Here is a 56,787-nt window from a genome sequence, read left to right as displayed (position 1 = left end):
GCGGGTCCGGGTGCGGTGGGCGGCGGAACGCCGCGGCGCCATCACCGACATCGTCTGTTTCGAGCGACTGGACGAGGGCGGGCGACCGGACGGGCACGCGGACAGCCAGGGCAAGAAAAGCAGACAATCAGATAACAGGCCCGAGCGCCCTCGAGCCACCACCCCGCACACCGGCCGCTTCGACGGCGACCCCGTCACCGGAATCGTCACGGCGGCGCGCCTCGACTACACCTACACCTCCGGCCGCGCGCAGTCGCGCTTCCTGACCGCGCTCACCGGCAGGCGGATCATCGGCGAACGCTGCCCCGACTGCCGCAAGACCTACGTTCCGCCGCGCGGCGCCTGCCCCACCTGCGGTGTCGCCACCGACGAGCAGGTCGAGGTCGGCCCCAGAGGCACCGTCACCACCTACTGCGTCGTCAACGTCAAGGCCCGCAACCTCGACATCGAGGTGCCCTACGTCTACGCCCACATCGCCCTCGACGGGGCCGACCTCGGACTGCACGCCCGCATCGGCGGCATCCCCTACGACCAGGTGCGCATGGGCCTGCGCGTCGAAGCGGTCTGGGTCGACGACGACCGGCTCGCCCCCACTCTCGCCTCCGTCGACCACTTCCGGCCCACCGGCGAGCCGGACGCGGACTACGACACCTACAAGGAGCTGCTGTGATGGCCAAGGAGCTGCCATGATGCCGCGCGAGGTCGCGATCGTCGCCTTCGCGCAGGCGCCGACCGTGCGCCGCAGCGACCAGCTCTCCGAAGTGGAGCTGCTGATGCCCGTCCTGCACGACGTGCTCGGCCAAGTCGGGCTCAGGGCCGGGGAGATCGGCTTCACCTGCTCGGGCTCCAGCGACTACCTGGCCGGGCGCGCCTTCTCCTTCACGATGGCGCTGGACGGGGTGGGGGCATGGCCGCCGATCTCGGAGTCCCATGTGGAGATGGACGGCGCCTGGGCGCTGTACGAGGCATGGGTCGCGCTCCTGACGGGGCAGGCCGACACCGCGCTCGTCTACGCCTACGGCAAGTCCTCGCCGGGCAGCGTCCGCGACGTCCTGACCCGCCAGCTCGACCCGTACTACGTCGCCCCGTTGTGGCCCGACTCCGTCTCGCTCGCCGCCCTCCAGGCGCAGGCCCTCATCGACGCCGGGCACACCGACGAACGGGAGCTCGCGGGCATCGCAGCCCGCAGCCGCACCGCCGCAGAGGCCAACCCCAGTGCCCAACTCGTCGGCTCCGCGCCCCCCGACGTGCTCCTGGCCGAGGAGTACGTGGTCCAGCCGCTGCGCCGCCACGACTGCCCCCCCGTGGGCGACGGCGCCGCCGCCGTGGTGCTGGCCGCCGGGGACACCGCCCTGGACCTGTGCCCGCGTCCGGCGTGGATCCATGGGATCGACCACCGCGTGGAGGCCCACAGCCTCGGCGTGCGCGACCTCACCGACTCGCCCTCGACCCGGCTGGCGGCCGAGCACGCGGGGCTGTTCGAGGCGCCCGTGGACACCGCCGAGCTCCATGCCCCGTTCACCTCGCAGGAAGTGGTGCTGCGCAGGGCGCTGGGCCTGGACGAGGAGGTGGCCGTCAACCCCTCCGGCGGGGCACTCGCCGCCAATCCCGTGATGGCCGCGGGCCTGATCCGGCTCGGTGAGGCCGCCGCCGCCGTCCACCGCGGTGAGTCGCAGCGGGCCGTCGCCCATGCCACCTCCGGTCCCTGCCTCCAGCAGAACCTGGTCGCCGTCCTGGAGGCCCGGTGAGCGCCGCACCGCGAGCCGTTGGAGCGAACCCGTTGGAGCGAACCCGTTGGAGCGAGCAGCCCGTTGGAGCGAGCAGCCCGTTGAGCGAACGAGGAGGAGGGCAGCGCCATGAGGGGTGAACCGGTCGCCGTTGTCGGCATAGGCCAGACCAAGCACGTCTCCGCCCGCCACGACGTGTCCATCGCGGGGCTCGTGCGCGAGGCCGCCCGGCGTGCCCTGGACGACGCCGAGCTGGACTGGGCGGACATCGACGCCGTGGTCATCGGCAAGGCCCCCGACTTCTTCGAAGGGGTGATGATGCCGGAGCTGTATCTCGCCGACGCGCTCGGCGCGGTCGGCAAGCCCCTCCTGCGGGTGCACACCGCGGGCTCGGTCGGCGGCTCCACGGCGCTGGTGGCGGCCAATCTGGTCGCGGCGCGGGTCCATGGCATCGTTCTCACCCTGGCGTTCGAGAAGCAGTCGGAGTCCAACGCGATGTGGGGCCTGTCGCTGCCGATCCCGTTCCAGCAGCCCCTGCTCGCGGGCGCGGGCGGCTTCTTCGCCCCGCACATCCGCGCCTATATGCGGCGTACGGGGGCGCCCGACACGATCGGCTCGCTCGTCGCCTACAAGGACCGGCGCAACGCGCTGAAGAACCCTTGTGCCCATCTGCACGAGAAGGACATCACCTTGGAGAAGGTGCAGTCCTCGCCCATGCTGTGGGATCCGATCCGCTACTCGGAGACCTGCCCCTCCTCCGACGGAGCCTGCGCGATGGTGCTCACCGGTGAGGCCGGGGCGGCCCGTTCACCGCATCCGCCGGCGTGGGTGCACGGCGGGGCGATGCGCAGCGAGCCGACGATGTTCGCGGGCAAGGACTATGTCAGTCCCCGGGCCGGGCGGGACTGCGCGGCGGATGTGTACCGGCAGGCGGGTGTCACCGATCCGCGGCGGGAGATCGACGCGGTGGAGATGTATGTGCCGTTCTCCTGGTACGAGCCGATGTGGCTGGAGAACCTGGGCTTCGCCGCGGAGGGGGAGGGGTGGAAGCTGACGGAGTCGGGGGTGACCGAACTGGACGGGGATCTTCCGGTCAATCCCTCGGGAGGGGTGCTGTCGGCGAATCCCATCGGCGCGTCGGGGATGATCCGGTTCGCGGAGGCGGCGCTCCAGGTGCGGGGGCGGGCCGGCGAGCATCAGGTGGACGGTGCGCGCAGGGCTCTCGGCCATGCGTACGGGGGAGGCGCGCAGTTCTTCTCCATGTGGCTGGTGGGGAGTGAGCGGCCCGTGGGATGAATGGCTCGAGCGGGAGTGCGGGAGGCGGAGAACGGCTTGGAACAGTGCCTGTCGGGCCACGTCCCTGATCGCTAGGCTGGAGCCTCACCTCAATGCAGGAGGAGATGTACGTGGCGGACAGCACCACCGAGCGGCTCGTGGCCGACGGCAAGGCGGCCAAGAAGCCCCAACTCGACCTGACCGACGCGGAATGGCTGTCGAGCACTCAGGGTGTCGGCGATGTGCAGATCGCGTTCGTCGAGGGCTACATCGCCATGCGTGACGGGCGCAACCCGGACGGTCCCGCGCTGATCTTCACGCCCGGCGAATGGCGTGCTTTCGTACTCGGTGCGCGCGACGGCGAGTTCGACCTCACCTGAACCGGATCGGACCCGGTGGCCGGGTGGCCCGCGGCGGCCGCGGCCACCGGGTATGTCGGTCGAGGAGGACCCCCTCCGGACACGTACGATGGCCGCATGTCGTTCCTCCGCCGCCGCTCCTCGAGCACGCCCACAGGGCCGGACTTCGATGTACTCGCCATGGACCCGGGTGACTGGCCGGGCAGCCTGGGCGCGGCTCTGCTAGCGGGTCCCGACGGGAGCTGCCAGGGGATCTTCCTGCGCTACGACCTGTTCGGCGGCCGCGGTCCGGCCATGCTCATCGGCAACCTCCCGGAGGGCTCTGCGGCCCGGGAGGTCGAGGAGGGCGATGTGCCGTTCGAGGTCACTCAGCTCCTCGCCGCCCTGGAGAACGACGAGCCGGTGCACGAGGTGGAGCGTGAGGACACTCCCGTGATGCACGGGGACAACCTGTTGATCGTGCAGCGGATCAAGGTGTCCGAGGGCCGTGTCGCGTGTGCGCAGTTCGACCGCAGCGACGGCGTGCGGGTCACCATCGCCACCTGGGACCGCCCCATCACCGACGACCTCTACCAGCTGCTCAAGCCGCTGCCTGCGGAGATGTTCCAGCAGAGCTGACCCGTACGCGGGGGCGGTGCGCAGAGTCGGCTCGTGTGTGTGCCGCACGGTGGCCTTCCGCTCCCGCGGGCCGGCGGCTGCTTGGAAGGCGCGGATCTGGGCGGCGCGGATCTGAGCCCGGTGGATCTGAGCGCAGTGGATCTGAGCGGGGCGGACATCGCCTGGCTCAACGCCGAGTACGGCGCACGATTTTCGTCCGCCTCGCCGCAGGCGTGATCGTCGACGGGCCTCGGGCCGGTGGTGCCCGCTGACGTCAGCGGGCACCACCGGCCGCTCAGCGGGTGCCGACCGCCGCGCGGACGGCGCGGCGGGCCACGCCGCAGTCGTCGTGGAGGCGGCGCAGGAGCAGCCGCTGCTCCTCGCCGGCCTCGCCTCCTCCCGGGGCTGCCGAGGCGCCGTTCATGGTGCGCTGCACGGCGGTCTCGTAGGAGCGGATCTCCCTGGTGAGCACCAGCATGAGGTTGACGAGGAAGGCGTCGCGCGAGGCCGGTCCGGAAGTCTGCGCGAGCTGGCTGATCTGGCGGCGGGCCACGGGCTCGTCGCCGAGGACGGACCAGAGCACCGCGAGGTCGTAGCCGGGCAGGTACCACCCGGCGTGCTCCCAGTCGATCAGCACCGGTCCCGAGGGGGAGAGCAGGACGTTCTGCAGGAGTGCGTCCCCGTGGCAGAACTGCCACGGAGCGCAGGCGATGCCGTGCAGGAGCTTCTGCAGGTCGCCGCGGTCGCGGTCGGTGAGGAGTCCGAGCCGGTGGTAGTGGGAGACCGCCGCCGTGTAGTCGATGGGGGCGTCGAAGATTCCCGGGGGCGGCCGCCACAGGTTGATGCGGCAGAAGGCACCGAGCGCCGCCCGCAGGTCCGCCCGCGTTGGTCCCTCCACGGGGTGCCGCTGGAGCGCCGCCACCCGCCCGGGCATCCGTTCGAGGACCAGGCAGCCGCTCTCCGGGTCGGCGGCGACGAGCCGGGGCACCCGGGCGGGCGGGCGGTGGCGGACGAACGCCCGGTAGGCCGCCACCTCGTGGCGGAACCGTTTCACCCACTCGGGGGAATGGTCCAGCAGGCACTTGGCGACGACGGGCATCCGCCCCGCCGTTCCGGCGACGAGGAGGGAGCGTCCGCTCTGCCGGAGCACCTGGATCGGCAGGAAATCCGGACATATCCGCTGGACGGGGACGAGGGCTGCCCGCAGCCGTGCTCCCTGCGGGCCGGTCAGATCGAGCCGTGCGGCGATTCCCGGGCCGCCGGGAGCACCTGGCCGGCCCGGTGGTCGCAGGCCCGCGGCGGTCTGGGTCGGGGACAGTCGGGGATCGGGTCGGGTGGCCGTCATCGAGGGACGGCCGGGCGTCGGAGCGCTGTCGTTCCGGCTCGCGCGTGGCGGCCGGGGCGGGGCGGACACGGAGGACGATGCTGAATACATGAGCGGGAGACAGATCCCTTCCTGTGCCTGCGAGTTCACCGGTGGGGCCGGTGAATCGCCACCTCGTCCCAGCGGCCGGGTGGCGTGGGGTGGCGTGGAATCGGTGCGCGGACGGCGGCCCTTCCGGTGCTTCTCGTGCCCCGCATCCTGGGGAATGCGGTGCCCGGGAAATCCCGGTCGGGAAGCCGTCCGTGCACTCCACGCCCCTTTGCCGGGACTACTTTGCCGGGATGACCGAGTGCCGTGGTACCGGGCCGGGGTGGCGCGTTCCTACACCACACCCGTTCGCGGGTGGCAGACCATCTGGCGGACCCTGGCGAACCCTGGCGAATGGTCGCGGGCACCCGAACCGGTCACTAGCCTCAACTGTGCCGAGAAACCTGGGGGCTTGATGTGAGCAAGGAACCCAACACCAGACTCGCGGACTTGTTCGGACTGACCGGATGGTCCAAGGGCGAACTCGCCCGACTCGTGAACCGGCAGGCGGCGGTCATGGGCCATCCGCAGCTGGCGACCGACACTTCGCGGGTACGGCGTTGGATCGAGACGGGCGAGGCCCCGCGCGATCCGGTGCCGAAGGTGCTGGCAGCCCTGTTCACCGAGCGTCTCGGCCGTGTCGTGACCATCGAGGATCTCGGGTTCGACCGGCATCGGCGTACGGGTAGGAAGCAGGCCGCGGACGGCCTGCCGTGGCCACCGGAGCGAACTGCCGCGGTCCTCACCGAATTCACGGGAATGGACCTCATGCTCAACCGACGTGGCTTGGTGGGCGCGGGCGCCGCGCTCGCCGCCGGCTCAGCTTTGACTGGCGCCATGCGGGACTGGCTGCACACCGACCCGGTGCTTGCCGCCGACGCTCCCCACACCGATTTCGACGGCTTCGGTACCGTCAGCCAGGCTTCACTCGACCGCTACGAGGCGGCGCCCGTCGGCTCCGACGAGGTCGAGGCCCTGGAGCACTCCGTCGAGGTGTTCCGCGCCTGGGACGCCTCGCGCGGCGGCGGACTGCAGCGCAAGGCCGTGGTCGGCCAGCTCAACGAGGTGGGCGGCATGCTCGCCTACCGCCATCCCGAGCATCTGCACCGAAGACTGTGGGGTGTCGCGGCGAATCTGGCCGGGCTGGCGGGCTGGATGTCCCACGACGTGGGACTGGAGTCGACGGCCCAGAAGTACTTCGTGATCGCCGTGCACGCGGCCCGCGAGGGCGGTGACCGGCCGAGGGCGGGGGAGGCACTGTCCCGGGCGGCCCGCCAGATGGTGCACCTCGGCCGGCCCGACGACGCCCTGGACCTGATGAAGCTCGCCAAGTCGGGGGCGGGGCACGAGGCGCTGCCGCGCACCCGGGCCATGCTCCAGACCATCGAGGCGTGGGCGCAGGCGTCCATGGGGCGGGGCCAGGCGATGCGGCGCACCCTCGGTGAGGCGGAGGACCTGTTCGTCTCCGACCGCGGGGACGTGGAGCCGCCGAGCTGGATGCAGATGTTCGACGAGGCCGATCTGCACGGGATGCAGGCGCTGGCGTACCGCACACTCGCCGACCACGACCCCTCGATGTCCGGGCATGCGCAGTACCACGCGAAGAAGGCGCTGGAGCTGCGGGCGAAGGGGCGGCAGCGCTCCACGATCTTCGACTACATCTCGCTGGCGTCGGCGTGCTTCATCGCCAACGACCCCGAGCAGGCCGAGCGGTACGCGCGGCTGGCCCTGGTCTCGATGGGGGAGACCTCCTCCAAGCGCACCTGGGACCGGTTGCGCGAGATGTACCGGCTCACCGCGCGGTACAGCGACCACTCCGGCATCAAGGACCTGCGCGACCAGATCAAGAAGTCCCTCCCGAGCCAGGCGAAGAACCTCTCCGTCTGAGTCCGCGTGCCGTCCGGGCCCGCCCCGGTCGACCCGCAGGTCCGAAGCCCGATGGTCCGAAGCCCGAAAGCCCGAAACCCCGAGCCGGAGTCCAAGTCCCAGATTCCGATCTCCGTCGACTCCGGTCTCCATGCCGGATCTTCGTCAACTCCGTTCTCCGCGCGCCGGGGCTTCGTCAACTCCGGTCTCCGCGCCGGAGCCCTGTCCACGTGCGCAACCGCCCGCGGACTTCCCTCCCGAACGCCGCTGTTCAGCAGACGCGGGCGACCAGGACGCAGGCGTCGTCGTCGCGGTCCACCGCGCCGAATCGCTCAACGACCGCGCGCACGCACTCCTGCGCGCTGTGGGCCGCCGTGATCCGCGGCGAGAGTTCCAGCAACTGCTCGACCACGGACGAGGAGTCGGCCCTGCGGTGCGGCACGAGTCCGTCGGTGTGCAGGAGCACCACGTCTCCTGGGGCGAGCCGGTCGGTGCGCTGGGCGTAGCGGGCGTCGGCGACGGCTCCGAGCAGTACCCCCTCGGGGGGTTCCAGCTGCCGGCCCGCCCCGCCGCGGTAGAGCAGCGGAGCGGGGTGTCCGGCCTGTGACCAGGTCAGTGAGCGCTCGTGCGGGTCGAAGCGGCAGCACAGGGCGCTGCTGAGGGCTGCCTGCGCGGACCGGTCGAGGAGCTGGTTGAGCCAGCGCATCATGGGGCCGGGTTCGACACCGGCGACGGCCATGCCGCGCAGGGCGCCGAGGAGCATCGCCATGCCGGAGGTGGCGGTGACGCCGTGGCCGGTCAGGTCGCCCACGGTCAGCAGGGTGGAGCCGTCGGGCAGTTCCAGCGCGTCGTACCAGTCGCCGCCGACGAGGGCGCTGGTGCCGGAGGGGAGGTAGCGGGCGGCGAGGTCGATCGTCTGCGGGCCGTTCTCGGGGAAGCGCAGGGGCCCGCGCCAGGGTGGCAGTACGGCTTCCTGGAGTTCCACCGCCATGCGGTGCTCGGTCTGCGCGCTCTGCCGGGAGCGGTGGAGGCTGTCGCGGGTCTCGCGCACCGCCCGCTGGCTGCGGCGCAGGTCGCTGACGTCACGGACGACGGCCCACATCGACAGGGTGCTGCCGTCGTGGTCGAGGACGGGCTCCCCCACCAAGTGCACGGTGCGCACACTGCCGTCGGGGCGCACGATGCGGAACTCGCCGTCGATGGGCTTGCTGTCGACCAGGCAGGCGGTGACCATCGCGGCGACGGCCGTCTGGTCCTCCGCGAACAGCCAGGCGTGGAGCTCGTCGAGGGGAAGGGGGCCGTCGGCGGGGTTCCTGCCGAAGATCCGGAACATCTCCGGTGACCAGACGACCTCGTCGGTGACCAGGTTCCACTCGGCGCTTCCGGCCCTGCCCGCGGGGGCGGTCGCGGGTCGGCCGCTCCGGCCGGAGGCGGCGCGCTCGTGCGGGCGGCCGCCGCGGCGCGGCGGTGACGCCAGCTCCGCGCGGAGCTGGCCGAGGTGCTCACCGAGGTCGCGCAGGTGGTGGGCGGCGAGATCGCACAGGGCCCGCCGCCAGCGGCCGAGGGGGTCGTCGCCGTCGTCGGCAACGGCCACGCGGCGGACCTCGTCGACCCGTCCCCGCAGCTCCAGCGCCTCGGAGATGAGCGCGTCCACGGCGCCGACGTCGGCCGGCTGGTCCGCATGCTGTGGGGGCTGCATGGGCTCTCCGAAATCAGCGGGAACGCCACAGGTCGGCATGGTTGGGACAGTGACGACTGTTGCACAGTGCGCGAGCACGCGTAAGGGTTTCGGGGCAACCCGTATCGGTGGTTCCCCTGGCATATGCCAAGCACTGTGGGGGATTTGTCGGGCACAAAACGCTGCCCGGCGCCATTCCCGGTACGCTGCGCAAGCCCCGCCTGACCCCCCACGGCGGACGGGCTCCGTGCATGGAACCCGTCGTGACAGGTAAGGATGCCGGGCACAGGCAGCGGAAATCCCGTTGCCAGTGCATATCCCCACACCGGATGCTGACTTCATGTTCGACCCAGACATAGCGCCCAGCGGGTCCCTTCTCGGTCTCCTCCAGCGAGGCCGCGGCGACGGGACCCTGCACGCACTCGCGGCGCGGCAGCCGGAAGCGCTCGCCGCGCTGGAGAGCTGCGTCCTGCGCGACCCCCGCCGCGACTGGCGGCTCGAGTCGCGCTCCCTTTACTACGCCCGCCTCTACAGCGAGCTCGAAGGCGCCCTGGACGGGATCGAGCATCACCTCTTCCACCCCGACGACCTCCTCGACACCGACGAGCAGCGCACGGGCCTGGCCCTGTCCGTCCTGGGCCACCTCGCCGGGTACGGCAGGCGGGACGCCCGCGACCTGCTGCGCGGCTACGCGGCCCGCGGCAGCAATTGGGGCTGGGCCCTCGACGAACTGGCCCTGCGTGACGACGACGAGGGCCTGCGCGCGCTCGGCCCCGCCGTCCTGGCCCGCTTCCCGCGCACCCCCGAGGGCGACGCCGCGCTCGGCCGTGCCGTGCAGGAGGCGTACGAGCCCCGCCCCTGGCGGCTGTGGGCCGCCGACCACGAGCGGGTACGCACAGCCCAGGAACAGGCCTGTTTCAATCGCTGGCAGCGCCAGTTGCGCCCCAGCGGCCCCACCCCCGGCTGGAGCGTGCGGGACGTGCTCGACTGGGCGCAGGCCGGACTCGACGGCCACCCCACCGAGCACCGGGACGCCCCCGCCGCCCGCTGCCTGGCCGCCGTCGCCGCACCCGAGGACCGCGACGAGCTCCTCGAAGCCGCCCGCCGGGGCCCGGAGGGGTCCCGTGCCGCCGCTCTGCGCCACCTCGCCGACCGCCGCGACCGCGAGATCCTCGACCTGATCGAGGCCGCCGCCGACGACCCGCTGCCGAGGGTGGCCCACGTGGCGCTCGAAGTATTCGAACGCATGCGCTTCCCGGCGGCCCTGGACCGCGCCCGCCGATGGGCGGGGCGCGACGACGCCCTCGGCACCGCCGCCGCCCGCGTCCTCGCCTGCGCCGGCGGCCCCGACGACGCGCCCGCCGTGCTGACGGCGCTGCGCCGCCAGGTCCAGCGCGAGGGCCCCGACGCCGAGGGCCTGGCGGTCCTGGTCGAAGGGGTCGGCAGACATGCGATGGTCTGCGCCTCACCCCTGCTGCGGCACATCTACCGCGAGACCGCCTCCTCCCACCTGCGCGGGCAGGCGGCGCAGGCCCTGTCGGCGGCCGACCCGGCGTTCGCGGCGGGATTCGCCGTCGAATGCCTGTGGGACTGCGAGGAGACCACCCGGGAACTGGCCGCCCGCCACGCCACCATCGGTGACGTCCGCGTCCTGGCCCGCCTGCGCAGCCTCGCCGCCGACCCCGCCGAGGAGGCCGAGGTCCAGACCGCCGTTCGCGGCCGCCTCAGCTCGGGGGGACCCGCGCACTGAAGGGGGGCGGCTCCCGCGGGCTCGGGCTTCGCGGGAGCCGCCCGCCCGGGCCTGCGCGGGAGCCGCCACCCGGCGACTTCGCCGGGGCCGCACCCGGGCCTTCGCCGCGTGGCGCGTCCAACGCTCACGCGACGTTCTCCGGTGGGAAAGATCGACGTGCCCTGGCCAACGCCTGGCACCGAGACAACGGCGGTATGCGTGTCGCCATCGTCACCGAATCCTTCCCCCCCGACGTCAACGGGGTCGCCCACTGCGCAGTGCGCACGGCCGAGCACCTCGCCGCCCGCGGCCACGACACCCTGGTGGTCGCACCCTCGGTCGCGGAGCGGGCGGCACCCGCCGACGGCCCGTACCGCCTGGTGCATGTGCCGTCCGTGCCGTGGCCCGGATACCGCCAGGTCCGCGTCGCCCTGCCCACCCGCCGGGTGGCCGCCGCGCTGGCCGAGCACCGCGCCGACATCGTCCACCTGGCCAGTCCCTTCGTCCTCGGTGCCCGCGGTATGGCCGCCGCCGAGCGGCTGGGGCTGCCCGCGGTCGCCGTCTACCAGACCGACCTCGCCGGATACGCCCGCACCTACCTCGGGGTCGGCGGCGGCGCCGCCTGGCGGCGCATGCGGGCCCTCCACAGCGCGGCGGACCGCACCCTGGCCCCCTCCACGGCCGCGATGAGCGATCTGGTCGAGCACGGCGTTCCCCGGGTGCACCTGTGGCCGCGCGGTGTCGACTCCGAGCGGTTCCACCCCCGCCACCGCGACCCCGTGCTCCGCGCCGGGCTCGCCCCCGGCGGCGAACTGCTCGTCGGCTACGTCGGGCGGCTGGCGCCGGAGAAGCGCGTGGACCTGCTCGCCGGGGTGTGCTCTCTGCCGGGGGTGAAGGTCGTCGTCATCGGTGACGGGCCCAGCGAGCAGAGTCTGCGCGAGGCACTGCCGGGAGCGGTGTTCCCGGGCCGCCGCACCGGCGACGAACTGGCCGGGCTCTACGCGTCGCTGGACCTGTTCGTGCACACGGGGCCGCTGGAGACCTTCTGCCAGACGGTCCAGGAGGCCATGGCCAGTGGCGTCCCCGTCGTCGCACCCGCCGCCGGAGGCCCGCTCGACCTGGTGCACCACGGCACCACCGGTCTGCTGGTGCCCCCGCGCGACGGCGCCGCGCTGCGCGAGGCCGTGGCCGGGCTGGCGGCGGCTCCCGCCTCCCGAAGGGCGTTCGGCCGGGCGGGGCGCGCCGCGGTCGCCGCGAGGACCTGGGCCGCCGTCGGCGACCAGCTCCTCGGCCACTACGCCGAAGTGCTCGAGCAGCGCCGTCCCGCGCGCGTCCCCGGCGCCGTCACGGCGGCACGGCCGTACGGGCGGATCCGGCAGCGCGAGCGCGCACTCGTCTCCCGCGAAGGCAGCGTCGCATGAGCGGGGGACTGCGCATCGTCCGGCTCGCGAACTTCGTCACCCCGGTCTCCGGCGGCCTGCGCACCGCGCTGCACCACCTGGGCGCCGGTTACCTGGCCGCGGGCCACGAGCCCGTGCTCATCGTCCCCGGTCCCCGTTTTCACGACGAGCAGACCGCGCAGGGCCGGGTGGTGACCCTGCCCGGACCCGCCCTGCCCGGGACCGGCGGCTACCGCGTCCTGGCGGCGAGGGGACCCGTCGCCCGGCTCCTGGACGACCTGCGGCCGGACCGGCTGGAGGTGTGCGACCGCACCACCCTGCGCTGGACCGGGGCCTGGGCGCGCCACCACCGCATCCGGGCCGCGATGGTCTCCCACGAGAGCCTCGACGGCCTGCTGCGTACGTGGGGCGTTCCCCGCCCGGCGGTTCGGCGCACGGCCGACGCCCTCAACCTGCGCTCCGCCAGGACCCACTCGACGGTGGTGTGCACCACGCGGTGGGCGGCGGCGGAGTTCACCAGGATCGGGGTGCGCAACCTCGTGCACGCGCCGCTGGGTGTCGACCTCGCGCACTGCCGTCCGTCGCTGCACAGCGACGCCCTGCGCCAGTGGCACGGACGGGGCGAGGACGTCCTGCTGGCGATGTGCTCCCGTCTGTCGATGGAGAAACGGCCCGGCAGGGCGCTGGACGCCCTCGCGGCCCTGCGCGGACGCGGGGTGCGGGCGGCGCTCGTGGTGGCGGGGGAGGGACCGCTGCGCGCGCGGCTGACGCGGCGGGCGCTGGAGGAGAACCTGCCGGTGACCTTCCTCGGCCACGTCGCCGACCCGCGCGAACTCGCCGCTGTCCAGGCCTCGGCGGACGTCTGCCTGGCCCCGGGCCCGGTGGAGACGTTCGGTCTGGCGGCCCTGGAGGCGATGGCCTGCGGCACCCCGGCGGTCGTCAGCGCCTCGTCGGCGCTGCCCTCCATCGTGGGCGACGCGGGAGCGGCGGCCGCGGACGACGGCGAGTCCTTCGCCGACGCCGTCCTGCGCATCCTCGCCCGCCCGGAAGCATCCCGCCGCACCGCCGCCCGTGCCCGCGCCGAACAATTCGGCTGGCCCGCAGCGGTCGAGGCCTTCTTGAACGTGCACACGCGGGGCAGCCGAGAGAGCCGGGGAGCAGCACCCGCCCCGTCGACGCGGCCGCGTCTGACAGCGCGATGAGCCACCCCGGCGCACGCCCGGCGGCCGTCGGCGCGCCTGCGCCTCGGCGCTCTTCCCGCCCCCGGCGGCTCAGCCGAGCCGTGCGCGGTCCCGCGCCGCGCTCCTGACCGGGACGAAGCGCACGGCGGTGCCCGGGGCGGCCTGCGCTGCCGGGGCGAGGTCCGGCTCGGGGACCACGGCGATCACCGGGTAGCCGCCCGTCGTGGGGTGGTCGGCGAGGAAGACCACGGGGTGGCCGTCCGGGGGGACCTGGACGGCGCCCAGGACCATTCCCTCGCTGGGCAGTTCGCCCTTCACCGCGCGCTCCAGCGGTGGGCCCTCCAGGCGCAGGCCGATGCGGTTGCCGGCCGCCGACACGCGGTACGCGCCCGTCCCCAGCGTGCGCAGCGACCCGGCCGTGAACCAGTCGTCGCGCGGTCCCAGCACCACGCGCAGCACCAGTTCCCCTCCCGGTGCCCCGCCCGGGGGGCCGTCCAGGTGCGCCGCCGGGCCATGACGGTCGCCCAGCGGCACCACATCCGCGTCCTTGAGCGGCGCGGGGCCCAGGCCCGACAGCACATCGGTGCAGCGGCTGCCCAGGACCGGCTCCACGGCGACGCCCCCGGCGAACGCCAGATAGCTGCGCAGGCCGTGGACGGCGGGCCCCACCTCCAGCACCGAGCCCGCCGGGACGCGCACGGGCGCTCCCCAGGCAACCGGGCGGCCGTCCACCGTGACCGGCGCGGACGCTCCCGTCACGGCGGCGGTCACCGGTTCGCGGGGGCGTACCGCCACCCCGGTGACGGTGGTCTCCAGCGTGGCGGCCTCGGCGGGGTTGCCGGCCAGGCGGTTGGCGAGCCGGTGCGCCGGCGCGTCCAGCGCTCCTCCCCGCGGCACGCCCAGATGCGCGTAGCCCGTTCTGCCCAGGTCCTGAACGGTGGTCAGCACGCCCGCCCGGACGACCTCGATCCCGTTCACCCGTCCTCCATGACGAAGCGCACCCTCGTGCCCGGCGAGAGCAGCGCCGCCGGTTCGCGGTCCGGGTCCCACAGCGTCGAGCGGGTGGTGCCGATGAGCTGCCAGCCGCCGGGGGAGGAGCGCGGGTAGACACCGGTGTAGGGGCCGGCGAGGGCGACGGAGCCGGCGGGCACGGCGGTGCGCGGGGTGGAGCGCCGGGGCATGTGGTACTGCGCCCGGAGCCCGGTCAGATAGGCGAAACCGGGGGCGAATCCGCAGAACGCCACATGGTGCTCGACACCGCTGTGGACGCGTCCCACCTCCTCCTCCGCCACGCCCCACAGCGCGGCGACCTCGGCGAGGTCCGCGCCGTCGTAGCGCACGGGCACCTCCACCAGCGGACCGCTGCCCGCCTCCAGCCTCGGCACCTCCCACGAGGGCAGCTCCCCGGCCAGGGCGGCCGGGTCGTCGAGCCCGTCGAGCAGGACGGTGCGGGCGCCGGGAACGATCTCGCGCACTCCCGGCAGTTCCCCGGCGTCCCGGCGCCGCAGCACCTCCGCGTGGAACGCCTCGGCGTGCTCACCGGATTCGAGCTCGACCAGCAGGGCGTGCGAGCCCGCCGCCCGCACCGTCGCGGAGCCCGGGTGAAGGGCGTGCGCGCGGCCCGGACCGTTCATGCGAACGGCTCCAGCCGCACCCCGGCGGCCTGGAGGCTGCCGCGCACACGTACGGCCAGGCGCGCCGCCCCGGGCGTGTCACCGTGCAGGCACAGCGAGCGCGCCGCGACAGCGATCCGCTCGCCGCTCAGCGCGGTCACGACCCCGTCGCGGGCGATGTCGAGACTGCGCTCGACTACGGTCTCGGGCGAGGTGACGACCGCGCCGTGCTCGCTTCTCGGTACCAGCGTGCCGGACGCGGTGTAGGCACGGTCGGCGAACGCCTCGGCGACCACGGGCAGTCCCGCCTTCTCGGCGGCCCGGTGCAGGGCGGAGCCCCCCAGGCCCAGCACCGGCAGCGCTCCGCCCGCCCGCACCACGCCCGCCACCACGGCGGCGGCCTGTTCCTCGTCGCCCACGGCCCGGTTGTACAGCGCGCCGTGCGGTTTGACGTAGCAGACCCATGAGCCGGCCGACCTGGCGAACACCTGCAACGCGCCGATCTGGTAGGCGATCTCGTCCGCGAGCTCGTCGGACGGCACATCCATCGCCCGCCGCCCGAACCCGGCCAGATCGCGGTAGGAGACCTGCGCGCCGATCCGCACGCCCCGCTCGGCGGCCAGCTCGCACACCCGCCGCATGGTGGACGGGTCACCGGCGTGGAAACCGCAGGCGACGTTCGCGCTGGTCACGACCTCCAGCAGGGCCTCGTCGTCGGTCAGGCGCCAGCGCCCGAACCCCTCTCCCAGGTCCGCGTTCAGGTCGATCACCGGGTCGGACATGGCATCCCCATCGTTGGTCGTTCCCCTTGATCCGATCGTAGGGTCAGCCGCGCCGCCAACGGGGCTTTCACGGGACGCGGCAGCCGACGCCGTGCGGATCGGGCGGGGACGCCGTGCGGATCAGGGAGGACGCCGTGCGGATCGGGTGGGGACGCCGTGCGGATCGGAGGGGACGCCGTGCGGATCAGGGAGGACGCGGCGGAATCAGGGGCCGACCTCGGTCCTGGGCACCGCCGGGTGGACGTCGGCCACGAGCTCGCGAAGACGGCCGCTCACCACGTCCGGGCGCTCGGTCTGGAGCATGTGCCCGCAGCCCGCCTCGATGTGGACGCGGGCGTGCGGCAGGGCGGCGGCCAGCGCGCGGGTGTGGGACACGGGTGTGAGCTTGTCCAGCGAACCGCACAGGATGCTCACCGGCACGCCCGACAGCGCGGACAGCGCACGGCTCTTGTCGTGCGTCATGATCGCGGGGAAGAAGGCCGCGATCACCTCGATCGGCGTGTCGTGGATCATCCGGGCGCACTCCAGGACGGCCTGGCGGGGCGGGCGCACTCCGAAGAGGAAGCCCCGCACCTGGCGCCGGTGCAGCGCCGCGGTCGGGGGAGCCAGGCGCCGCAGCCGTTCGAAGCGGGCCGGGTGGCGGGCGGCATGGGCGAGAAACGCGCCCTGGCCGCGGCGCACCGCCCTCGCCAGTCCCGGCACTCGTCCGGGCGGGGGCACGGAGAGCCCGCCCGCGGATGTCCCGGTGAGCAGGACGCCGACGACCCTCCCGCCGAACAGTTCGGGCCGTGACGCGGCCAGCGCCATGACGGTCATTCCGCCCATGGAGTGCCCCACCAGCACCACGGGCCCTTCCGGCGCGGTCTGCGCCAGCACCCTGGCGAGGTCGTCGCCGAGCAGGTCGATCGAGAGCACGGCGGCTCCGCGCTCCGAACGCCCATGGCCGCGCTGGTCGTAGGTGACGGTGCGCACCGGGTGCTCGGCCCCGGTGGCGGTCAGCGCCGCCACCTGCGCCGCCCATGAGGCATGGGTGAGCGTCCAGCCGTGGGCGAGGACCACGGTGAGCGGGGCGTCGTCTGGACCTTCGACGACGGCATGGAGCCTGGTGCCGTCGGATGTGCGCACATGCGTGGACCGCGCCATGCCGGCGTCCGCCTTCCTCAGAGGTTACCCTCCGGTAACCGTAGGGACGGGGCGACTTGGCGTCAACGGTGCCGAACGCATGTTGCAGGGTCCCGCATTGCCGCCCATCCACCGCAACCGTGCCGAATCGATCGTTGTCGGTGCGACCGCCTAATCTGTGCGTCGTGACCGCAACCGTCCACCACCAGACGCCCCCGGGCGCCCCGCGCCCCGCGCCGGGCCCAGCGGCCGACGAGGGCCTCGCCCGCCGCCTCAAGGCGCTGGCCTGCACCGCGCCGCTGCACGACCTGGACGTGCGCAAGGCGAATCTGGCGGGGGAGTACACCGTCTACTCCATGGCCGAGGTGGCGCTCGCCTCCATCGACCTGGTCACGCTCAACATGGACTTCGACACCGGCGCCGATCACGAGCAGGTCGTCGCCCGGCTCCTGCCGAGGGTCGCCGCGCAGGCCCCGCGGCGCCCCGCCGCCGAGCACGAGCGCGTCGCCCGCTGGGTCCTGGAGAACCTGATCAACGTGGGCAGTGTCGACCGCGGCTTCCGCGCCGTTTACGGCACCTTCGGCCCCGACGGCGCCTATGTGCGCCGCGACTACGACTTCAAGCTCGTCGAAGAGGTGCCGGGCCCCGACGGCGGGGTCTATCTGCGCACCACCGACGAAGCCGTCAACGTACTGGTGGGGGCGCTCGACACCGACGTCGCCAGCGCCCAGATCGCCGCCGAGGTCAAGCTCGAGGTGCTCATCGAGCGGGGCCGGCTCGCCGACGCCCAGCTCGCCGCCGAACAGGCCCGCTACCGCACCGTCCAGTACGCCGAATCGCTGCGCCGGGCGCTGGAGGCCACCCGGCGCAATGTCCGGGCCGTCGACTGGCTGCGCGCGGTCCCCGACCTCATCGCCGAGGCACTCGACCACGTCGCCGACCGCTACCGGCACGAGAACGCGATCCTCACCAACATCCGCCGCGTGCGCGACGAGGCCGAGGCCGTCGACCACCGCACCGGCGAGCACAAGCGGCGCGCCGCCGAGCTCGTGGACATAGTCAAGGACTGCATCCGGCGCCACACCCAGTTGCAGTCCCGGCTGCTCGAGGCCGGGCCGCTCTTCCGTGCCGAGCAGGACCGCCAGGCGTTCGCGGCGCCGCCCGCACGGGCCGGGACCGACCTCTACGGGCAGCTGCTCGGGCCCCTTCTGCCGCTGCCGGTCGAGCGCGCGTCCAAGGTCACCGACGCCTTCTTCGCCTCCGGCACAGGTCTGCGCACCCCCGCCGCGGCCCGGGTCTGCGACCTCGTGGACGGCCTGCTGACCCCGCCGCTGGAGCGCGAGCACCTCGGTGCGCTGATGCCGGAGCCGGACCTGGTGGCCACGCCCGACGACAGCCGGTTCTCGGACGAGCAGATGGACACCGCGCTGCATCTGCTCGACCTGCCCCCGGACGCGCCCAGACGGCTGTCCGGTCTGCTGGCCGAGGCCCGGCGGTCCGATCCGGAACTCCCGTATCTGCTCGCCCTCCTCGCCGTGCACGCCGCCAGCCCGCCCGTCGGTGTCGCCTACCGGCAGGGGGAGGAGCGGCTGCTGTTCGCGGTGGACGACGGGACGCCGCTGGACGACCCGGAGTTCGGCGGCGCCGACCTCATCGTCGGCACCGCGACGCTCGACGCGGCCGCGATGGCGGCGGAGCGGGCCTCATGACGCTCCGGCAGGACAGTCAGGGACCGCACCGCACGCACCGCACGGCGGGCATCCACGGCACTGCGGGCACGCTCGGGCCCGGCACTCGCGCACACGCCGCGGAGGCACAGACCGCAGATCAGCACACCGCGGGGGCATACACCGCGGAGGCACAGACCGCAGATCAGCACACCGCAGGGAGGGAGGCACGACCGTGAACGACACCGCAGATCCGCACACCGCTGCCGAGCAGGACAGGTACGCGGACCGGCACGACGAGCACGACACCGGCGCGCGGCCCCCCGGGGCCGGGGCCGTCACCCCGGCCGACGCCGCGGACGCCTCCCGGCTGGTCTCGTTCGGACTCCAGCCCAAGCTGCTGCCCGCCCGCGACCTCGAGTACGCCGAGCTCATCCGCCGCCACCGCGACGACCCCGCCTTCGCCCGCCTCGCCGACGCCGTGGCCACCGGTCTCGGCCTCGTCGTCCTCGAGGTCTCGGCACGCGCGGGAATGGCGCTGGCCGCAGCCGAGGACTCCGTCTTCTCCGTGCGCATGGGCGACTACTCTCGCCGCGCCGCCTCGGACTCCACCGACCGCTTCCTGCACGGCCTGGCGCATCTCGCGGTGGCGGCGATGGCGTTCCCGCGCCCCGAGGACCTCGCCGACGACGGCTACATCGGACGGATCACGGTCAACGGCGTGGACTCGTTCGTCCGCCAGGCCTGCCGCCGCCTGGAGGAGCGTGCCGAGGAGGCGGGGGAGAACACCGACCCGGCCTCCGACGCCCCCGGCCTCGAAGCCGCCTGGCGGGTCTACACCCGGCGCAGCGCCACCGGCGCCACCAAGGACGCCCGGCGCCTGTCCGGCTCCACCATAGGAATCATCGGCAAGGCGGTCGCCTTCCTCGTGGATTCGGGCTTCCTGCAGAAGACCGCCGACGACGCCGGCGGCACCTACCGCACCACCGCCCGCTACCAGTTGCAGGTCCGCGACCTCGCGAGCAGCGCCGCCATGGCCGAACTGCTCGAACTCGGCGTCGTCCCGGTCAGTGACGGCACCGCCGCTCTGGCACCCGCGGACGACAGCGACGAGCTGGTCGCCGACGCCGGCCTGCCCTTCCACTCCCACTAGCCCCACCGCCGACCCACCAACCAGCCCACTCCGACTGGCGAGAAGACACACATGTACGAGCTGTCCCGGGTACGCCTGTACTCCATCGGACCAGCCGGCGCACGCTACGCCGACACGGTCCTGGACCTGCGCGGAGTCGGCGAACCCGTGGCGGAGCCGGCGCCGCTCCAGGTCGACCTGTTCGGTGAGGAGCCCTCCGGCCCCCGGCGGCGGCCCGCCCCCGCGGGTGTGCTCTTCCTGGAGAACGGCGGCGGCAAGTCCGTCCTGCTCAAGCTGATCTTCTCCGTGATGCTGCCCGGCCACCGCAACACCCTCGGCGGCGCCAGCTCCGGAGTGCTGCGCAAGTTCCTGCTCGCGGACGACTGCGGCCATGTCGCCCTGGAGTGGCAGCACACCCTCACCGGCGAACTCGTCGTCGTCGGCAAGGTCAGCGAGTGGCGCGGCCGCCAGGTCTCCTCCGACCCCCGCAAGTTCGCCGAGAGCTGGTACTCCTTCCGGCCGGGCCCCGGCCTGACCCTGGACTCGCTGCCGGTCGCCGAGGCCGCGGGCATCGCCGTGCCCTCACCGGACGGCAGCCCCACCACCGCGCGAGGCCGCCGCCGCACGATGAAGGGCTTCCGTGACGCCCTCACGGAGGCCGGACGGGCGTACCCCCATCTGGACATCGTCTGGGAAGAGATCCACGAGCGCTGGAACGAGCACCTGGGCGCCCTGGGCCTGGACCCCGAACTCTTCCGCTACCAGCGGGAGATGAACGCCGACGAGGGCGAGGCCGCCGGCCTGTTCGCGGTGAAGAACGACTCCGACTTCACCGACCTTCTCCTGCGGGCCGTCACCGACACCCGTGACACCGACGGGCTCGCCGACCTCGTCCACGGCTTCGCCAACAAGCTGGGCCGCCGCGCCGAGCTCACCGCCGAACGGGACTTCACCGCGGGCTCGCTGGAACTGCTCAGCCGTATCGTCGAGGCCACCGCCGCCCGCGACGGCTCCCGCGAGATCCACACCCTCTCCGAGCGCCGCGCCCGCCAGCTCGCCCGCAGGCTCACCGCACGGGCCGGTGAGGAACGGGCCAGGGCCGCGCACCTGGAGGAACAGGTCGCCACCGCCGCCGAAGCCGTCGCCGAGGCCGACTCCCGACGCGCCCACGCGGCGCTCATCGCCGCCGAACTCGCCCACCGCCACGCCTCGCTCGCTCTCGGCTCCGCCGAGAAGGACGCCGCCGCGCTGCGCCGGGAACTGGCCGACGCCCGCACCGCCCATTCCGCCTGGCAGGCCGCCGAGTCCGTCCTGCGCCACCGCGCCGCCGCCGACCGCTCGGCCCGGGTGGCCGCCGCGATCCAGGAGGCCGAGCGGGACGCGGCCCCCGCCCTCGCCGCGCGTGCCAAGGCGGCGGCCGAGCTGGTGCGTGCCCTGGACTGCGCCGCCGAGGCGGCCGAGGAGGCGGCCGACGCCGAGGAGGAGCGCGCGTCCGCCCTGCAGACCGGCTCCGAGACCTCCCACCGAGACGCCACCGCCGCGGCCACGGCAGCGCAGAAGGCCCGCAGCGAGGCCGAGCATCTGCGCCAGCGCCTGGCCGAGGTCGGACAGGAGACCGCGGAGGCCGTGCGCGCGGGCTGGCTCGACGACACCGCGCCCGACGCGGACCCCGCTCGCGCGGCGCTGGAGGCCGCGGAGAACAGCCGGGCCGCGGAAGCCGCTTGGGAGCAGGCCAGGGCCGCCGCCGACGAGGCGGGAGCCCGCAGCCGCGAGGCAGCGGGTGCGCAGGCACGCGCGGACCTGGCCTCGGCCCGCGCCGCCGACGCCCTCGCCGCGGCCAGGGCCGCCCGCGCCGCTGAGCTGCGCGCCACCCGCGCCCTCACCGACGACGAACGCCTCACCGAACTCCTCGGCCTGGCGGCACGGCGGCCGGCCCCCGGCGTGGGCATCCCGGCGGCCAGGACCAGCCCGGAGCCGGGCGGCCCCCCGGCCGCGCCGGCCCCGGGCGACGGGGAGGCCAGTACGGGCGGGCAGGCCGATACAGAGGCCACTGCGTCCGGGGCCTCCCCCCGGACCCATGGCGACGACACGGCGCTCACCCCCGAGCTCCTCGACTCCGCCGCCGAGGACCTGCGGGAGCTGCTGGACGACGTGGTCGCCCGCGCCGAGCGGCAGCTGTTCGACCTGCGTACCGGCGCCGCGGAGGACTCCCGCATCCTCGCCGCGCTCGGCGACGGCGGACTGCTGCCGCCCGGACCCGATGTGCTGGCCACCGTGGAGTATCTGGGCGAGCACGGCATCCCCGCCCTGCCCGGATGGCGCTATCTCGCCCAGGCCGTCGATCCCGTCGACCACGCCGCCGTGCTCGCCGCCCGCCCCGAGCTCGTCGACGGCGTCGTCGTCACCGATCCCTCCACCTACCGCCGGGCCCGTGAGGTCCTGTCGACCGCCGCGTTGCTGCCCCGCAGCGCGGTCGCCGTCGGTACCAGCGCCGCCCTGCTCGCACCGCCTCCGCCGTCGGTCGGCAGCGGCGAACCGGAGGTGTTCCTCGTCCCGCCGAACCCGGCGATGCACGACGAACTCGCCGCCGACGACGAGCGCCAGGCCCTGCGCACCCGGGCCACCGGACGCGAGGAGGAGATCCGCGCGCTCGCCGCCCGGCTCTCCGCCGACCGGGCCCTGGCCGGGCGCCTGGCCTCGTGGCGCGCCGCCTGCCCGCCCGGCCGCCTCGCCGAGTCCGCGCTGGCCGTCGAACAGGCCCGCACGGCCGCCGCCGACGCGCATGAGCAGCTGGCCGCCGCACGCGCCGACGCAGCCGACGCGGAACAGGCCGCGGCCGACGCGCTGGTGGTGCGTGAACAGCGCCAGGAGGCAGCCCAGCGGGCCCGCCGCCGCGCCGACGCCCTCGCGGGGCTCGCCCACCGGCTGCGTGAGCGCGCCAACTGGACCCGCCGCACCCGTGAACTCAGCCAGGACAGCGCCGAGGCCGAGGCCCGCGCGGCCGCCTGCCTCGCCCGCGCCCGCGCGGCCGACGAGGACCGGCGCGCGGCGCAGCGCGCGGCCGACGACGCCCGCCGCACCGCCCGTACCCTGCGCGCCGAACGGGCCGAGATCGCCGGCGCCGCCGACAGCGCTGACCGCACCGGCACCGACGAGCCGCCCCGTGCCTCGCTGCCCGCCCTGCGCGAGGCGTACCGGGCGGCCTCCCAGCTCTACGAGAAGGTCGGCGTGGGCGCCGACCTGCGCGCCGAACAGGCCCGCGCCGAGAGCGCGGAGAGCGCCGCGCGCGCCGAGCTGGACCGGCTGACCAACAAGGTCCGCACCCGCGCCGCCGGCCTGCTCGAGGGTCCCGACGGGGCCGACGGCCCGTCACGCCAGGCCGCCGCCGCCCGTGTCGAGACCCTGATGCAGACCATTGAGAGCCGCGCGTCGGCGGCGAGTGAGCAACTGGGCCGTCTGCGGGCCGAGGCCGAACGCCACGCGCCCGCCCACGGCGACGCCCACACCGAGCTTCCCGAAGACCTGCTCCCGAGCGACACCGAGCACGCCCAGACGCTCCTGCGCGCCGCCACCGGCAGGCTCGCCGAGTGCACCGACGCCCACGAGGCCGCATGTGCCGAGCACACCGAGCTGGTGCGGGCCGGCCACGCCGCCGAGGACCGCGCTTCGGGGTTCGACGAGGTGGCGGCGCTCCTGCGCGATCTGCTGCGCGACGGCCCGCACTCCTGGGCACAGGGGGAGGACGGGGTCCCGGAGGCCGGGCCCTATCCGGGCGACCTGGCGGCCGCGCGGGCCGCCGCGGCCGAGGCCCGCCGCTCCCTGCGTGGCTGCGCCGCGGACCTGTCGGCCGCCGAATCGGCCGTCAGGGAAGCCTGCGACATCCTCATCAGGCATGCCAACGCCGCCCGCTACGAGCAGGTGCGCACCCCCGCGCGCCAGCAGATCAGGGAACTGCCGGCCGCCTCGCTGCCCGATCACGCCGCCGCGTGGGCCGCCGCGTTCGCGCCGCGCCTGAGAGTGCTGACCGACGAGCTGGAACAGCTCATGCGCAACCGCGACAGCATCGTCGACCGGCTGCGCGGCCTGGTGGAGGCGTCCCTGGACACCCTGCGCTCGGCGCAGCGGCTGTCCCGTCTGCCGGAGGGGCTGGGGGAGTGGTCGGGGCAGGAGTTCCTGCGGATCCGCTTCGAGGACCCGGACCGGGCCACGCTCACCGAGCGCCTCGGCGAGGTCATCGACGAGGCCACCCGCGCGGCGGTCAAGAAGAGCGGCCCGGGCCAGAAGGCGGACTGGGGACGCCGTGACGGCATGTCCTTGCTCCTGCGCGGAGTGCATGCCGCGCTCGCTCCCAGGGGCGTGGCGGTGGAGATCCTCAAACCGGACGCCGTGCTTCGTGCCGAGCGGGTGCCGGTGGGCCAGATGGGCGACGTGTTCTCCGGAGGGCAGTTGCTCACCGCGGCGATCGCCCTGTACTGCACGATGGCCGCGCTGCGCAGCAACGACCGCGGGCGGGACCGGCACCGCCACGCGGGCACGCTCTTCCTGGACAACCCCATCGGCCGGGCCAACGCCGCCTACCTGCTGGAGCTCCAGCGCTCCTTCGCGGACGCGCTGGGAGTGCAGCTGATCTACACGACGGGGCTGTTCGACACCACCGCGCTGGCGGAGTTCCCGCTCGTCGTGCGCCTGCGCAACGACGCGGACCTGCGCGCGGGGCTGAAGTACATCAGCGTCGAGGAGCACCTGCGGCCCGGACTGCCGGTCCAGGAACCCGGGGAGGAAGTGGTGCACGGCGAGATCACCGCGACCCGGATGTTCCGCAGGCCTCCCGAACGATGAAGCGGGCGGCTGTCGCGGCGGGTCAGGCGGCCCGGGACGACAGGTGCTGCGGGGAGCCCGTGGCGCGGCCCTCGTGCGAGCGGCGGGCGAGGCCGAGGTGTCCGCGCGCGGGACGGGCGGCGCTGCTGGGAGTGGACACCACCCCGTGGCGTTGGACGTGCACCTGCCGGGTCACCCACACATCGAGCACCGCCCAGGTGGCCACTATCGTGCTCACCACGGCGGCGAGCGTCGCCGGAGCGGCGATCCAGGACCCGCCGAGCGTGCCCAGCACCGCGACATTGACCTCGATCAGCGTGACCGCCCCGATCAGGAACGCGCGGACAGCGGACCGGCGTACGGGATCCGCCATGCGCTGCCTGCCGACGCGCTCCTCCTCCCACAGGGTCCCCCGGCCCTGTCCCTGATTGACGAAGGCACGATCCAGTGCCTCGCCTTCCTGCACCACACTCATGACTCAACCCCCATGATTCGCAATCGACACGGACAGGTCGTCCCGACTCGGTACACCCTGCCCGGAACCCAGGACTCCATTCCGGAAGTGCCGCGATCCCCTCGCCGGGTCTCCCCACCCCTGAACCGAAGATCCCCCGTATGGCTCGCGCGGACGTCTCATCCGGCCTCGAACAGCGAGGTCGATGGGTACGGCCCTCACTTGATCCGACGGGTGAATCGCCCCGAGGGTTCCCGCGGCGGCGCGCAAAAGCGCTCATCCGGCCCGCGCCGATGGGCCGCTGTCCGCCGCCGTCCGCCCCGCCGTGCCCCTGCCCGCGCTCCGGGCCCGGGCCGCGCGGACGGCCGCGCGGACGGCAATGCGGACGGCAATGCGGACACTTCGGGCAGTGAGTCGGTCCGTGGTCACGGCGCGGTGTCCGGATATCGCCCCTCGGCGCGGTGCTCCCGTATCCGGCAGGCGTGAATCGGCGTCCGCGCGCGGGGGGGAGCTGTCGTCGTGTGCCGGCTTGTCCGGCTGTGGCGGATGCGGTGTCCGGGGGCCCGCACCCCGGTCCCACCAGGGCGGGCTCCCGGCCGCGCTCCTGTACAGGCCAGCCGTGCGCGAAGGCGCAGCGGCCATGGCCTGAAGCGGTCCTCCGGCCATGGCCGCACAACGGCACGGACGCGGCTTTTGCGTGCCCGCGCACCCGTGCGGACACGTTTCAGCGCGGTGTGACCCGGCGCCATCACGAACCGTGTACCGAATAATTACAGTCAGAGTTGCGTCCGTACCCATTCAACGGTCAATCAAAACACGGTGGATCGGGGCGGGGATGTCCGGAGATCACAGGACAATTGGCCATGTTGCGTACCACTTGACGTGCTCAAATAGCGCCGGAACAGGCTTCGATGCGTTCATCGGTCAGTAGTAAGCTCGCGCCGTTTGATAACCCCCTGTCCCGGCATGAAGGTTGTACGCAGACGATGCGCTCTCGCGGGAGATCGATCCGCCGGAAGATCGTGGCACTGCTGTCGGTGCCCCTGGTGTCCCTCGTGGCCGTGTGGGCCGTCGCGGCGGTCGACGCGGCCGAAGAGGTCATGGGCATCACGGACGTCAAGGCCATGAACAAGACGTTCGGCCGCCCGCTCGACGGCCTGATGGCGACCATGCAGTCCGAACGGCGCGACGCGCTGCTCTACCTCGCCGACCCCCGGCACCGCGGAGCCCTCGACGACCTGCGCCGGGCCCAGGACAGCACCGACCGGAGCCGGGAGGTGCTGCTCGCCGCCGCGAGGAACCCCGACGACCGCTCGATGCTCAACTCCGGCCAGCGAAGGCGCCTGGACTCCCTCAAGACCGAGCTCAACGGGCTCGACGGGCTGCGCCAGCAGGTCAGCTCGCGCGAGATGACCCGTGCCAAGGCGTTCGACGGCTACTCGCGGATCATCGACGGAGGCTTCCTCCTCTTCGCCGACCTCAACGCCGGCATCAACGACAAGCTCGCCAAGCACATACGCACCATCGTCAGCGTCAGCCGGGCCCAGGACGCCGTGACCCGCGAGGACGCCCTCGCCTCCGCGGCACTGGCCTCCGGCCGCATGTCGGGACCCGAATTCCGGTACCTGTCCGACGCGGTGGCCGAACAGCGCGTGCTGCTGCGCATCCATGTCCCCGAACTCCCGCTGCCCGCCGACCGCAAGGCGTACAGGGACTTCACCGCGAGTGCCAACGGCAGGGCGCTGCACGACATGGAGGAGTCCCTGATCAGCGCGGGCGCGGGCGGCGCGCCCCGCGCGGTCGACGCCGAGCGCTGGACCTCCACGCTGGCCGCCGCCGGCAAGGACCTCACCCGGATCAAGATGGCGAGCGTGGGCCGCTTCACCGACCGCTCCCAGGCGTACGAGGACCGCACCAACATCTACGCCGCCGCCGTCATCGTCCTCGGTCTGATCGCCGTCCTCGCGTCTCTCGTCATCTCCTTCCGTATCGGCCGCAACCTCGTGCGCGACCTCACCCGGCTGCGCAAGGCCGCCCTGGAGCTGTCGGGCAACCGCCTGCCGCGCGTCATGCGCCGCCTCGCCTCCGGTGAGGAGCTGGACGTCGAGGCGGAGATCCCGCCCATCGCGTTCCGCGAGGGCCACGACGAGGTCAGCCAGGTCGGCCAGGCGTTCAACGACGTCCAGCGGGCCGCCGTCGAAGCGGCCGTCAAACAGGCCGAGATGCGCCGCGGGGTCTCCGAGGTCTTCGTCAACCTCGCCCGCCGCAGCCAGGTACTCCTCCACCGCCAGCTCACGCTCCTCGACACCATGGAGCGCCGCACCGAGGACGCCGAGGAACTCGCCGACCTGTTCCGCCTCGACCACATGACCACCCGTATGCGGCGGCACGCCGAGGGCCTGGTCATCCTCTCCGGCGTCGCCCCGGCCCGCGCCTGGCGCAACCCCGTCATGCTCATCAACGTGGTCCGCGCCGCCGTCGCCGAGGTCGAGGACTACGAGCGCGTCGAGGTCCGCCGCATGCCCCGTGTGGCCCTTACGGGCGGCGCGGTCGCCGACATCACCCACCTCGTCGCCGAACTGGTCGAGAACGCCACGGTGTTCTCCCCGCCCCACACACATGTCCAGGTCCACGGCGAGCAGGTGGCCAACGGCTTCGTCCTCGAGGTCGACGACCGCGGCCTCGGGATGCCCGCCACCACGCTCCTCGAGGCGAACCAGCGCCTCGCGGAGACACCGGAGTTCGAGCTCTCCGACACCGACCGGCTCGGCCTGTTCGTGGTCAGCCGCCTCGCACAGCGCCATGGCGTGCGGGTCTCCCTGCGCCAGTCCCCCTACGGCGGCACCACCGCCGTCGTCCTCATCCCCAACTCCCTGCTGACCGAGAGCCCGTCGTCCTCGACCACCGCCGAGCGCAGGGCTCCCGGCGCGGCCGGCGAGGCGGACTACGACGAGGACGAGGGCTTCGACGAGGCTCCCGCCATGCGGACCCGGGCGGCCTTCCGCGAATGGGGGCTCGGCCCGGTCGACGCCCCCGCCGAGGCCGCGCCCGTCCCCACGGCCCGCCAGGAGCAGCGGGAGGTGCAGCCCGTCTCCGCGCAGGCCCGCGAGGACGGCCCCGGGGAGCGCACGGCCGACCGCACACCGGGAGGGCTGCCGCGCCGCCGCCGCTCCCCGGTCCTCGTCGCGGACCGCGGCCGTACCGTCGAGGGCGCGCCCCCCGCCCGCTCCGAGTCTCGGCACGCCCGGACCGAGCCCGCTCCCGACCACGGCCAGGCCTCCGCGTCCGCCGACCCCGCACTGCCCAGCGCCCGGCCGGGCGCGGGCAGCAACGAGTACGGGCTGCCCCGGCGAGTGCGCCAGGCGAACCTCGCACCGCAGCTGCGCGCGGCCCAGGCCGAAGCGGCGGCAGCGGCCCAGGAGGCCCCGCCCGCTCGGGAGCGTTCGGCCGACGAAGTACGGTCCCGGATGGCGTCGTTCCAGCGTGGGTGGCAGCGCGGACGCAACGCCACCGAAGACACCGAGGACGCAGAAGGCGGCCCACACGGGGACCGGGCCGACTCCACGGACGGCCCGGGCGTGACGTCACCACGATCCAGTACAGAAAGGGACGGTCGATGACCGCATCGGCGAATCCGACGGGGGAGCTGAACTGGCTTCTCGACGACCTCGTTTCGCGCGTCAGAAACATCCGCAAGGCCCTAGTGCTCTCCAGCGACGGGCTGGCCACCGGCGGATCACAGGGTCTGTCACGTGAGGACGCCGAACACCTGGCGGCCGTCGCCTCCGGATTCCACAGCCTGGCCAAGGGGGTCGGGCGGCACTTCAAGGCGGGCTCGGTCCGTCAGACCATGGTCGAACTCGACGACGCCTTCCTCTTCGTCACCGCCGCGGGCGACGGAAGCTGCCTCGCCGTACTCGCCGACGCCGAAGCGGACGTCGGCCAGATCGCCTACGAGATGACACTTCTCGTCAAGCGGGTCGGGGCCCATCTGGCCACCGCCCCGCGAGACGGCATACCGACAGGGGGGTGACACCGGCTCATGGCATCAGACGCGGACACACGATGGTACGACGACGAGGCCGGAGCGGTGGTACGGCCTTACGCGATGACCCGTGGCCGCACCAGAAGCGCGGCCGAGGAGAAGCTCGACCTGATCGCCCTGGTCCTCGCCGAGGCCGGTGGGACCGGCGACATCGAGGACCTGCCCGACCTGACGCTCACCCCTGAGCACCTCGACATCATCGAGGTGTGCACGGCCGAGGCGATGTCCGTCGCGGAACTCGCGGCGGAGACCGACCTGCCCGTGGGTGTGGTCCGGGTGCTCGTCGGCGACCTGATGCACGCGGAACTGGTCCGTGTCAGCCGCCCCGTCCCCCCGGCCCAGCTTCCCGACGAGAGGATCCTGCGCGAGGTGATCAATGGTCTTCGGGCGCTCTGACCGACGCCGGCAAGAACCGGAGCAGGCGCCCGTGGCGCTCAAGATCCTGGTCGCGGGCGGCTTCGGCGTGGGCAAGACCACCCTCGTCGGAGCGGTCAGCGAGATCAAGCCGCTGCGCACCGAGGAGGCGCTCAGCGCCGCCGGTGAGCCGGTCGACGACACCGCGGGGGTCGAGCAGAAGACCACCACCACGGTGGCCATGGACTTCGGGCGCATCACCGTCCGCGAGGGGCTCGTCCTCTACCTGTTCGGCACCCCGGGCCAGGACCGTTTCTGGTTCCTGTGGGACGAGTTGGCGCAGGGGGCGCTGGGCGCCGTGGTCCTGGCCGACACCCGCAGGCTCGAGGACTGCTTCGCCGCGGTGGACTACTTCGAGCGGCGGGGGATCCCGTTCGCCGTCGCGGTCAACTGCTTCGAGGGAGCCCGCAGCTTCCCGGCGGAGGCCGTACGGGACGCCCTCGACCTGGACGAGCACGTGCCCGTGGTCGCGTGCGACGCCCGCGAGCGGGAGTCCGCCAAGGAAGTGCTCATCGCCGTGGTCGAGCACGCCCTGCGGCGCTCGGCCGAGGCACGCGCCTCCGAGCCGGTTCCCGCCCCGTAGGCGGCCATCTCCTACGCCCACAGCGGCACCGACGGCAACGGCAGAACGGACCTCGTCTCCGGCGACACCCCAACCGTCTCCGGCTCAACGCGGGCACCGGCACGGCACGTTCGCCAACGCGTCGAGGCCGGGGACGCCACGTACTGGAAGCACTGGGCGTCCATCGCCTCACCGGGCATGCCATGCGGCGCGCCCGCCACCCGCACGCGGAACGTGCGGGCGGCGGGCGCGACCGTCGCGAGTTCCCGGGCCGTGGGCCCGGACCGGCCCTACTGTTCGTCGTCGTCGAGCCAGCCGAAGCTGCGCTCCACGGCCTTGCGCCAGTTGCGGTACTCCCGCTCGCGCACCGACGCGTCCATGCGCGGCGTCCACTCCGCCGCGCGCTTCCAGTTCGCCCTCAGCGCGTCCAGGTCCGGCCAGAATCCGACCGCGAGACCGGCCGCGTAGGCCGCGCCCAGGCACGTCGTCTCCGCGATTATCGGCCGGATCACCGGCACGTCCAGCACATCCGCCTGGTGCTGCATCAGCAGATTGTTCGACGTCATACCGCCGTCGACCTTCAGTGAGGTCAGCTGCACCCCCGAGTCCTGGTACATCGCGTCCACCACCTCGCGGGTCTGCCACGACGTGGCCTCCAGCACGGCCCGTGCCAGATGGGCCTTGGTGACGTACCGGGTCAGCCCGGTGACCACACCCCGGGCGTCACCGCGCCAGTAGGGCGCGAACAGACCGGAGAACGCGGGCACGATGTAGGCCCCGCCGTTGTCCTCCACGCTGCTCGCCAGCGTCTCGATCTCGGCCGCGGTGCTGATGATCCCCAACTGGTCGCGGAACCACTGCACCAGTGCGCCGGTGATCGCGATGGCCCCTTCCAGGCAGTACACCGGGGCCTCGTTGCCGATGCGGTAGCCCATGGTGGTCAGCAGGCCGCTCTTGGACGGCACCGGCCGGTTGCCGGTGTTGAGCAGCAGGAAGCTGCCCGTTCCATAGGTGTTCTTCGCCTCGCCCACGTCGTAGCAGGTCTGCCCGAAGATCGCCGCCTGCTGGTCGCCGAGCGCGGAGGCGACGGGCACACCGGCGAGCTGCCCGGTGCCCGTGCCGTACACCTCCGAGGAGGAGCGGATCTCGGGGAGGATCGCCTCGGGCACGTTCATCGCCTCGAGGATGGCCGGGTCCCACTGGAGGGTCTCCAGGTTCATCAGCATGGTGCGCCCGGCGTTGGTGACGTCGGTGACGTGGACACCGCCGTCGGTGCCGCCGGTGAGGTTCCAGATCAGCCAGGAGTCGATGGTGCCGAACGCGATCTCGCCGTTCTCCGCGCGGCGCCGCAGCCCGGGCACGTTGTCCAGGAGCCAGGCGGCCTTCGGACCGGAGAAATAGCTGGCGAGGGGCAGTCCCGTGGCGTCGCGGAAGCGGTCCTGCCCGGCGTCCCCGCCGAGCTGGGTGCACAGCGAGGCGGTACGGGTGTCCTGCCAGACGATCGCGTTGTGCACCGGCTTGCCGGTGGCGCGGTCCCACAGCACGGTGGTCTCGCGCTGGTTGGTGATGCCGAGTGCCTTGAGCTGGTCCGCCCGGATGCCGGCCTTGGCGAGGGCCCCCGCCACCACGGCCTGCGTCTTGGACCAGATCTCGGTGGCGTCGTGCTCCACCCAGCCGGGCTTGGGGAAGAGCTGGCGGTGCTCGCGCTGGTCGACGGCCACGGTGCGGCTGTCGGCGGCGAAGATGATGCAGCGGCTGGAGGTCGTTCCCTGATCGATGGCGGCGACGAACGAATCGGTCATGTCAGCCTCACTGGCTTGGTCGAGCCGGTCGGATCGTGCGAGAGCCGGCCCTACGAGGTCGGGAAGAGGACGTCGAGTAAGAGGACGGCTGGTCGAGGCGGTCGAGTCGAGGCGGTCGAGTCGGGGAGGTCGAGTCGGGGACGTCGGAGCGGGAACTTCGGGACGGGCCTGGAGCCGGGGCCTTGGAGCCGGGCCTTGGAGATGGGGGCTTGGAGCCGGGGCCTTGGAGACGGGGGCTTGGCTTGGAGCCGTGGGCTCGGAGACGGGATTCGGAACGGACGGGATCTCAGAATGCCGCGTTGAACAGCCCAGCCGCAGCCGCCGCCCCGATGAGTGGCCCGGCGACCGGAATCCAGGAGTAGCCCCAGTCGGAGGTGCCCCTGCTGTGCGGGAGCAGGGCGTGTACGACACGCGGCCCTAGGTCGCGGGCAGGGTTGATGGCGTAGCCCGTCGGCCCGCCGAGGGACAGGCCTATCCCGACGACGAGGAACGAGACGATGAGCACACTGGTGCCGCTCTCGCCGAGCCCCTTGGTCAGGCCGAACGCCAGGACGCCGAGGACCAGGGCGAAGGTGGCGATGATTTCGCTGACCAGGTTCTGCCAGGTGTTCCGGATCTCCGGGATGGTGGAGAAGATGCCGAGCGTGTCGTCCTCCTCGTTGGCGGCGAACTGCCCGTAGTACACCAGCCAGGCCAGGGCCGCGCCGATCATGGCGCCGAGGAACTGCCCGAGCAGGTAGTAGACGACCTGGTCCCAGTCCCCGGTGTCGATGGCGATGCCCAGCGTCACGGCGGGGTTCAGATGGGCACCCGACAGGGGAGCCGCGATGTAGGCCCCCGACAGCACGCCGAAGCCCCAGCCGAAGGCGATGACGATCCACCCGGAGGCACGTGCCTTGGAGTGTTTGAGGGTGACGGCGGCGCACACGCCGGCACCGAAGAGGATCAGGATGGCCGTGCCGATGGTCTCCCCGATGAACACGTCTGCGTTGGAGTGCATGGCGGCTCCTTGTGTCCTGGCCCGCCCCCGCCCGGGGGCCGTGTGGGCGGACGGCAGCGCGGGAGCACCAGGGCGCGGACAGCCTGGCGCCCTGCGCCGGAGTGCGCTGACGCCGACTGACTCCGCAAGAGTGTTCCCCCGCCCAGATATGCCGTCAAGGACACGAACACCGCAACGTCAGCGCACGACAACCACGGACGAACCGTGACCGAACAGCCCCTGGTTCGCGGTGAGGGCGACCCGGGCGCCCTCGATCTGCCGGTCCCCGGCCTGCCCCCGAAGCTGGCGCACCGCCTCACACACCTGAGCGATTGCCTGAGCGGGCACCGCCTCGCCGAACGAGGCCAGACCTCCGCTGGGGTTGACCGGAATCCGCCCGCCGAGGCCCGTCGCGCCCTCCCGCAGAAGCCTCGCCGCGTCCCCGGGCGGGCAGAGCCCGATGTCCTCGTACCACTGGAGCTCCAGCGCGGTCGACAGGTCGTAGACCTCCGCCAGGTCCAGGTCCTCGGGCCCCGCCCCCGCCTCCTCGTAGGCGGCGGCCGCGATCGACGCCCGGAACCCTGCCCGATCGGGCTCCGTTCCCGCATGGACCGTTCCCGCGTGGTCCCTTCCCGCCTGGACCGCTCCCGTGCGGACTGTGCCTGCGCCATCCTTTCCCGTACCGGCCGCCGGGTCGGTGCCCGCGGCGGAGTCGGTGGCGAAGTCCGGCAGTTCCAGCACGGTCTGGGGGAAGCGCGGGGTGACGGTGGAGACCGCCGTGATCCACACCGGGTGGGCCGTGTGCCGCCGCGCGAACTCCATGCTCGACAGCACCAGGGCCGCCGCCCCGTCGGAGGTCGCGCAGATGTCGAGCAGCCGCAGCGGGTCGGCGACCACCGGGGAGGCGGCCACCTCGTCGGCGGTGACGGCCCTGCGGTAACGGGCGCAGGGGTTGGCCGCTCCAGCCGCCGCGTTCTTCACCTTCACCAGCGCGAAGTCCTCGGCCGTGTCGCCGTGGACCGCCATGCGGCGCCGTGCGTAGAGGGCGAAATAGGCGGGGTTGGTGGCGCCGAGGATGCGGAAGCGCAGCCAGTCGGGGTCGTCCGCCCGCTCGCCCCCGGCGGGTGCGAAGAACCCCTTGGGCGCGGCGTCCGCGCCCACCACCAGGGCGACATCCGCCATCCCGGCGAGGATGTGCGCCCGTGCGGTGTTCACGGCTTGGGCCCCCGACGCGCAGGCGGCGTAGGAGCTGGACACCCTCGCCCCCTGCCACCCCAGGGCCCGGGCGAAGGCGGCACCCGCGACGTGGCCGGGGTAGCCGCCCCGCACGGTCTGCGCGCCGCACACCAGCGTCACCCGTGTCCAGTCCAGACCCGCGTCGGCCAGCGCTTCCCGCGCCGCGGCCACCCCGTACTCGGTGAAGCCGCGCCCCCACTTCCCCCACGGATGCATCCCCGCTCCGAGCACCGCCACATCGCCGGTCACGGCCGCGCTCCCACCGGACGCCAGTGCCAGGTGGTCCACACCCGCTCGTCGTCCTCGTTCAGCACCCCCGGAACCACCTCGACCTCCATTCCGACGGCCAGGTCCGCCACGGTGATCCCCGGGACCGCCTGGCCGAGCACGACCATCCGCTCGGCCGCCAGCTCGACGGCGACGAGCGTGTACGGCTCCCACTCCCGCGCCGGATCCGAGACGTACGGGGCGGGCGGCCGGTACCGCCCGTCGGTGAACGACCACACCCGGCCGCGGGGTGAGAGCGGCACCTCCAGCAGGCGGGTACCGCAGCAGGCGGGGTTGCGGCAGAAGTCGTCCTCGCGGGGGAAGAACACCGCCGAGCAGTCGGCGCACCGGGTGCCCAGCAGCCGGAAGTCCTCTGGGCGTTCGGGCTCCTCGGTGAACCACCCGGCGACCACCGGTGTGCGCGCGCGTCCCACAGTGCCTCCCGGTCAGCTGCCTGACGATCCGTCAGAAAGTGTGGCACGCGAAGCCGTGCGGCGGAACCGGGCCCGCGCACTCACCCCGGTCCTCGCTCCCGCCCGGCCCGCTTCGGAAGTCAGCGGACATCGGGATTCAAACCTCGAGTGATCCTTTCGGGGGAATGGCCGGCGGAACTCATTCCCCGACCGCTCCGGCGGCCGACCATCGTGGTCGTGAACGCATGGGATGGGGTGGGACCGCCTCTGCGGCGGCTGTCCGTTGCGGCCATCGCGGCCGCCGTCGTTGTGCTCGGGGCTCCGGCGGCGGCCACGGCCGCGCCCGGGGACGGGGTGGGATGGGGCGGGGGAAGCGCAGTGGGATGGGGAGGGGGAAGCGCAGTGGGATCGGGCGGGGGAAGCGCAGTAGGTGTGGGCGGGAGAAGCGCAGTTGGCGTGGGTGGGGGACCGCCTTCGCGAATCTCCCCCGGAACGCCTGCGCGCCCGTTCCGCGGAAGGCCCGCTCGAACGACGGGCCATGCGGTCGCTCCCCAGCCCCGTCGCACCGCAGCGCCACCGGTGCCCGGAAGGGTCACGGGGACGGTCACTCGTGACGGGCGGGTGAAGGTCTCCGTGCGCGTGCCCAAGCCGCTGCCCAGCGGTGTCGCCGGGGTGTCCCGCAAAGGTGTGGCCGGGGTGGTGGTGCCGGACGGCGGGCCCGGGCGTCTGTGTGTGTCGCCGGACGGCTGCGCGGGGCGCCACCACCGCCTCGAGGTGCGCAATGGCGGCGACAGCGTCGTCGCGGACGTCGTGGGCGGGCGCTGCCCGCATGCCTCATTGAATGTGACGAGCAGTCAGGGAGCCCATGTCGAGCTCTCCTGGGGCAGGCCGTGCGGGCGGCCCCCTGCGCCGAGTCCCGCGAAACCGGCACCGAAGCCGAATCCGGCGAAGCCCGCTCCACCGAAGCCGCGGGCCCCCGCGGCCGTCGTGGCGCCACCGCCCTCCCTTCCTCCGCCGCCCAAGCCCAGCCATCGACCGGCCCCGATCGTCGCGGTCGAGCCCCCGGCTCCGCACCACCACTTGCGACGGGCCTATGTGCCCCCGCCGGGCAGGAAGCCGACCCGCGGCACATCGCTCGTCACCATGACCCTGCTCCTCGTAGCGCCCGCCGTGCTCGCGGCCGCCGCGTTCCGTCCCCGCTCGCGCGGCGGCGCGGGAGCTCGTGGATCCGCCAGGTCGTGACCCGTGTCCCGTTCGATCCTCGGAGGTGCCCATGTCCGAATGGCTGGTCCTGACCCTGGCGATGGTCGCCGCCTGCGCCGTCGTGCTCGTTATCACGGTGCTCAAACAGCGGCGGATCGGAGATGACGACGACCCCTCGCAGACTCCCGACGTCATCGAGTACATGACGATGATGATCGGCGTGGTGTACGCCATCGTGCTCGGCCTCGCCATCGCCGGGGTGTGGGAGGCGCGCGGCGCCGCCCAGGACGGCGTCCGCCGTGAGGCGCAGGCGCTGTATGAGGTGAGTGCGCGGGCCCAGGCGTACCCGCCCCAGGTGCGCGACCGCATCCGCCGGGACGTCGACGCCTATGTGGGGTACGTCGTCCACAAGGAGTGGCCGATCATGGCGGCCGAGGACCGGCTCTCCGACCGGGGGGCCGAACTGCTGGGCCGGGTGCGGCGCGACGTCATCGCCTACAAACCCGCCGACGACCATGAGTCGCAGTCCTACCAGCCGATCGTCGACCAGGTCGCGGTGGCCGACGACGCCCGCAACGCTCGCGGGCAGAGCGTGGGGGCCACCATGCCGGGTGTGGTCTGGTTCGGCCTCATCGCCGGGGCGCTCGTGACCGTGGGGCTGATCTTCACCCTGCAGATCCGCCGCTCCCCGAGGGAGCTGTTGCTGGCGGGGCTGTTCAGTGCGCTGATCGCGTTCCTGCTCTTCCTGATCTGGGACTTCGACGCCCCCTTCGAGCGCGGCATCAACGCGGCCTCCACGCCCTTCATCGACCTCTTCCCCGGGCTCTAGGCCGGGCCACGCGCCCGGAGCTGGAGCGGTTCTCCTTCCTCGACGATGACGACCGTGACCTGATCGCGCTGCGTCGTACGGACGCGCACCGGTTGGGCATGGCGGTGCACATCTGCACGGCTTCCGCTTCGCCCAGCGCTTCCGCGACCTCCAGGACCAGAGGCTCTGGCGGGCCGACCTGCCCGACGGGAAGGTGCCGGCCGCCGGGTACGGACCGCTGGAGGCTGTCGCCTGCAACAAGGTGAACCTCAAGCGGATCGCCACGCACTGGCCGGACATGCTTCGCGTCGCGGGTCGCTCATCACGAACCAGGTCCGTGCCTACGACCTGCTGCGGATGTTCGGCCGTGAGGGCCACCCGACCCCGCTCGGCGCCGCGTTCGCCGAGTACGGCCGGATCGACAAAGCCATGCACCTGCTCGCCCTGGTCGACCCGGTCGACGACACCTACCGCCGCTTGCCTGGTCCTCAACGCTGTCGTCCTGTGGAACACCCGCTACCTGGATGCCGCCGTCGCCCAGCTCCGCGCCGAGGGCCACGACATCAAGGACGAGGACGTGGCCCGCCTCTCCCCTCTCAAGGACCGGCACATCACCTTCCTGGGCCGCTATCTGTTCAACATCAAGGCCGGCGGACCCGGTCAGGGACTGCGCCCCTTCCGGGACCCGGAGGCTGTCGGGGACGACGAGGATTGACGGCGGCGCACCCGGCCCGCTGGGCCTCTCGTTACAGCGCCCTCTCATGCTCGTGCCTGCGTGGGCAGGGTGAGAATTTCGGCTCCGTTGCCGGTGATGGCGATGGTGTGCTCGCTGTGCGCGGTCCGGCAGCCTGTCGCGCTGCGCAGCGTCCAACCGTCGGCGTCGGTGACGAGTGTGGCAGTGTCGCCCATGACCCAGGGCTCCAGGGCGAGCAGCAGTCCGGGGCGCAGCTTGTATCCGCGGCCTGGCCGTCCGGTGTTCGCGATGTGGGGGTCCTGGTGCATGGTCGAGCCGATGCCGTGGCCTCCGAACTCGGTGCTGATCGGGTAGCCCGCCTCACTGAGGACCGTGCCGATGGCATGGGAGAGATCACCGATGCGCGCCCCAGGCTTGGCGGCGGCGATGCCGGCGGCGAGCGCACGTTCGGTCGTCTCGATCATCGCGACGCTCTCCGCCGGCCTGGCTTTGCCCACCAGAAAGCTGATCGCGGCGTCCGCGGCCACTCCGCCCCTGGCTACGGCGAGGTCGAGAGTCAGCAGATCCCCGTCCGCCAGCGTGTAGTTGTGGGGCCGCCCGTGGAGCACTCCGTCGTTGACGGCCGTGCAGATGTAGTGCCCGAACGGGCCGCGCCCGAAGGAGGGTGCGTAGTCGACGTAGCAGGACTGCGCTCCCGCCTCGGTGATCATCTCTTTGGCCCACTGGTCGATGTCCAGCAGGTTCGTCCCGACCGTGCTGCGCTGCTTCAGTGTGTGCAGGATGTTTCCGACCAGAGCGCCGGTGTCCCTCGCCCGCTCAAGCCGCGCGGAGTTCAGGATCTCAATCATGGGGGACCTCTCATGTGTCCAATAACTATCCCGGTATAACTGTACTGGTATTAGAATGGGGTCATGGTCAGGTTGCCGCTCACCCCCGCCGAGGTAGAACGCGGACAGCGCCTTGGCGCCCTGCTCCGCCGAGCCCGGGGCTGCCGCTCGATGCTGGACGTGGCGCTCGCTTCGCGCATCTCGCCGGAAACCTTGCGGAAGATCGAATCCGGCCGTGTGGCCACGCCCGCCTTCCCGACCATCGCAGCGATCGCCGACACCCTCGGCCTGTCTCTCGACGCCGTCTGGGCCGAGATCAACCGGGCGGAGCGAACCGTCGAGGATCAGTCGGCCCTGCCTGTCGCACGGCGTCCATCGCTGGTTCCGTAACACCCCTTCATCGAGGTCTTGGAGCGGATGGCCATGGATCCCTTCGACGGTCAGATCGGAGCAGCCGCGAAGCAGCTCCTCGACCTCTTGGCGAGCAAGCAGCCTCCGGAGGAGCGCTGACTCCTGCCGGTGGTGAGCGCGGTGTGCCACCGGCTGCCGGGTCGTCAAAGACCTTCGTTCGTTTTCTGAAGATCACGCTGCGGGGCCGCCCGGACGCCGCAGAGCCTTCGAAAACCCCTTCCTCCGTCCGGAGCTGAAGGCGTGTCACGCTTTCCTCGACGCGGGCGACGCCCTCGTGGTCCCCTCGCTCGACCGCTACGGCCGCAGCCTCCAGGACCTCATCAACATGGTCGCCGAACTACGCGAGCGAGGCATCGGCTTCACCTCGCTGCACGAGAACCTGGACACCACCACCCCCGGCGGACGGCTCGTCTTCCACGTTTTCGCGGCTCTCGCGGAGTTCATCTTCTGTACCGCAACTACTCGTGCCCGTAGGCCTTCGGTAGTCAGGTTTCCAGGTGCTCGAGCGTGCCTGGCGGCTCGGGCGAGCCCCGCTTGACCGGCCCCTCAATCGTCCCCGTGCTCCGCGAGCCACTTGGCGGCGGTCTCGGCCAGCTCGTGATCGCGTCCCGCGAGCATCGTGGTGATCATCTTGGCGTCTCCGCGCAGCGACCACAGGGGATGGCCGAAGGTCGCGGGGTTGTTGCCCTCGATCCAGAAGTGGGCGGGCCAGGCCGTGCCGTAGCCGATGACCGGTAGGCCGAGCATGAGCCGGCGCCGCCGCTTGACCAGCCCGTAGGCGCTGACCGTGAGCCCGGTCAGGGTCCCCGTCAGATGAACCCACCTGGTCGCCGCCTTGGAGTGCATCGCCACGTAGTAGGGCCAGAACTCCTCGAACGACTCGAACTCCCGCTGCTGCTTCGCCATGCCCTCACGGTAGTTGGCGCGGTGCCCGCCGTCAGCGCCCCGGGCGGCCGGAAGTGGGCTGAAGCACTCCGGAGCGGTCGGCTGCCGGAAAAGCGCTGGCCTTCTGTCGGTGGCGGATGCTAAGTTCTTCTCAGTTCGAGAAATACTCACTATGAGAACAACGTTGGTGACGAGGGGAGCGGGGCCGCCATGGAGGGCACTGAGCGCCGCGGGTCCGGCAGGCCGGACGAGGCCGAATGGCTGGCCTCCTACGACCCGCGCGCCTTCGAGCGGGTCGCCGTGACCTGTGACGTCGTCGCTCTGACACTGCGTGAGAGCAGGCTGCACGTCCTCCTCGTCCGCCGCGGCGGACCGCCGTTCGCCGGGGACTGGGCGCTGCCGGGCGGTTTCGTCCGCGCCGGGCAGGAGAGCCTGGACCGGGCGGCTGCCCGTGAACTCGCCGAGGAGACCGGGCTCGGCACCGACACCGCCCTCGACCGCGTCCACCTCGAACAACTGGGCAGCTACGGCACCCCCGACCGCGACCCGCGGATGCACGTGGTCTCCGTGGCATACCTCGCCTTCGCACCGGACCTCCCGGACCCGCGCGCGGGCACCGACGCCGTCGCGGCCGCGTGGATCCCGGTGGACGAACTCGACCTCGGCGGGACCGCGGTGGACCCAGCGGACCCCGGCGAGGCACCACAACCCTCGGGGGGCGTCGGACGTCCCACCGAGCGGGACCGGCGAGGCGGGACCCACGGGGGTGGCCCTGCCCGCCGGTCCGCGGATTCACCGACGCCCGCGGATTCACCGACGCCCGCCGACGTCCCGGTGCCCACCGGCGTCCCGGCGCCGACCGCCCCACCGAGCGGTATCCGGCTCGCCTTCGACCACGCCCGGATCGTCGCCGACGCGCTGGACCGGGCCCGGTCCAAGATCGAGTACACCCCGCTGGCGACGGCGTTCCTGGCCGAGGAGTTCACCGTCTCCGAACTGCGCGCCGTCTACGAGGCGGTGTGGGGCGGCAAGCTCCACGCGGGGAACTTCCACCGCAAGGTGCTCTCCGTGCCCGGCTTCGTCGAGAGCACCGGAGCGACCGCGGAGCGGGGCGGCAGCCGGGGCGGACCCCGAGCCCGCCTCTACCGGGCGGGCGACGCCCGGCTCCTGCACCCCGCACTGCTGCGGCCCGACCGGGAGGACGACGTTCGATGAACCCGGTGACCCTGGACGACGCGCTGGCTCTCCTTGAAGCGGCCGCCACGCCCGGTGACCTCTTCCCCGGCGGCGGGGCCACCGCCGCCCGCCGCTACCACCGGCTCGCCCGGCTGCTCCACCCCGACGCCGTACCCGACCACCGCAAGGACGAGGCACAGGCCGCCTTCCGCGCCCTCACCACGCTGTGGGAGCGCCGCAAGGCGCCGACCCTCACGACCTCCACCCGCACCTACACCCTCGGCCCCGTCCACGTGGGCGGCGACCTCGCCGTGCTCAGGGAGGCCGGTGACGGCATCCTGCTGAAGATTCCCCGCCAGTCCCGGGACAACGACCTGATGGAGCGTGAGGCCCGTGCCCTCACCCGGCTCGACCGCCGGGGCGATCCGCGGCACCGTGCCTACGCGCCCAGGCTCCTCGAGGCATTCCGGCACCGGGAGTCGGGGGCGGGGGCCGAGCGCAGGGTCAACGCCCTGGAGCGACTGAGGGGGTTCCGCACCCTCACCGAAGTCCGTTCCGCGCACCCCGAGGGGCTCGATCCGCGCGACGCCGCCTGGATGTGGCGCCGCCTCCTGGTCGCCCTCGGCTGGGCGCACCGCGCGGGCGTGGTGCACGGTGCCGTCCTGCCGGACCACGTCCTCGTCCATCCGCACCACCACGGGCTGGCACTCGTCGACTGGTGCTACTCGGTGGAGGCCGGGGGAGAGCAGACAATTCCGGCTCTCGTGGAGCGGTACCGCGACTGGTACCCGCACGAGGTCACCGGACGCCGCCCCGCCACCGCCGCCACCGACATCCATCTGGCGTCCAAGTGCCTGGAGCACCTGATGGGTCCGTTGGCCCCGCGGCCGCTGCGCTCGTTCCTGCGCGGCTGCACCCTTCCCGCCCAGGCGCGCCGTCCGCAGGACGCCTGGAAGCTCCTGGCCGAACTGGACGACCTGCTCGAACGCCTCTACGGGCCGCGCACCTTCCGGCCCTTCACCACGCGCTGACCGAACATCACTCGCCAACCGAACACCACGCGGACGCCAAGCGGTAACCGAACACCAAGCGGTAACCGAACGCACGCGCCAACCGAACCGCATCACTCAGGGGGAGAACACCATGGGCAGTGGACGCTGGTCCACCGATGTCTACACCGCCGCCGCCGACTACCGCGCCGCCTCGGGAGCGAGCGCCTTCGACTACAGCGACCGGGTCACCGCCTCCGCGCCCCGCCGCGACTGGAAGGCCCACCCCTCCCTCGACCCCGCCGCCCTCAAGGGCGGCAAGGTCAGGGAGAGCCGCGACTGCGACGAGCACCCGACCTCACTGGCCATCTCGGTCATCTTCGACGTCACCGGCTCCATGCGGTCGGTGCCGCGCATCCTGCAGACCAAGCTGCCCTCGCTGTTCGGACTGATCCTGCGCAAGGGATACGTCGAGCACCCGCAGATCCTCTTCGGCGCCGTCGGCGACGCCACCTGCGACCGCGTGCCGCTCCAACTCGGTCAGTTCGAGTCCGACAACCGCATGGACGACGACCTCGGCAACATCCTGCTCGAAGGCGGCGGAGGCGGGCAGCTCACCGAGTCCTACGAGCTCGCCCTGTACGCCATGGCCAGGCACACCGCCCTGGACTGCCACGAGAAGCGCGGACGCCGCGGCTACCTCTTCCTCATAGGCGACGAGATGCCGTACGGCAAGGTCAAGGCCCGTGAGGTGAGGGAGGTGTTCGGTGACACGCTGGAGGCCGACATCCCCGTGACCGCGATTCTGGCCGAACTGCGCCGCAAGTTCGACGTGTACTTCATCGTGCCGCAGGGCGCGAGCCATGTCGGCAACACCGACATCCTCCAGCGCTGGCAGGGACTGCTCGGCCAGAACGTCGTCGAACTCGACGACCTCGACGCCGTCTGCGAGACCATCGCCCTGACCATCGGGCTCGGCGAAGAGGCGATCGACCTCGAGGCCGGCCTCGAGGACCTCGCCGACGTCGGCTCCACGGCGGGCGACTCGGTGGGGCGCGCGCTGGCCACCCTCGGCCGGGAACGGGCGACGATCGCCGTCAGCGACTCCCCGCTGATCGACCCCTCGTCGCACGACGGCGCCGACCACGGGCCGTCCACCACCACGAGGCTGTAGTGCACACCATCGTCGTCGACCTCGGCCACGGCGATGCCGGGAAGGGCACCGTCGTGGACCGGCTCTGCGCCCACCCCTGGGGTGGGGGCGGGCCGGTCCACACGGTCGTCCGCTTCAACGGAGGTGCCCAGGCCGCCCACAACGTCGTCACCCCCGACGGCCGGCACCACACCTTCGCCCAGTTCGGCTCCGGCGGCTTCACCCCGGGCACCGCGACGCACCTGTCCCGGTTCATGCTCGTGGACCCGCTCGCGCTCGCCGCCGAAGCCCGCCACCTCACCGCCGTCGGCGTCCCCGGTGCCCTGGACCTGCTGACCGTGGACCGCCGCGCCCTGCTGACCACGCCGTACCACGCGGCCGCCAACCGGACGAGGGAGCTCGCCAGGGGAGCCGCCCGGCACGGCTCATGCGGCATGGGCATCGGGGAGACCGCCTCCTACGCGCTCGAGCACCCCGTGGACGCCCCCACCGCCGGCGACTGCGCGCAACCCGCCGTACTGCGCCGCAAACTCACCCGTCTGCGCGACCGGCTCACCGGCGAGCTCGGCCCGCTGGACGCCCCGGCCGTCGAGGACTGCGTCGCGGCCTTCGTCGCGTTCGCCGACGCCGTCGCCCTTGTGGACGACGGCCACCTCGCGCGGCTGCTGCGCCGGGGCCCCGTCGTCTTCGAGGGCGCCCAAGGGGTGCTCCTCGACGAGTGGCACGGCTTCCACCCCTACACGACCTGGTCCACGACCACCTTCGCCCCTGCCGAGACCTTGCTCGCCGAAGCCGGGCAGCCCGGCTGCGCGCTGCGCCTCGGTGTGGTCCGCGCCTACACCACCCGGCACGGCCCCGGCCCGCTGCCGACGGAGGACCCTGAGCTCGCCGTCTCGCTGCCCGAGCCGCACAACGGGCACGGACCCTGGCAAGGCGCCTTCCGCATCGGGCACTTCGACGCCGTCGCCCACGCCTACGCCCTGGAGGTCTGCGGGGGAGTGGACGCCCTGGCCCTCACCCACCTCGACGCACCGGGGCGCTCACCCGGACTGCGCCTGGTCACCGGCTACGACATCGACGGCGAACGCGTGCGGCGGCTGCCCACGGGACCCGAAGGAGACCTCGACAGCCGCGCTCGGCTGACCCGGCGACTGATGCGGGCGACCCCCGCCGAGCACCGCGTCCCCGGCCCCGACGACTGGTCCGACGCTGTCGGCGACGTACTCCGCGCGCCCGTCGTCCTCGAGTCCTACGGCCCGACGGCCGGGGACAAGAGGGAGCGCCGGGAGACGGGGAAGTCGAAGTACGTGTCGGGGAAGGGTTCATTCCTCAGCGTGTAGTGCCACCACTCGTTCGGGTAGTTGGTGAACCCGGCCGCGTCGAGGGTGTCCTTCAGCAGGTCCCGGTTGGCCCTGGCGGCCCCGGTGATCCTTGGATCGGCGGTGTGGGCGAGCGTGTCGAAGCAGTCGAACCCCGTGCCCATGTCCACCGTGTTGTCGGGGAAGCGCTCGTCCACCGGGGCGAAGCAGCTCTTCAGCGGCTTCCCCGGATGGTAAGGGGGCTGCGGCCGCACCGGCAGCCGGACCAGCGTGATGTCGAAGGTGCTGCCGCGGCTGTGTCCGGATTTCTCGGCGATGTAGCCGTCCCGGAAGAGCGCCGATTTGTCCACGCGCGGATAGAACTCCGCCTTCATCCGTTCGTCGCCGAGGTCCTCGGCCCAGCGCACGAAGTCGTTCACGGCCCGCTGCGGCCGGAAACAGTCGTAGACCTTGAGGGTGTAGCCCTTGCGCAGGAGCACCCGCTGAGCGCCGCGGAGCGCCTCGGCTGCGGGACGGGTCAGGATGCACATCGGCTGCCGGTATCCGACGACACGACGGCCGACGAAGTTGTGCCTGCCGCGGTAGCGGATGTCCTGGAGGATGGACGGATCCACATCGCGCAGGGCGACGAACTCCCTTGGTGCTTTGGAGAGTTGGCCATGGGCTGGTGCGGGATGAGCCCGGGCGCCGGGCGCGGGGCCCACCAGCAGGGCGGCGAAGCAGGCCATCACGACAGCGGCGGCGCGAGACGGTGACATCGGCATGTGCACTTCATAGCAGGTCATCCATGGCGGCACAGTGGGGCGTTCGGCCTCCCCAGCGTCGGCGGCACCCGCTACAGTCCGACCGTGCCAGCCACAGACGACACTGTTCGCGTCAAGGACGCCTACTGTTCCTATTGCGGTAACGCATTCGTCCACCCCGAGCCCGACTGGCCGCGGCGTTGCGCCCATTGCGGCGGGACGACGTACCGGAACCCGCTCCCCGTGGCCGTGGCGCTCCTGCCCGTGCGCAGAGGCACCGACCCCCTCGGTCTCGCCGTCGTGCGCCGCACCATCGAACCCGGACGCGGCCAACTCGCCCTGCCCGGCGGGTTCATCGACCACGGCGAGACCTGGCAGGAAGCGCTCGTACGCGAGCTCGGCGAGGAGACCGGCATCCCGGCGGACGTCAACGAGGTCCGGCTCGCCGACACCCTCAGCTCCCGCGCCGGGCACCTGCTCGTCTTCGGCCTGCTCGAGGAGCGCAACATCACCCGGCTGCCCCTGTCGGTGCCCACCGACGAGACCGAGGGCTGGGAGTTCCTGCCCGCTCCGATCGAGCTCGCCTTCCCCCTGCACACCAGGGCGGCCCGCTGCTGGTTCGACGGACTGTACGTCTAGTCCTTCCGCCCACCTGTCGGCCGGCAGACCCGGCAGACCTGACAGACCTGACAGACGTCAGAGACCCGGCAGACCCGCAGACCCGCAGACCTGACAGACCTGACAGACCTGACAGGCCAAACAGACCCGACGCGCCCAGCAGGCGCATCAGGCCCAGCAGGCCGGCAGACCCCCGCCCGCAGCCGGTGCCCCCACCCGGCCCGGATATCGTGGCGCCACAGGTCACACGGCGTAGGGGCGAGGAGCGGCAGCATGGGTGCACGGCAGATCGACACCGGCACGGAAGGGCTGCGCGCGCACACCGAGGACGGCGTGGCCACCCTGCGCATCGACCGGCCGCAGGCACGCGGAGCCCTGACCGCGGCGATGTGGGCCGCGATCCCCGGCATCCTGGCCACGTTCGCCCACGACCCCGACACCTCCGTGCTGGTCCTCACCGGCACCGACGGCGTCTTCAGCGCCGGAGCCGACATCCATGAACTGCTCGACCACTACGCCACGGCGGAGGCGGCCGACGCCTACCACGCGCTCAGCGCGGCCGCCGAGCAGGCCCTCGCCGCCTTCCCCAAGCCGACCATCGCCCTGATCAGCGGTGCCTGCGTCGGTGGCGGCTGCCAGCTCGCCACCGCCTGCGACCTTCGCTTCGCCGACGAGACCGCCCGCTTGGGCATCACCCCGGCCAAGCTCGGCATCGTCTACGACGCCGTCTCCACCCGCCGCACAGCGGCCCTGGTCGGCGCGTCAGCGGCGAAGTACCTGCTGTTCTCGGGCGAGCTGATCGACGCCGCCCACGCGCTGCGCATCGGCCTGCTCGACCAGCTCTGGGACCGGGACGAAGCCCCGCAGCGCGCCTACGACTTCGCCCGCACCGTCGCCTCCCGCTCGCAGCTGACCGTCCGGGCCGCCAAGGACCTCATCGACGCGCCCTCGCTCGACCTCGCCCGGGTCCGCGCCTGGGAGCAGGCCTCACGCACCTCGTCCGACGTCCGCGAGGGACTGGCCGCCTTCATCGAACGCCGGGCCCCGCACTTCACTTGGAACGGCGGCGCGCCGAGCGGCGCAGTGTGAGGCGGCGGCTTGTGAGTCCGGAGGGTGAGGCGCTCGGCTCGCGAGGCGACGGCGCCCGAGTCGGCGCCCGCGTGCGACTCCGTGCCCGCCTCACTCGCCGACGCCGCGCACCCGCACCCCGTACCCGGCCTCGGCGCAGCCCTCACGTCCCACCACCACCCGGTCGCCCTCCCAGCGCACGGTGAACCGCTCCTCCACCGGATCCTCCCACCCGTCCCCGGCGTCCGTGAGGAGCACCCCGCCGCCGGTCCTGCCCTGCTCGGGGGCCCACACCTCCAGCTCCACCTCGTCCTCGGGCCCGGCCACCGGCACGACGGAACCCGCCCGCGCCAGCACCGGGATCCGCCGCAGCGGCGCGTCGACGGTCACCCGGCCGGGGCCCTCGAACACCTCACCGGTGTCCCGGTCGTACCAGCGCCCCGCGGGCAGCCGGACCGGTCGGCGCACCACTCCCGGGTCCAGCACCGGCGCCACGAGGAGCGCGTCCCCGAGCAGGAAGGCGTCACCGACGCCGCGCAGATCGCGGTCCCCGGGCTCGTTCCACCACAGCGGCCGCACATAGGGCGCGCCCGTGCGCCTGGCCTCGTGCGCCAGTGTGTAAAGGTACGGCATCAGCCGTTCCCGGCTCTCCAGCGCGGAACGGGCGTGGCCCAGCACCTCGGGCCCGAACTCCCACGGCTCCCGCTGTCCGGCGCCTATCGCCGAGTGCGTCCGGAAGAACGGCAGATACGCCCCGAGCTGGAACCACCGCAGATACAGCTCCGGCGAGGGGCGCCCGCTGAAACCGCCCACGTCCGGGCCCGAGTACGGCACCCCGCACAGGCCCAGCCCCACCACGAGGGCCAGCGAGGCGCGCAGCCCCTCCCACTCGGTCGCCACATCACCCGACCAGGTGCCGCCGTAGCGCTGCATCCCCGCCCAGCCCGAGCGCGAGAACAGGAACGGCCGCTGGTCCGGACGCAGTTCCAGCAGCCCTTCGTACCCCGCCCGGGCCATCAGGAGCGCGTACACGTTGTGCGCCTCACGGTGGTCCCCGCCGCGCCCCTCCAGCGCGTGCCGGGTCGAGCGCGGAAGGGACGGGTCGCCCCACGCCTGGAAGGAAGTCGGCTCATTCATGTCGTGCCACACCCCGGCGAAGCCCTGCGCCAGCCGCTCCGCGTACAGCCCGCTCCACCACTTGCGGGTGTCCGGGGAGGTGAAGTCGGGGAAGACCGCCGCGCCCGGCCACACCGTCCCCCGCGCCGTGCGCCCGCGGGCGTCCCGGCAGAAGGCGCCGACGCGCGTTCCGCTGTCGTACACCTCCCAGCCCGGCTCCGCCTTGGCCGCCGGGTCCACGATGGAGACCGTCCGCACCCCGTCCTCGCGCAGCCTCGCGGCCAGTCCGGGCAGGTCGGGGAAGTTCTCGCGGTCCACGGTGAAGATCCGGTGGCCGTCGTAGTGGTCGATGTCGAGGTGCAGGGCGGACAGGGGCAGACCCCGCACCCGGTACCCGGCCACCACGCGCCGTACCTCGTCGGCGTTCCCGAACCCCCACCGCGAGTGCTGGTGCCCCAGCGCCCAGCGCGGCGGCAGCGCGGGCTGGCCGGTCAGCCCCGTCCACCCCTGGAGCAAGCGCGCGGGAGTGCCGACCAGCACCCAGTACCGCAGCGGCCCGCCGTCCATGCGCAGCTCGCACCACGCCGGGTGGTCGTGCCCCGATCCCGCGCCGACGACACCGTCGCGCAGCATCAGCCGCCCGTCCCAGGTGCAGTCGTGGAAGACCAGATGGCAGCCCGAGTCCGAGACCACCGTCTGGACCGGCATGGTGATGTACAGCGGATCGTCCTGCGGCCCGAAGGAGCCGCCCGGGTCGGTGTTCCACAGCCGGTACGACCCCTGCGGCAGCCGGGGCCCGGCCGCCCGGCCGCCCAGCCCGAACAGCGCCGCGTCCGCCGCCAGCTCCGAGCGCAGCACCCAGCGTGAACCGACGCTCTCCGCCGTGCCCTCCCGGTCCGCCTCCCCGGTGGGCGCGTCCTCGGCGTCCCACCACCGCGGTGGCAGATCACGCCGCAGAAGCACACCGCCCGGGGTACGGATCTCCACCGCCCCGTGCGTGGTGACGACGACCAGCACCCGCTCCGAGACGATCCGCCAGCCGCCCTCCTTGTCCGGCTCCAGCAGCGCCCGGGTGTCGGCCTCGGGACATCCCGACCCCAGCCCGTACGAGGGCTCCGGGTCCGCCCCGTCCCACCCGCAGAACACCGCGCCTCCCACGGCCACACGCACCCGCAGCGTGGACCGGGTGAAGTGGATCAGCCCCCCGCCGGGCACCGGCTCCGCGTCCCGCGCCGTCCCCGGGACCCGGGCGCGCCCCGCCCCGCGCGAGGGCAGGTACCGGGAGTCCAGCCGGTACCGTCTGCACGAATCCCGCAGCGACCGCCACCCGTTCACCGAACCGACAACACCCAACGACCGCACCAGGCCACGCACATCCATGGACCACACCTTGCCACCCCCGCGGCTGTGCTCGGACACTATTGGCATCCGGGACGATCACGTGGCATCGTCCTGCCCAACCGAGTCCCGGCACACGCCGCCGGGGCGCGGGCCAGGGCAAACACGCGTCGCGAACCGACGCGAGCCGCACCGTCGCCGGGAGCCGAGGAATGAGCCGCGCCGCAGAGCCGAGCAGCAACGAGCCCGTCCAGCCCGAGCCCGTCCAGCCCGAGCCCCTGTGGCGACCGGGCCCCGAGCGCGTCGAGGCCGCTCAGGTCACGCGCTTCCAGACCTGGGCCGCGGACAAGTTCGGCGCCCCGGCCGTCGTCCACGGTGACGCCCTCGCCTCCTACCGGGCTCTGCACGGCTGGTCCGTCGGCGAACCCGAACGGTTCTGGACGGCCGTCGTCGACTGGTTCGACGTCCGCTTCACCAGCCCCTACGAGGCCGTGCTCGCCGACGCCTCCATGCCCGGCGCCCGCTGGTTCCCCGGGGCCACCCTCAACTACGCCGAGCACGCGCTGCGCCACGCCGGCTCCCGGCCGGACGAGCCCGCCCTGATCCACCTCGACGAGCGGCATGAACCCGCCGAGACGAGCTGGGCCGAGCTGCGCCGCCAGGTCGGATCGCTCGCCGCCGAGCTGCGCCGCCTCGGGGTGCGCCCCGGCGACCGGGTCAGCGGCTACCTGCCCAACGTCCCGCAGGCCGCCACCGCCCTGCTCGCCACCGCCGCCGTCGGCGCCGTATGGACCTCCTGTGCCCCCGACTTCGGCGCCCGCAGCGTCCTGGACCGCTTCCAGCAGGTCGAGCCGGTCGTGCTGTTCGCCGTCGACGGCTACCGGTACGGCGGCAAGGAGCACGACCGCGCCGACACCGTGGCCGAGCTGCGCGCCGAACTGCCCTCGCTGCGCGCCGTGGTCCATGTCCCGCTGCTGGGCAGCGCCGCCCCCGAGGGCGCGCTGGAGTGGGCCGACCTCACCGGCGCCGACACCGAGCCGGTCTTCGAGCAGGTCCCCTTCGACCACCCGCTGTGGGTGCTGTACTCCTCCGGCACCACGGGGCTGCCCAAGGCCATCGTCCAGTCCCAGGGCGGCATCCTGCTCGAGCACCTCAAGCAGACCGGCCTGCACCTCGACCTCGGCACCACCGACCGGTTCTTCTGGTACACCTCCACCGGCTGGATGATGTGGAACTTCCTGGTCGGCGGCCTGCTGGCGGGCACCACGGCCGTCCTGTACGACGGCAGCCCCGGCTACCCGGACATCGGTGCCCAGTGGAGGGTCGCCGAGCGGACCGGGGTCACCGTCTTCGGTACCTCGGCCGCCTATGTCGTCGCCTGCCGCAAGTCCGACGTCCATCCCGGCCGGGACCTCGACCTCTCCCGCGTCAGGTGCGTCGCCACCACGGGCTCGCCCCTGCCCCCGGACGGCTTCCGGTGGATCCACGACGAGGTCGCCGAGGACCTGTGGCTGGCCTCCGTCAGCGGAGGCACGGACGTGTGCAGCTGCTTCGTCGGCGGAGTGCCCACCCTGCCGGTCCACATCGGTGAGATCCAGGCCCCCTGCCTGGGCAGCGACGTCCAGGCGTGGGATGTGAACGGCAAGCCCGTCGTCGACGAGGTGGGCGAGCTCGTCGTCACCAACCCCATGCCCTCGATGCCGATCAGGTTCTGGAACGACCCCGGAGACCAGCGGTACAAGGAAAGCTACTTCGAGATGTTCCCGGGGGTGTGGCGGCACGGCGACTGGATCACCGTCACCTCGCGCGGCACGGTGGTCGTCCACGGCCGCTCGGACTCGACGCTGAACCGGCAGGGCGTGCGCATGGGCTCCGCCGACATCTACGAGGCGGTCGAGCGGCTGCCGCAGGTCCATGAGTCGCTGGTCATCGGGATCGAGCAGGCGGACGGCGGCTACTGGATGCCGCTGTTCGTCCACCTCGCGCCGGGAGCGGAGCTGGACGACGCGCTGCGCGAGACGATCAAGCGGACCATCCGTGACGAGGTCTCGCCCCGGCACGTCCCGGACGAGATCATCGCCGTCCCCGGTGTCCCGCACACCCTCACCGGCAAGCGCATCGAGGTCCCGGTCAAGAAGCTCCTCCAGGGCACCCCGCTGGCCGAGGCCGTCAACCCCGGATCGGTCGACGACCTCGGCCTGCTGCGCTTCTTCGAGGGGCTCGCCCGGGAGCGGGCGGGGGATCAGCCCGAGTAGCCCGCGAAGATCTTGCTGAACTCGTAGGGCGCCTGCGGGATGTTGGTGCACATGTACAGCGCGCCGTTGCACGCGTTGCGGTCGCGGGTCTCCTCCCAGAAGGCGAGCAGCCCCACGTGCTTGCCCTTGGCGAAGGCGACCAGCTGGCGGGCGTCGGCCTGGTCGTAGATCCGGCCGTCGTCGTTCTGGCCGAGCATCGGGGTCACACCGACCATCGCCCACACCTGGGCGTCGCTCTTGCCCGGGTACAGGCCCTTGAGCTGGCCGAACGTGCTGTTGGCGGCCTGCACGGCGGCGTCTCCGTAGTCCACGCTGCGGTAGTAGTCCATCGCCATGATGTTCACGACGTCGACGGTGACTCCGGCGTCGCGGGCGGACTTGACGACATTGAGCCCGTCCGAGGTCAGGCCCTCGGGCAGCACGGGCAGGGTGAAGGAGATCCGCAGCCCGGGGTTGGCCTGCTGGACCTTGGCCAGAGCGGCGCTGCGGCGGGCGATCGAGGCAGGTTCGGCCGCGGCCGAGCCCTCGATGTCGAGGTCGATGTACTTGAGCCCGTAGGCCTTGACGACCGCGTTGTACTCGGCGGCGGTGGCGTCCACCGTGGAGCAGGCCTGGGCGAGTTCGATGCCGCTGGCCCCGCCGAAGGAGACCTTGACGTCGCCGCCCGCGGCCCGGATGGCGTCGACCTGGTCCTTGGCCCAGCCGGCGCGCGGGTCATAGGCGTTGAACCACATCGCCTTGCAGCCGGAGGCGGTGATGAACGCCATGGTGAAGCTCTTCAGCCCGCTCGCGGAGGCCATGGTCGGCAGGCTGGGAGTCGGCCATGAACCCATGTCGACATAGGGAGCGGTGCGGACGGCGCCCGGAGACGGGGTGGGGGTGCCGGTCGTGGTGGTGCCGGACGCCGAGGCGCTGTAGGCGGAGGTATTGCCCGCCGCGTCCTTGGCGCGGACCTTGAACGAGTAGGCGGTGCCCTCCTGCAGCCCCGTGGCGGTGTACGAGGTGCCGGTGACCGGCACGGGGGAGCCGCCGTCGCGGGAGACCTCGTAGCCCGCGACGGAGCCGGAGTTGTCGGTGGAGGCCGACCAGGTCACCGTGAGCGTGGAGTTCGTGGGGGAGCCCACGGTGACCGAGCCGGGCACGGACGGCGGGGTGGTGTCGGGGCCGCCGGTCCCGCCCTCGCAGGAGCCTCCGTTGAGCTTGCAACCGGTCGGTGTGCCGGTGCCGGTGGAGACCCATCCGAACGTGGTCGAGGCGCCGGGCGCCAACGAGCCGTTGTACTCGCGGTTCTTGAACGTGTAGTGGTTGCCCGGACCCGTCGTCAGCAACGCGTCCCAGTAGGAGCCGACGGTCGTACCGGAGGGCAGGTCGAACTCCACGGTCCAGCCGCTCAGCGTGGAGCTGCCCGTGTTGGTGACCTTGTACTGGCCCTGGTAGCCGGTGTCCCAGGTGGACGTCTTGGAGAAGGCGGCCGTCGCCGTGGCGGCCGAGGCCGGCGTGGCGACGAGCATGAGAAGTGACCCGAGCAGGGCCAGGACAAGGACGATCGATCTCCGCATGGGGGTCTCCGCGGGGAAGGAGGAGTGGAGCGGAACGTCGGGCGCGAACGGACGGGCAGCACCGCGACAGCTGCAGAGTCGACAGCTGCAGAGACGACAGCCGCAGAGGCGACAGCTACGGGCACGGACACTGGGAGGGACACGGGCACCGTGATAGGTACAGACCAATCAAGGTTGTGGTCTGTACCTATCGCCACCGCGGCTTCACGTCAAGACGTCGCGCAACGCTCCGACCTCGTCTCGCCCCCGGCTCAACCCCCGTACGTGGACTGCGAAGCGCCCAGGACCTCCGCGAGATCGGCCGCCAGCCGGCCCCCTCGTCGCGCAGCAGCCGTGCCACGGTCACCTGGAGGACCTGCGCCCTCGGCGGAGCCCGCATGGCCCTCGCCGCCACCGGCGGCCCCTGCCTCGCGGGCGCGGCGCTCACCGCCGCCACCCTCCTCCAGCAGCGCCCCGTCCACCGCCGCCTGGACCGGACCCGCCGATGTCAGTCCCGGCGATTACGGTGAGTGAGCATTGACCCATGCCGAGTTACAGGGGGAGACATGGTACGCACCAGGCTCACCAGGACCGCCACGGAAGCACTTCGCCGCGAAGTACCGTGCACCGTCGCCATCCTGGTCGGTGAGGACGACTTCACCACCATGCGCAGGTACCGCACCTTCGCGTTCACCGACTACGAGCACTACCTGGCCCACATCGAGGACCTCCTGCGGGCACTGCGCTCACGCGGGATGCACGTCCGCGCCGCGGTCTTCGATCCGGCCGAATTCGCCGACTACTGCGCCGCCGAGGCCATGGAGCCGGACGCGCCCATCAGCCGCGCCCGCTACGCAGCCGACTCGGCCGGTCCGGGAGCCGCCGTCCACTACCAGGGCGAGTCCATCGACCAACTCGTCCGCGCGGTGCTCCACGGCGCGGAGCGCCGCGCCACCTGGGAGCGTGCCACCCGAGCGCTCGACACATCGCAGAGCGGGCCCGCCGCACTCGACCGCGTCACGGCGGCCGTGGCCACCCTCATCGAGAGAGCGGGCCCCGGCATCCACCACCTCGTGTGCAGCGCCTCCGTGCACGGCGTACCCCTGATCGCCGTCCTCCACGCCGAGTCCGAGGACGGCCCGGTCCAGGTGCGCGAGGAGGACGCCCTGCTGTTCTGCGCCGTGCTCGCGGCCGGGACCGCCACGGACGGCGGCGGGGGAGCCGTGCTGCGCACCCGGACCGGGCCGGGCAGCCGTGACACGGTCCGCGGGTGGATCCTGCGCGACGGCACACTCCAACCGCTGAATGAGGCCGAGGTGTTCAACGCCTACTGCACCGACCACCGCACCGGGGAGCCCATCGCCCCCGAGCACGGCGTCGACTACCGGTCCGGCTTCCCGCTCACCGAGCGGGAAGGCCACTCATGACGCGGGAAGGCGCCCCCGTCACGAGGACGGGGGCGCCCCTCACACCGTGGGACCCACCAGGGCCTGGCCGGTCATCGCGGGGCGAGCCAGGACCGGGCGAGCCCGGCTCACTCGCCGGACAGGACCGCCCGGGCCGCGACGCGCGCCTCCTGCGCGCTGTCCGCCGCACGGGCAGCCGCGGCCGCGCGCTCGCACTGTGCCAGCGTGTGCATGGCAAGCGTCGCCCGCACATAGGGGATCGACGCCGCGCCCATCGACAGGCTGGTCACACCCAGCCCGGTGAGCACGCACGCCAGCAGGGGATCCGACGCCGCCTCACCGCACACACCGCAGCTCTTGCCCGTGGCGCGGGCGGCATCCGCGGCCGCCGCCACCAGGTCCAGCAGCGCCGGCTGCCACGGGTCCTGCAGCCGAGAGAGCGCCCCCACCTGCCGGTCCGCGGCGAAGGTGTACTGCGCCAGGTCATTGGTGCCCAGCGAGACGAACTCCACCTCCTGGAAGATGGAGCGGGCCCGCAGCGCCGCCGAGGGGATCTCCACCATGGCGCCGAACTTCGCCCGAAGCCCCGCTTCCCGGCAGGCATCGGCGAACGCCTTGGCATCCGCGCGGTCGGCCACCATCGGGGCCATCACCTCGAGGTGCACCGGAAGGCCCTCCGCCGCCGCGGCCAGAGCGCGCAGCTGGGTCCGCAGCACCTCGGGGTGGTCCAGCAGGGTCCGCAGCCCCCGCACGCCCAGCGCCGGGTTGGGCTCGTCGGCGGGCGTCAGGAAATCCAGCGGCTTGTCGGCGCCCGCGTCCAGCACCCGCACCACCACCCGTCCCTCCGGAAAGGCCTCCAGCACCTGACGGTAGGCGGCTACCTGCTTCTCCTCCGAAGGCGCCTGCTTGGAGTCGTCGAGGAAGAGGAACTCCGTGCGGAACAGGCCCACGCCCTCCGCACCCGCCTCGACCGCCGCGGGCACATCGGCGGGACCGCCCACATTCGCCAGCAGCGGCACATGGTGACCGTCGGAGGTGGCACCAGGACCGGAGGAGGCCGCGAGCGCCGCCTTGCGCTCGGCCGCCGCGGCCTCGAGCTGCGCCCGCCGGGACTCGGTGGGATCGACGAAGACCTCGCCGGTGCTGCCGTCGACCGCGATCACCGCGCCCTCGGACAGATCGGTGGCTCCCGGCATGGCCACCACGGCCGGCACACCCATGGCGCGAGCCAGGATGGCGCTGTGACTGGTCGGGCCGCCCTCCTCGGTCACGAAGCCGAGCACCAGAGCGGGGTCGAGCAGCGCCGTGTCCGCGGGAGCGAGGTCACGGGCGATCAGTACATAGGGCTCGTCACTGTCGGGGACGCCCGGCATCGGCACGCCGAGGAGGCGGGCCACGATGCGGTTGCGCACGTCGTCGAGGTCCGCGACCCTGCCCGCCAGGTAGTCGCCCGCCTGCGCCAGAAGGGCCCGGTAGGAGGCGAAGGCGTCGTAGACCGCGCGCTCGGCCGTGCTGCCCACGGCGATGCGCCGCTCGACGTCGGCCATCAGCTCCGGGTCCTGGGCCATCAGCGCCTGGGCCTCCAGGACGGCCTGCGCCTCCCCTCCGGCCAGATTGCCGCGCGCGACCAGGTCGGCGGCCACCGCCTCGACGGCCTTGTGCGCCCGGCCCTGCTCACGGGGAGTGTCGTCCACCGGGACCTGCTTGGCCGGCGGTTCGAGGACGGCTGTCCCCATGTGCCGTACCTGGCCGATCGCCACACCGTGGCTGACACCGACGCCTCGAAGCGTTGTCTCCATCTCACCCGTCTCCGGTCGATGCGGCGGCAGCGCCACCGCGGCTGTATCTGTGATTGGTGTTCGCGCGCGCATACGCACACGCGGGCGAGAAAGGGGCGTCAGTGCCAAAGGAAGATCTGGTCGCCGGCCTTCACCTCGAGGTCTTCGGCCACCTGCCCGAGTGATCCCGGCGAGGCCTCCAGCGCCACGACCGGGCAGATCGGGGACTTGCCCGCGGCCTCGACGTCGGCCGGGTTCCAGCGCACCAGGGGCTGGCCCCGTGTGACGGTGTCGCCCTTGCTCACCAGGAGCTCGAATCCCTCACCGTTGAGCTGGACCGTGTCGATACCCAGGTGGGTGAGCACGCCATGCCCCTCACCGTCGAGGACCACGAAGGCGTGGGGATGCATGGAGACAATGACGCCGTCGACCGGGGAGAGTGCCTCGGAGGGTTCTCGCACGGGGTCGATGGCAGTTCCGGGGCCCACCATCGCACCGGAGAAGACCGGATCGGGCACTGAGCTGAGCCCGATGGCCCGGCCGGCCAGCGGGGACGACACAACGGTCATGGGGGCCTCCTGTGTGCGGGCGGTACCGGTCAGAAGCGTAAAACATGGGAAGAACCGCTTCCGCGCACCGTCACCGAGGCGGACGGGTGGCCTCCAACTGCCTTGCCCCTGCACCGATTTGCCTCGCCGCAGACAGCGATGTACTGTTCAACCTCCGCCAGCGGCCGAGCCGATGGAAGCGGACTCCACTCAGAACCACCGATTCGGTGCGGAAGAGGAAGTGCGCTAAAGTCCGGAAAGCGCCGGGAGGCGGAAAGCCGAAAGGCAAGAACCCGAATTCAGCCGGGATCGGATCGAGAAAAAGATCTGATAAGCTGGAGAAACAAGAAGGGAAGCGCCCGGAGAGACCGGTGAAAGGGTCTTG

Annotated in this window: 48 protein-coding genes and 1 pseudogene (1 of these 49 only partly in view); 31 read left to right on the top strand and 18 right to left on the bottom strand. The window is 72.7% G+C overall.

Annotated elements, in window-relative coordinates:
• The 6 genes from IEY86_RS28530 to IEY86_RS38245 form a co-directional block, all read left to right on the top strand.
• Positions 1-670, top strand: the 3' portion of a protein-coding gene (locus IEY86_RS28530) for a Zn-ribbon domain-containing OB-fold protein (RefSeq protein ID WP_189134767.1). The gene continues 362 nt to the left of window position 1, outside the view; only the last 670 of its 1,032 coding nucleotides appear in the window; its start codon lies beyond the left edge, outside the window; its stop codon occupies positions 668-670.
• Between the two features lie 19 nt (positions 671-689).
• A complete protein-coding gene (locus tag IEY86_RS28525) occupies positions 690-1,748 on the top strand; it encodes a thiolase family protein (protein ID WP_189134793.1) in 1,059 nt (352 codons plus the stop codon).
• A gap of 108 nt (positions 1,749-1,856) precedes the next feature.
• On the top strand, positions 1,857-3,023 hold the full coding sequence (locus tag IEY86_RS28520) for a thiolase family protein (RefSeq protein ID WP_189134766.1): 1,167 nt from the start codon (positions 1,857-1,859) through the stop codon (positions 3,021-3,023).
• A 104-nt stretch (positions 3,024-3,127) separates the two neighbouring features.
• Positions 3,128-3,382 (top strand): DUF397 domain-containing protein, encoded by a 255-nt coding sequence (locus IEY86_RS28515; RefSeq protein ID WP_189134792.1) that lies wholly within the window; start codon positions 3,128-3,130, stop codon positions 3,380-3,382.
• 96 nt (positions 3,383-3,478) lie between these two features.
• Entirely contained in the window at positions 3,479-3,979 is a 501-nt protein-coding gene (locus tag IEY86_RS28510; protein WP_189134765.1) for a hypothetical protein, read from the top strand.
• A 33-nt stretch (positions 3,980-4,012) separates the two neighbouring features.
• Positions 4,013-4,195, top strand: coding sequence for a pentapeptide repeat-containing protein (locus IEY86_RS38245; RefSeq protein ID WP_189134764.1), 183 nt, complete (start codon positions 4,013-4,015; stop codon positions 4,193-4,195).
• Between the two features lie 58 nt (positions 4,196-4,253).
• Here IEY86_RS38245 and IEY86_RS28500 read toward each other — a convergent pair whose 3' ends face one another.
• Positions 4,254-5,393, bottom strand: coding sequence for an aminoglycoside phosphotransferase family protein (locus IEY86_RS28500; protein WP_189134763.1), 1,140 nt, complete (start codon positions 5,391-5,393; stop codon positions 4,254-4,256).
• 393 nt (positions 5,394-5,786) lie between these two features.
• On the opposite strand from IEY86_RS28500, the gene IEY86_RS28495 reads away from it, so the two are divergent.
• Positions 5,787-7,256: a DNA-binding protein NsdB gene (locus tag IEY86_RS28495; protein ID WP_189134762.1), complete on the top strand. Its 1,470-nt coding sequence runs from the start codon at positions 5,787-5,789 to the stop codon at positions 7,254-7,256.
• 250 nt (positions 7,257-7,506) lie between these two features.
• Here the strand turns inward: IEY86_RS28495 and IEY86_RS28490 are convergent, their stop codons facing one another.
• The gene (locus tag IEY86_RS28490) at positions 7,507-8,934 is read right to left on the bottom strand and encodes a PP2C family protein-serine/threonine phosphatase (protein ID WP_189134761.1); all 1,428 of its coding nucleotides are present in this window, start codon (positions 8,932-8,934) and stop codon (positions 7,507-7,509) included.
• Positions 8,935-9,253: 319 nt separating this feature from the next.
• On the opposite strand from IEY86_RS28490, the gene IEY86_RS28485 reads away from it, so the two are divergent.
• From IEY86_RS28485 to IEY86_RS28475, 3 genes are all read left to right on the top strand, one after another.
• A complete protein-coding gene (locus IEY86_RS28485) occupies positions 9,254-10,663 on the top strand; it encodes a HEAT repeat domain-containing protein (RefSeq protein WP_189134760.1) in 1,410 nt (469 codons plus the stop codon).
• A gap of 194 nt (positions 10,664-10,857) precedes the next feature.
• Complete coding sequence (locus IEY86_RS28480) at positions 10,858-12,063, top strand: glycosyltransferase family 4 protein (protein WP_189134759.1); 1,206 nt, start codon at positions 10,858-10,860, stop codon at positions 12,061-12,063.
• Entirely contained in the window at positions 12,060-13,244 is a 1,185-nt protein-coding gene (locus tag IEY86_RS28475) for a glycosyltransferase (protein ID WP_189134758.1), read from the top strand. The genes IEY86_RS28480 and IEY86_RS28475 overlap by 4 nt, the downstream gene beginning before the upstream one ends.
• A 69-nt stretch (positions 13,245-13,313) precedes the next feature.
• On the opposite strand, the gene IEY86_RS28470 is transcribed toward IEY86_RS28475, so the two are convergent.
• From IEY86_RS28470 to IEY86_RS28455, 4 genes are all read right to left on the bottom strand, one after another.
• Positions 13,314-14,201: a 5-oxoprolinase subunit C family protein gene (locus tag IEY86_RS28470; protein WP_189134757.1), complete on the bottom strand. Its 888-nt coding sequence runs from the start codon at positions 14,199-14,201 to the stop codon at positions 13,314-13,316.
• A complete protein-coding gene (pxpB, locus tag IEY86_RS28465; RefSeq protein ID WP_189134756.1) occupies positions 14,198-14,857 on the bottom strand; it encodes a 5-oxoprolinase subunit PxpB in 660 nt (219 codons plus the stop codon). Before pxpB ends, IEY86_RS28470 begins: the two co-directional genes overlap by 4 nt.
• Positions 14,854-15,618, bottom strand: coding sequence for a LamB/YcsF family protein (locus IEY86_RS28460; protein WP_189134755.1), 765 nt, complete (start codon positions 15,616-15,618; stop codon positions 14,854-14,856). Before IEY86_RS28460 ends, pxpB begins: the two co-directional genes overlap by 4 nt.
• Before the next feature lie 204 nt (positions 15,619-15,822).
• Positions 15,823-16,761, bottom strand: coding sequence for an alpha/beta fold hydrolase (locus IEY86_RS28455; protein WP_189134754.1), 939 nt, complete (start codon positions 16,759-16,761; stop codon positions 15,823-15,825).
• A 164-nt stretch (positions 16,762-16,925) separates the two neighbouring features.
• Here IEY86_RS28455 and IEY86_RS28450 point away from each other — a divergent pair, with 164 nt between their 5' ends.
• From IEY86_RS28450 to IEY86_RS28440, 3 genes are all read left to right on the top strand, one after another.
• Positions 16,926-18,449, top strand: coding sequence for a hypothetical protein (locus IEY86_RS28450; RefSeq protein ID WP_229698835.1), 1,524 nt, complete (start codon positions 16,926-16,928; stop codon positions 18,447-18,449).
• Positions 18,450-18,642: 193 nt separating this feature from the next.
• A complete protein-coding gene (locus tag IEY86_RS28445; RefSeq protein WP_189134753.1) occupies positions 18,643-19,560 on the top strand; it encodes a hypothetical protein in 918 nt (305 codons plus the stop codon).
• 51 nt (positions 19,561-19,611) lie between these two features.
• The gene (locus IEY86_RS28440; protein ID WP_189134752.1) at positions 19,612-24,378 is read left to right on the top strand and encodes a hypothetical protein; all 4,767 of its coding nucleotides are present in this window, start codon (positions 19,612-19,614) and stop codon (positions 24,376-24,378) included.
• 22 nt (positions 24,379-24,400) lie between these two features.
• On the opposite strand, the gene IEY86_RS28435 is transcribed toward IEY86_RS28440, so the two are convergent.
• Positions 24,401-24,832: a hypothetical protein gene (locus tag IEY86_RS28435; RefSeq protein ID WP_189134751.1), complete on the bottom strand. Its 432-nt coding sequence runs from the start codon at positions 24,830-24,832 to the stop codon at positions 24,401-24,403.
• A gap of 965 nt (positions 24,833-25,797) precedes the next feature.
• Here IEY86_RS28435 and IEY86_RS28430 point away from each other — a divergent pair.
• The 4 genes from IEY86_RS28430 to IEY86_RS28415 are packed head-to-tail and all read left to right on the top strand — an operon-like array spanning position 25,798 to position 29,853.
• Positions 25,798-28,431 carry a sensor histidine kinase gene (locus IEY86_RS28430; protein WP_189134750.1) on the top strand — a complete coding sequence of 878 codons (2,634 nt, stop codon included), beginning with the start codon at positions 25,798-25,800 and terminating at the stop codon, positions 28,429-28,431.
• Entirely contained in the window at positions 28,428-28,844 is a 417-nt protein-coding gene (locus IEY86_RS28425; RefSeq protein ID WP_189134749.1) for a roadblock/LC7 domain-containing protein, read from the top strand. The genes IEY86_RS28430 and IEY86_RS28425 overlap by 4 nt, the downstream gene beginning before the upstream one ends.
• Before the next feature lie 9 nt (positions 28,845-28,853).
• On the top strand, positions 28,854-29,252 hold the full coding sequence (locus tag IEY86_RS28420; protein WP_189134748.1) for a DUF742 domain-containing protein: 399 nt from the start codon (positions 28,854-28,856) through the stop codon (positions 29,250-29,252).
• Positions 29,233-29,853: a GTP-binding protein gene (locus IEY86_RS28415; RefSeq protein ID WP_189134747.1), complete on the top strand. Its 621-nt coding sequence runs from the start codon at positions 29,233-29,235 to the stop codon at positions 29,851-29,853. Before IEY86_RS28420 ends, IEY86_RS28415 begins: the two co-directional genes overlap by 20 nt.
• 269 nt (positions 29,854-30,122) lie before the next feature.
• On the opposite strand, the gene glpK is transcribed toward IEY86_RS28415, so the two are convergent.
• The 4 genes from glpK to IEY86_RS28395 all read right to left on the bottom strand — a co-directional run bounded on the left by glpK (position 30,123) and on the right by IEY86_RS28395 (position 34,550).
• A complete protein-coding gene (glpK, locus tag IEY86_RS28410) occupies positions 30,123-31,634 on the bottom strand; it encodes a glycerol kinase GlpK (RefSeq protein WP_189134746.1) in 1,512 nt (503 codons plus the stop codon).
• Positions 31,635-31,920: 286 nt separating this feature from the next.
• Entirely contained in the window at positions 31,921-32,634 is a 714-nt protein-coding gene (locus tag IEY86_RS28405) for an MIP/aquaporin family protein (protein ID WP_189134745.1), read from the bottom strand.
• A gap of 177 nt (positions 32,635-32,811) precedes the next feature.
• Entirely contained in the window at positions 32,812-34,098 is a 1,287-nt protein-coding gene (locus tag IEY86_RS28400) for a lipid-transfer protein (protein WP_189134790.1), read from the bottom strand.
• Positions 34,095-34,550 carry a Zn-ribbon domain-containing OB-fold protein gene (locus IEY86_RS28395; protein WP_189134744.1) on the bottom strand — a complete coding sequence of 152 codons (456 nt, stop codon included), beginning with the start codon at positions 34,548-34,550 and terminating at the stop codon, positions 34,095-34,097. The genes IEY86_RS28400 and IEY86_RS28395 overlap by 4 nt, the downstream gene beginning before the upstream one ends.
• 618 nt (positions 34,551-35,168) lie before the next feature.
• On the opposite strand from IEY86_RS28395, the gene IEY86_RS28390 reads away from it, so the two are divergent.
• The 3 genes and pseudogenes from IEY86_RS28390 to IEY86_RS28380 all read left to right on the top strand — a co-directional run.
• Positions 35,169-35,771 carry a hypothetical protein gene (locus IEY86_RS28390; RefSeq protein ID WP_189134743.1) on the top strand — a complete coding sequence of 201 codons (603 nt, stop codon included), beginning with the start codon at positions 35,169-35,171 and terminating at the stop codon, positions 35,769-35,771.
• 31 nt (positions 35,772-35,802) lie between these two features.
• Positions 35,803-36,561: a bestrophin-like domain gene (locus IEY86_RS28385; RefSeq protein WP_189134742.1), complete on the top strand. Its 759-nt coding sequence runs from the start codon at positions 35,803-35,805 to the stop codon at positions 36,559-36,561.
• Positions 36,562-36,673: 112 nt separating this feature from the next.
• Positions 36,674-37,255, top strand: a pseudogene (locus IEY86_RS28380) (Tn3 family transposase); the annotation flags it as partial.
• Positions 37,256-37,299: 44 nt separating this feature from the next.
• On the opposite strand, the gene map reads toward IEY86_RS28380, so the two are convergent.
• The gene (gene map / locus IEY86_RS28375; RefSeq protein ID WP_189134741.1) at positions 37,300-38,082 is read right to left on the bottom strand and encodes a type I methionyl aminopeptidase; all 783 of its coding nucleotides are present in this window, start codon (positions 38,080-38,082) and stop codon (positions 37,300-37,302) included.
• Positions 38,083-38,145: 63 nt separating this feature from the next.
• On the opposite strand from map, the gene IEY86_RS28370 reads away from it, so the two are divergent.
• Together IEY86_RS28370 and IEY86_RS28365 are read left to right on the top strand one after the other, a co-directional pair.
• Positions 38,146-38,451, top strand: coding sequence for a helix-turn-helix domain-containing protein (locus tag IEY86_RS28370; RefSeq protein WP_189134740.1), 306 nt, complete (start codon positions 38,146-38,148; stop codon positions 38,449-38,451).
• Between the two features lie 253 nt (positions 38,452-38,704).
• Positions 38,705-39,010, top strand: coding sequence for a recombinase family protein (locus IEY86_RS28365; protein WP_444545854.1), 306 nt, complete (start codon positions 38,705-38,707; stop codon positions 39,008-39,010).
• Positions 39,011-39,018: 8 nt separating this feature from the next.
• On the opposite strand, the gene IEY86_RS28360 is transcribed toward IEY86_RS28365, so the two are convergent.
• Entirely contained in the window at positions 39,019-39,378 is a 360-nt protein-coding gene (locus IEY86_RS28360) for an Mpo1-like protein (protein WP_189134739.1), read from the bottom strand.
• Positions 39,379-39,567: 189 nt separating this feature from the next.
• Between IEY86_RS28360 and IEY86_RS28355 the strand changes: the two genes are divergently transcribed.
• The 4 genes from IEY86_RS28355 (at position 39,568) to IEY86_RS28340 (ending at position 44,015) form a co-directional block, all read left to right on the top strand.
• A complete protein-coding gene (locus IEY86_RS28355) occupies positions 39,568-40,572 on the top strand; it encodes an NUDIX hydrolase (protein WP_189134738.1) in 1,005 nt (334 codons plus the stop codon).
• On the top strand, positions 40,569-41,564 hold the full coding sequence (locus IEY86_RS28350; RefSeq protein WP_229698834.1) for a molecular chaperone DnaJ: 996 nt from the start codon (positions 40,569-40,571) through the stop codon (positions 41,562-41,564). Before IEY86_RS28355 ends, IEY86_RS28350 begins: the two co-directional genes overlap by 4 nt.
• 112 nt (positions 41,565-41,676) lie before the next feature.
• Positions 41,677-42,696: a hypothetical protein gene (locus IEY86_RS28345; RefSeq protein ID WP_189134737.1), complete on the top strand. Its 1,020-nt coding sequence runs from the start codon at positions 41,677-41,679 to the stop codon at positions 42,694-42,696.
• Entirely contained in the window at positions 42,696-44,015 is a 1,320-nt protein-coding gene (locus IEY86_RS28340; RefSeq protein WP_189134736.1) for an adenylosuccinate synthetase, read from the top strand. The genes IEY86_RS28345 and IEY86_RS28340 overlap by 1 nt, the downstream gene beginning before the upstream one ends.
• Here IEY86_RS28340 and IEY86_RS28335 read toward each other — a convergent pair.
• On the bottom strand, positions 43,925-44,758 hold the full coding sequence (locus IEY86_RS28335; RefSeq protein ID WP_189134735.1) for a M15 family metallopeptidase: 834 nt from the start codon (positions 44,756-44,758) through the stop codon (positions 43,925-43,927). The two genes, IEY86_RS28340 and IEY86_RS28335, sit on opposite strands and share 91 nt — an antisense overlap.
• 84 nt (positions 44,759-44,842) lie before the next feature.
• Here IEY86_RS28335 and IEY86_RS28330 point away from each other — a divergent pair, with 84 nt between their 5' ends.
• Together IEY86_RS28330 and IEY86_RS28325 are read left to right on the top strand one after the other, a co-directional pair.
• The gene (locus tag IEY86_RS28330) at positions 44,843-45,376 is read left to right on the top strand and encodes an NUDIX domain-containing protein (protein ID WP_189134734.1); all 534 of its coding nucleotides are present in this window, start codon (positions 44,843-44,845) and stop codon (positions 45,374-45,376) included.
• A gap of 252 nt (positions 45,377-45,628) precedes the next feature.
• On the top strand, positions 45,629-46,444 hold the full coding sequence (locus tag IEY86_RS28325; RefSeq protein ID WP_189134733.1) for an enoyl-CoA hydratase/isomerase family protein: 816 nt from the start codon (positions 45,629-45,631) through the stop codon (positions 46,442-46,444).
• A 90-nt stretch (positions 46,445-46,534) separates the two neighbouring features.
• Here the strand turns inward: IEY86_RS28325 and IEY86_RS28320 are convergent, their stop codons facing one another.
• Positions 46,535-48,919, bottom strand: coding sequence for a glycoside hydrolase family 31 protein (locus tag IEY86_RS28320; RefSeq protein ID WP_189134732.1), 2,385 nt, complete (start codon positions 48,917-48,919; stop codon positions 46,535-46,537).
• A 170-nt stretch (positions 48,920-49,089) separates the two neighbouring features.
• Between IEY86_RS28320 and IEY86_RS28315 the strand changes: the two genes are divergently transcribed.
• On the top strand, positions 49,090-51,132 hold the full coding sequence (locus IEY86_RS28315) for an acetoacetate--CoA ligase (RefSeq protein ID WP_189134731.1): 2,043 nt from the start codon (positions 49,090-49,092) through the stop codon (positions 51,130-51,132).
• Here the strand turns inward: IEY86_RS28315 and IEY86_RS28310 are convergent.
• Positions 51,120-52,691, bottom strand: coding sequence for a cellulose binding domain-containing protein (locus tag IEY86_RS28310; RefSeq protein ID WP_189134730.1), 1,572 nt, complete (start codon positions 52,689-52,691; stop codon positions 51,120-51,122). The genes IEY86_RS28315 and IEY86_RS28310 overlap by 13 nt on opposite strands.
• A 377-nt stretch (positions 52,692-53,068) precedes the next feature.
• Here IEY86_RS28310 and IEY86_RS37655 point away from each other — a divergent pair, with 377 nt between their 5' ends.
• Positions 53,069-53,200, top strand: a complete 132-nt coding sequence (locus IEY86_RS37655) for a hypothetical protein (RefSeq protein ID WP_265805727.1) — start codon at positions 53,069-53,071, stop codon at positions 53,198-53,200.
• A gap of 36 nt (positions 53,201-53,236) precedes the next feature.
• Positions 53,237-54,097: a DUF8829 domain-containing protein gene (locus tag IEY86_RS28305; protein WP_189134729.1), complete on the top strand. Its 861-nt coding sequence runs from the start codon at positions 53,237-53,239 to the stop codon at positions 54,095-54,097.
• Between the two features lie 107 nt (positions 54,098-54,204).
• On the opposite strand, the gene ptsP is transcribed toward IEY86_RS28305, so the two are convergent.
• Positions 54,205-55,875, bottom strand: coding sequence for a phosphoenolpyruvate--protein phosphotransferase (gene ptsP, locus IEY86_RS28300; protein WP_189134728.1), 1,671 nt, complete (start codon positions 55,873-55,875; stop codon positions 54,205-54,207).
• Between the two features lie 98 nt (positions 55,876-55,973).
• On the bottom strand, positions 55,974-56,423 hold the full coding sequence (locus tag IEY86_RS28295) for a PTS sugar transporter subunit IIA (protein ID WP_189134727.1): 450 nt from the start codon (positions 56,421-56,423) through the stop codon (positions 55,974-55,976).
• Between the last annotated feature and the right edge of the window lie 364 nt (positions 56,424-56,787).

This window comes from Wenjunlia tyrosinilytica, from assembly GCF_014646055.1.
Lineage (GTDB): Bacteria > Actinomycetota > Actinomycetes > Streptomycetales > Streptomycetaceae > Wenjunlia > Wenjunlia tyrosinilytica.
Note: the sequence above shows the minus strand (reverse complement) of the source record. Positions and strands in the feature narration are given on the sequence as shown.

What these genes read in the sequence shown, in the direction of transcription:
- IEY86_RS28525 (WP_189134793.1), top strand. Translation starts at nt 690, where the DNA reads ATGCCGCGCGAGGTCGCGATCGTCGCCTTCGCGCAGGCGCCGACCGTG.
- IEY86_RS28520 (WP_189134766.1), top strand. Translation starts at nt 1,857, where the DNA reads ATGAGGGGTGAACCGGTCGCCGTTGTCGGCATAGGCCAGACCAAGCAC.
- IEY86_RS28515 (WP_189134792.1), top strand. Translation starts at nt 3,128, where the DNA reads ATGTACGTGGCGGACAGCACCACCGAGCGGCTCGTGGCCGACGGCAAG.
- IEY86_RS28510 (WP_189134765.1), top strand. Translation starts at nt 3,479, where the DNA reads ATGTCGTTCCTCCGCCGCCGCTCCTCGAGCACGCCCACAGGGCCGGAC.
- IEY86_RS28500 (WP_189134763.1), bottom strand. Translation starts at nt 5,393, where the DNA reads ATGTATTCAGCATCGTCCTCCGTGTCCGCCCCGCCCCGGCCGCCACGC.
- IEY86_RS28490 (WP_189134761.1), bottom strand. Translation starts at nt 8,934, where the DNA reads ATGCAGCCCCCACAGCATGCGGACCAGCCGGCCGACGTCGGCGCCGTG.
- IEY86_RS28485 (WP_189134760.1), top strand. Translation starts at nt 9,254, where the DNA reads ATGTTCGACCCAGACATAGCGCCCAGCGGGTCCCTTCTCGGTCTCCTC.
- IEY86_RS28480 (WP_189134759.1), top strand. Translation starts at nt 10,858, where the DNA reads ATGCGTGTCGCCATCGTCACCGAATCCTTCCCCCCCGACGTCAACGGG.
- IEY86_RS28475 (WP_189134758.1), top strand. Translation starts at nt 12,060, where the DNA reads ATGAGCGGGGGACTGCGCATCGTCCGGCTCGCGAACTTCGTCACCCCG.
- pxpB (WP_189134756.1), bottom strand. Translation starts at nt 14,857, where the DNA reads ATGAACGGTCCGGGCCGCGCGCACGCCCTTCACCCGGGCTCCGCGACG.
- IEY86_RS28460 (WP_189134755.1), bottom strand. Translation starts at nt 15,618, where the DNA reads ATGTCCGACCCGGTGATCGACCTGAACGCGGACCTGGGAGAGGGGTTC.
- IEY86_RS28455 (WP_189134754.1), bottom strand. Translation starts at nt 16,761, where the DNA reads ATGGCGCGGTCCACGCATGTGCGCACATCCGACGGCACCAGGCTCCAT.
- IEY86_RS28440 (WP_189134752.1), top strand. Translation starts at nt 19,612, where the DNA reads ATGTACGAGCTGTCCCGGGTACGCCTGTACTCCATCGGACCAGCCGGC.
- IEY86_RS28435 (WP_189134751.1), bottom strand. Translation starts at nt 24,832, where the DNA reads ATGAGTGTGGTGCAGGAAGGCGAGGCACTGGATCGTGCCTTCGTCAAT.
- IEY86_RS28430 (WP_189134750.1), top strand. Translation starts at nt 25,798, where the DNA reads ATGCGCTCTCGCGGGAGATCGATCCGCCGGAAGATCGTGGCACTGCTG.
- IEY86_RS28425 (WP_189134749.1), top strand. Translation starts at nt 28,428, where the DNA reads ATGACCGCATCGGCGAATCCGACGGGGGAGCTGAACTGGCTTCTCGAC.
- IEY86_RS28420 (WP_189134748.1), top strand. Translation starts at nt 28,854, where the DNA reads ATGGCATCAGACGCGGACACACGATGGTACGACGACGAGGCCGGAGCG.
- IEY86_RS28415 (WP_189134747.1), top strand. Translation starts at nt 29,233, where the DNA reads ATGGTCTTCGGGCGCTCTGACCGACGCCGGCAAGAACCGGAGCAGGCG.
- glpK (WP_189134746.1), bottom strand. Translation starts at nt 31,634, where the DNA reads ATGACCGATTCGTTCGTCGCCGCCATCGATCAGGGAACGACCTCCAGC.
- IEY86_RS28405 (WP_189134745.1), bottom strand. Translation starts at nt 32,634, where the DNA reads ATGCACTCCAACGCAGACGTGTTCATCGGGGAGACCATCGGCACGGCC.
- IEY86_RS28385 (WP_189134742.1), top strand. Translation starts at nt 35,803, where the DNA reads ATGTCCGAATGGCTGGTCCTGACCCTGGCGATGGTCGCCGCCTGCGCC.
- map (WP_189134741.1), bottom strand. Translation starts at nt 38,082, where the DNA reads ATGATTGAGATCCTGAACTCCGCGCGGCTTGAGCGGGCGAGGGACACC.
- IEY86_RS28370 (WP_189134740.1), top strand. Translation starts at nt 38,146, where the DNA reads ATGGTCAGGTTGCCGCTCACCCCCGCCGAGGTAGAACGCGGACAGCGC.
- IEY86_RS28360 (WP_189134739.1), bottom strand. Translation starts at nt 39,378, where the DNA reads ATGGCGAAGCAGCAGCGGGAGTTCGAGTCGTTCGAGGAGTTCTGGCCC.
- IEY86_RS28355 (WP_189134738.1), top strand. Translation starts at nt 39,568, where the DNA reads ATGGAGGGCACTGAGCGCCGCGGGTCCGGCAGGCCGGACGAGGCCGAA.
- IEY86_RS28350 (WP_229698834.1), top strand. Translation starts at nt 40,569, where the DNA reads ATGAACCCGGTGACCCTGGACGACGCGCTGGCTCTCCTTGAAGCGGCC.
- IEY86_RS28345 (WP_189134737.1), top strand. Translation starts at nt 41,677, where the DNA reads ATGGGCAGTGGACGCTGGTCCACCGATGTCTACACCGCCGCCGCCGAC.
- IEY86_RS28335 (WP_189134735.1), bottom strand. Translation starts at nt 44,758, where the DNA reads ATGCCGATGTCACCGTCTCGCGCCGCCGCTGTCGTGATGGCCTGCTTC.
- IEY86_RS28325 (WP_189134733.1), top strand. Translation starts at nt 45,629, where the DNA reads ATGGGTGCACGGCAGATCGACACCGGCACGGAAGGGCTGCGCGCGCAC.
- IEY86_RS28320 (WP_189134732.1), bottom strand. Translation starts at nt 48,919, where the DNA reads ATGGATGTGCGTGGCCTGGTGCGGTCGTTGGGTGTTGTCGGTTCGGTG.
- IEY86_RS28315 (WP_189134731.1), top strand. Translation starts at nt 49,090, where the DNA reads ATGAGCCGCGCCGCAGAGCCGAGCAGCAACGAGCCCGTCCAGCCCGAG.
- IEY86_RS28310 (WP_189134730.1), bottom strand. Translation starts at nt 52,691, where the DNA reads ATGCGGAGATCGATCGTCCTTGTCCTGGCCCTGCTCGGGTCACTTCTC.
- IEY86_RS37655 (WP_265805727.1), top strand. Translation starts at nt 53,069, where the DNA reads ATGGCCCTCGCCGCCACCGGCGGCCCCTGCCTCGCGGGCGCGGCGCTC.
- IEY86_RS28305 (WP_189134729.1), top strand. Translation starts at nt 53,237, where the DNA reads ATGGTACGCACCAGGCTCACCAGGACCGCCACGGAAGCACTTCGCCGC.
- ptsP (WP_189134728.1), bottom strand. Translation starts at nt 55,875, where the DNA reads ATGGAGACAACGCTTCGAGGCGTCGGTGTCAGCCACGGTGTGGCGATC.
- IEY86_RS28295 (WP_189134727.1), bottom strand. Translation starts at nt 56,423, where the DNA reads ATGACCGTTGTGTCGTCCCCGCTGGCCGGCCGGGCCATCGGGCTCAGC.